This is a genomic window from Mesorhizobium sp. BHscii, from assembly GCF_053848065.1.
In genome coordinates, this window is sequence record NZ_JBSPKW010000004.1 from 56,218 (window position 1) to 113,491 (window position 57,274).

The following is a 57,274-nucleotide window of genomic DNA, read 5'->3' on the forward strand; positions in this document are numbered from 1 at the left end:
CGCATGGCGGGGGCGACGCGACGCTGCAGGAACCCGCCCCAGGTGTCGTAGCCGGGCACGGCCTCCTCCTCCAGCGCCTCCAGCCGTTCGCGGACGATGCCGTCATAGGCGCGGCTGGCGCCGAAGCGATAGAGGCTGGAGGCTGCATCGGCCTCCAGCTCGGCGGCAAGCTCGGTCAGGTCGGCAAGCAGCGTCTGGCTGTCGCGGGTTTCGGCGACTTTCATTTCTAGTGTGGTCTGCGCCAGCCTGTCTTCGATGCGGCGCGCGCGACCGGACTGCATCAGCGCCAGCGGCAGGCCAAGCATGGCCAGCGTGCGGTAGGTTTCGATATCGATCAGCCGCTGCGCCAGCGCGCCGGTGCGTGCCGGCGTCAGGCCGCGGTCGAGCACCAGCATGCGGGTCATGCCGTCACCGTCCTGGCGGAAATCGGTGACGATGGTGGCGTTGCCGCGCTCGACCAGCGAATAGCACAGGCTGGTCGGGTCGAAGCTGGCGATCAGCTTTTCGCTCGCCTGCGTCCATTTGCGGATTTCGAGCCTGATGCCGGAAATCACCGTTCCCGGTGGCGAAAACCCGTGGCCGAAAGGCGAAGCTTCCTGGCGCTGGCCGCTCTCGGAGAGCGGCCCTTCCCACAGATAGGTGGAGAATTCCGTGTGCCGTTCCCAGCGCAGCGAGCCCTTGCCCCACTTCATCGCGTGGTGGCGGGCATGAGGCTCAGGCGCGGCGATGCCGAGCCGCCGCGACAATTCGGAAAGCACGGCCTGGTCGACGCCGGACCCAGCTTCGGTCATGAAGGAAAGCTGCACCAGCACGCGCGGTGTCTCGACCAGCGGATGCGGACGGGCGTGAACCTCGCCGAGCGCGCCAGGCCGTCCCTGATGCGCGGGAAAGCCCATGACGCTGCCCTGGACGCGCGGCTGAAATTTGAGATTGGACGGGTCATCTGCCACGGCTGGTCCCCCCGGGCCTGGTGCAATCGCGTCCCTCTAGAGCCAATTGCCGGGGGACGCAAACGACAAGTTAGCCGAAATCGATATGCCGCGACGACGTAGGACCCGGGCAAACCGACGAATTGGATAAATAATTTGACCAGTTGGCGACACTGGCTTTATCCTGCTCGACACCGGTTCAATCCCAGGCCATCCCCGTTGAGCGATATTTTCTCCAGGATCGAGCATTCCCGCACCGCCGACGAGGTGGTGCAGCAGATCGAGAGCCTGATCCTCGAAGGCGTTCTGCGCACCGGCGACAGGCTGCCGGGCGAGCGCGAGTTGGCACGGCAGTTCGAGGTGTCGCGGCCGATCCTGCGCGATGCGCTGAAGGCGCTGGAGGGGCGCGGGCTTTTGACGACGCGGCCCGGCGGCGGCACCCATGTCGCGGACGTCATCGGCCAGCTGTTCACCAAGCCGGTGACGGACCTGATCTCCATGCACCGCAAGGCGGCGACCGACTATCTGGAATACCGCCGCGAGATCGAAGCGGTGGCGGCCGAGTACGCGGCGCGGCGTGCAACATCCGACGATCTGGCGTTGCTCGACCGCATCATGGCGCGCATGGACGAGGCCCACCGGACCGGCAATTTCGACGACGAGGCGGAAATCGACGTCGAGTTCCACCACGCGATCTGCGAATGCGCGCACAACATCATCCTCCTGCACACGCTGCGCTCGTGCTACCGGCTGCTGTCGGAGGGCGTCTTCCAGAACCGGCTCTTGGTGTTCAACGTGCCGGGCGCGCGCGAAGCGCTGCTTTCGCAGCACCGGGCGATCTACGCGGCGGTCAAGGCCGGCGATCCGGCGGCCGCACGGCAGGCGGCGATGGACCACATCACCCATGTCGAACGCACCATGGCCGAGGCCGAGCGTAGCGGCGACTGGCAGCGTGTGTCGCGGCTGAGGCTGATGCAGCGCTCAGAGGCCGGCGACAGCGAGCCGGCAAGAAAACGCTCGTGAGAGACTGTTTGGAAACTCTACTGCGGCGGCCATCTGATGGCGTTTTCTGCGCTTACCTACAGCGCCGCGCGTCCTTTGGACGCGCAAAGGACGCTGTAGCACTTTTGATTTTGCGCATGATCCTTTCCGAAAATCTTTCCAATTTTCGGGGTCATGCGCGGGCTCACGGACCCAAAATGTCCGCTCCGCTCCGGTTCTCGAAACCACCACCATATGACTCGCCGGAGCGACTTTCCAAACAGCCTCTGAGCGCCGGCCAAGAAAAATCAATGACGAATTAGCGAACAACCAGCGGAAAACCCATGAGCATGATCCTCACCATCGCCGATCTCAAGGACCTGGCGCGCCGCCGCGTGCCGAAGATGTTCTTCGACTATGCCGATTCAGGTGGATGGACCGAAAGCACCTACCGCGCCAACGAGGAGGATTTCCAAAAGATCAAGTTTCGCCAGCGCGTGCTGGTCGACATGAGCAACCGCTCGCTGGAATCGACCATGATCGGCGAGAAGGTGGCGATGCCGGTGGCGCTGGCGCCGACCGGTATGACCGGCATGCAGCACCCCGACGGCGAGATGCTGGCGGCGCAGGCGGCGGAGGAATTCGGCGTGCCGTTCACGCTTTCGACGATGAGCATCTGCTCGATCGAGGATGTCGCATCGGTGACCAAGAAGCCGTTCTGGTTCCAGCTCTATGTGCTGCGCGACAAGGATTTCGTCCTCAATCTCATCGACAGGGCGAAGGCGGCGAAATGCTCGGCGCTGGTGTTGACGCTCGATCTGCAGATCCTCGGCCAGCGCCATAAGGATATCCGCAACGGGCTGTCGGCGCCGCCGCGCTTCACGCCGAAACACATCTGGCAGATGGCGACCAGGCCGGGCTGGTGCATCGGCATGGCCGGTACCCAGCGCCGGACCTTCCGCAACATCGTCGGCCACGCCAAGGGCGTCGGCGACCTCACCTCGCTGTCCTCATGGACGACGGAGCAATTCGATCCGCATCTGTCGTGGAAGGACGTTGCCTGGATCAAGGAACGCTGGGGCGGCAAGCTGATCCTGAAAGGCATCCTCGACAAGGAAGACGCGCTGATGGCGGCCAAGACCGGCGCCGACGCGATCATCGTCTCCAATCATGGCGGGCGCCAGCTCGACGGTGCGCCGTCGTCGATCGAGGTGCTGGAAGAGATCGCCGACGCTGTCGGTGACACGGTCGAGGTGCATATGGATGGCGGCATCCGCTCGGGCCAGGACGTGCTAAAGGCGCTGTGTCTTGGCGCCAAGGGCACCTATATCGGCCGGCCTTTCCTTTACGGCCTTGGCGCGCTCGGCAAGGATGGCGTCACCAAAGCCTTGGAAATCATCCGCAAGGAGATGGACATAACGCTGGCACTGTGCGGAAAGCGTCTGGTAACCGACATGGGCAAGGATCAGCTTCGGCGTTAGACTCCCGTGACGGCATGATCACGGAGATGGACGCATTGATTGCCCCCGGCATCCACTTTCTCGACGCGCGCGGACCGGAAGGCATGCGCATCTATGCGGTCGGCGACGTGCATGGCCGGCTCGACCTGCTCGTCGCCATGTACCGCCGGATTGCGGCCGAGATCCGCCAGGCGCGGCCGGCTGACTGGCGTGTCATCCATCTCGGCGACTATGTGGACCGCGGCCCGGACTCCAAGGGCGTCATCGATTTCCTGATCGAAGTGCGAAAACGCGACCCGCGCCACCTGATGCTCGCCGGCAACCACGACATCGGCTTCCTCGACTTCCTCGATGCACCCGATGCGGACGGGCTTTTCATGCGCTATGGCGGCATCCAGACCGCGCAGTCCTATGGCGTGGTGCTCAATGAAGGCGGCGGTGCGTGGTTTGGCAGGTCCGAGGCGGCACTGCGGCAAGGCCATGCGGCGCTGGTCGAGGCCGTGCCGAAAAGCCATGTCGACTTCCTGCAGTCGCTAGCGTTTTCACTGACCTTTGGCGACTTCTTCTTTTGCCATGCCGGCATCCGGCCAGGCATTGCGCTGGAAAGTCAGAGCACGCAGGACCTGATCTGGATCCGCGATGTCTTCCACAATCATTCCGGCCTGCATCCGAAGATCGTGGTGCATGGCCACACGCCGGTTCCGGAGGCGGAGGTGATGGTCAACCGCGTCAATATCGACACGCTTGCCTACCAGACGGGAAACCTCAGCGCGCTCGTCGTCGACGGCGCGGACAAGCGTATCCTGGTGGTGTCAGGTGAGAGGGCCTAAAGCGCGTCGCGCTTCAAGTCTGTGTTTTAGCGAAGCGCGGCGGTGACGCCGTAGCCATCGACGGCGTTGTGGTTGTTGGCTGCGTCGCCGGCATAAGTGCCGAAGCCGCACAACACTATGGCCGACAACATGACAAAGGACAGAAGCGCTGCTTTCACGGACGTCATCTCTTGTTGAGCTCTCTTCATCTGTGCACGAGGCGGGTTACCAATGGGTTGAAACGGAAATACGTCTCAAAATTTCGACGATTTCGCGCTTCTAGGCAGTTTCTGTATCGGCGATGTGTCGCGCGAGTGAGACAAAGGGTTCATCGCGTTGCACGGAAGATGCAGAGCGCGTGCCTTCTAGGGTGGCGGGCGGCCACAAGCCAAGGACGAAACAAGCTGTCCACAGCGGATTTTTGCCAACGTGCCAAATATGCAACGTCGGGACCGACAGCCGTCAGATCGTCGCCACCCAGGCGCGGGCAATGGCCAGCCCGGCGGCATCGGCATCCGGTCCGTGATGGGCCATTTCGTCGTCGAGCCGAGTGCTCCAGTCCGGGTGCCGTTCGGCAATGAGCGATGCGAAGGATGAGCTCCAGTCGCGGACCATCGGCCGGTCCGCCTCGAAATGGAACTGAAAGCCATAGACGGCGCGGCCCATGCGAAACGCCTGGTTCTCGGCGACTTCGTTGCCGGCGAGCCGCACGGCACCTTCAGGCAAGGCAAAAGTGTCGTCGTGCCATTCGAAGATGGGGAAATTTTCAGGCAGCGCGGCGAGCACCGGATCGGCCTTCGCCGCCGGAGTGAGAGAGACCTTGTGCCAGCCGAATTCCGAGGCGCCGCCGATCCGGTTCTCGCCGCCGAAGGCGCGCGCGACCAGCTGGCTGCCAAGGCAGATACCGAGCACGGCGCGATCCTTGTTCGCAAAATCGCGCGTCAGGTCGAGCAGTTCAGGGAAATACGGGCAAATCTCGTCGTCCAGCGCATTCTGGGCGCCGCCGAGCACGACCATGGCGTCGTGCGCATCGCTGTCCTGCGGCAGCATCTCGCCACAATAGGGCCGGCGCAGGTCGATATCGGCGCCCGCCTCGACTAGCGCTGCGCCGATCTGGCCAAGGCCCTCACTGTCGAAATTCTGGACCACCAGCACCCGCATTGAAAAACCTGCTGACATGAAAATGATGCGTCGAGCGATATCATGCCGCCGTCATTTCGGCCAAGATGCGTATTCGGGGAGAAAGCTATGCCACTGCAGAACCGCGTAGACCCGTTCGGCGTTCTCTGTGCCGTGCCGGAGCGTGGCCTGTTGATGGGCAATCGCGGTATCATCCATGACCCCGAAACCAAGACGCTGCTGAAAAAGCGCTGGGCACTGCAGGCCTGGATCGTCTGCATCTGTGAATTCCGCGATGTACGGCGCGAGCCGATGGGCCGAAACAGGAACGGTGGCAAGACCGGCTGGACCGAGCTGTTTTTCCTGGACGAGGTCACCGCGCTCTCGGCCGGGCATCGGCCTTGCTTCTTCTGCCGGCGCGAGCGGGCGAGCGACTTCGTCCAGCGCTTCGGCGTGGCCTACGGCATTGCCGAGCCGCGCGCACCGCAGGTCGACAAGCGGCTGCATAAGGAGCGGCTGGCGGCAGGTGGGCGGGCACCGGTCGTATCCGCGGAAGAGATTGCCGGGTTGCCGGACGGCGCCATGGTTGCGGAAGGGGGCAACGCCTATGCGATGCGCGGCGGCAAGGCGCTACGCTGGTCGTTCGCAGGCTATGGCGATCCGGTGGGGTTCGGCGGTTTTGCCGACCGTCCAATCCGCCTGCTCACGCCGGCAACCACCGTTTCCGTGCTGCGGCAAGGCTACGAACCGGTCTGGCATCTCTCGGCTGAGACTTGACGCCAAGGTTTGGCTCGCCCATTCCTCGGCGATGCGCGCCAATTACAAGATGCAGCGGCTGTTCGTGCCGAACGACCTCGGACCGGAAGCCGAGTTCGAGGCGAGCCCGCAGCAGGGTCATTACCTGATGCATGTGCTGCGGCTCGGCGAAGGCGCCGAAATCCTGTTGTTCAACGGCCGAGACGGCGAATGGTCGGCGGCAATCGCCGCGAAATCCAAAAAAGCGGTGCGGCTGAAGGTGCTGGCCTTGCAGCGGCCGCAGCCGCCGCTGCCCAATCTCATCTACTGCTTTGCGCCATTGAAGCAGGGTCGGCTCGATTATCTGGTGCAGAAGGCGGTCGAGATGGGCGCCGGCGTCCTGCAGCCGGTCATCACCCAGCACACGCAAGTGGCGAAGCCCGGCATCGAACGCCTGCGCGCCAATGTCGTCGAGGCCGCCGAACAATGCGGCATCCTGGCGGTTCCGGAGGTGCGCGAAGCGGAAAAGTTCGAGCGCCTGCTCGCCGGCTGGGACAAGGAGCGGCGGTTGATCTTCTGCGACGAGGATGCCTCGACCAACAATCCCCTGCCCGCGCTGCAAGCGGTGCGGGAGAAGAAGTTCGGGCTGCTGGTCGGGCCCGAGGGCGGGTTTTCCGACGAGGAACGAAGGATGCTGAGGGTGCTGCCTTTCGTAACCGCCATCCCGCTCGGTCCGCGCATCCTGCGCGCCGACACGGCTGCGGTGGCGGCACTGGCGGTGATGCAGTCGACGGTCGGGGACTGGTGAAGATTCTCCCCTTCTCCCCCAACGGGAGAAGGAAGAAGCAGCGTCAATCAATTCCAGTTACCCTGTGGCTCAGGATTTTTCGCTTGATCGCCTACTGACATTTCGTCCATCTAGCGCCGGCGGTCGTCCGACCGCCTGCAGAGGACTTGTAATGGCGCGCGACACAACCGATTTCCGGCCGATCGAAGGCGTCGACGAGCTTGTCGAGCATCTGGCTGAAGGCAACAAGCCGCGCGACAAATGGCGCATCGGCACCGAACACGAGAAATTCCCGTTCTATGTCGACGGCAATGCGCCGGTGCCCTATGGCGGCGAGCACGGCATCCGCGCCATTCTCGAGGGCATGCAGGAAAAACTCGGCTGGGATCCGATCATGGATGCCGGCCGCATCATCGGGCTGGTCGAGCCGACCGGCCAGGGCGCGATCTCGCTGGAGCCCGGCGGCCAGTTCGAACTGTCCGGCGCGCCGCTGGAGACGATCCATCAGACCTGCCGCGAAGGCAATGCGCATCTGGCGCAGGTGCGCGAGATCGCCGAGCCGATGGGCATACGCTTCCTCGGCCTCGGCGGCAGCCCGAAATGGTCACTGGCCGAGACACCGAAAATGCCGAAATCGCGTTACGAGATCATGACGCGCTACATGCCCAAGGTCGGCACCAAAGGACTCGACATGATGTACCGCACCTGCACCATCCAGGTGAATCTCGACTTCGAGAGCGAGGCCGACATGCGCCGCAAGATGCAGGTGTCGCTGAAGCTGCAGCCACTGTCGACGGCGCTGTTCGCCAACTCGCCCTTCACCGAAGGCCGGCCCAACGGATTTCAGAGCTGGCGCGGCGACATCTGGCGCGACACCGACAACCAGCGCTCGGGCCTGCTCGAATTCTGCTTCTCGCCCGACTTCGGCTTCGCCGACTATGTCGAATGGGCGCTCGACGTGCCGATGTACTTCGTCATCCGCGACGGCCAGTACCACGACATGACACACGTCACCTTCCGCCAGTTCATGGCAGGTGCGGCCCGCAACGAGATACCCGACGGGCTGCCGACGATGGGCGATTGGGCGAACCATCTGTCGACGCTGTTCCCCGACGTGCGACTGAAGCGTTTCCTTGAAATGCGCGGCGCCGATGGCGGACCTTGGCGGCGCATCTGCGCGCTGCCGGCCTTCTGGGTCGGGCTGCTCTATGACGCGACGGCGCTCGACGCGGCCGAGGCGCTGACCTCGAGCTGGAGCTATGAAGAGGTGCTGGCGATGCGCAACGCCGTGCCGGAACAGGGCATTTCGGCACCGTTCCGCAACACGACACTGCGCGAGATCGCCCGCGACGTTCTGGTCATCTCGCGCATGGGGCTGAAGAACCGCGGCCGCAAGAACCGCGACGGCTACGATGAAACGTCGTTCCTCAGCACGCTGGACGAAGTGGTCGCGCGTGGCACGACAAGCGCCGAAGAGCTGCTCTCCGCCTATCATACGCGCTGGGGCGGCTCGATCGAGCCGGTGTTCATGGAATATGCGTACTAGCCGTTTGCTGTCCGGTTGGCCGACAGCTCAACGAATTAGAGCGCCGCGCGCCCTGGTGGACGCGCAAAGGACGCTCTGACTCTCATTAAGCTAACGCATCGTGCTTTCCGAAAATCGATTCCGATTTTCGGGCCGGTGCGGTAGGCTCTCCTACGAGGATCTTCCCGGAGGAGAAAAACAATGCCTTCCTTGTTCGACATTCTGGCGCAGGCTCAGAACGGCAACGGCATGCAGGTCCTGGCCCAACAGTTCGGGCTGTCGCAGCAGCAGACGCAATCGGCGATCGAGGCGCTGCTGCCGGCTTTTTCACAGGGGCTGAAGCGCAACACATCCGATCCTTACGGGCTCGGCGCGTTCATGACGGCAATGGCCAGCGGCCAGCACGCCAAATATTTCGAGGACGCAAGCCGGGCTTTCTCGCCGCAGGGCGTCGATGAAGGCAACGGCATTCTTGGCCATCTGTTCGGCTCGAAAGAGCTGTCCCGCGCCGTTGCCAGCCAGGCTGCGCAGGCGAGCGGTGTCAGCCAGCAGGTTTTGCAGCAGATGCTGCCGGCCGTGGCTTCAATGGTGATGGGCGGACTGTTCAAGCAGACTACAAATCAAATGCAGGCAGCAGGCGGATTCGGCGGCGGCAGCAATCCGCTCGGCGAGATTATCGAGCAGATGATGCGGCAGGCCGGTGGCGGCGCGCAAGCGCCGGCACCACAGCAGCGCCAGGCGCCCGGCCCGATGGACAATCCACTCGGCAGGGTGCTGCAGGACATGTTCGGTGGCGGCGCGCAGCAGCAGCCGCAAACCCAGCCGCAGCAGGCGCCCAGTTCCTACGGCGACAATCCGCTCGGCAAGTTGCTGCAGGATATGTTCGGCGGCGGTTTGCAACAGCCGCAAAGCCAGCCGCAGCCCCAACAAACGCAGAACCCGTATGGTGACAATCCGCTCGGCAAGGTGCTGCAGGATATGTTCGGCGGTGGTGCGCAACAGCCGCAGCAGCCTCAGCCGCAGCCGCGTCAGGCGCCCCAGCAGCGCCCGGCGCCACAGCCACCGGCCAATCCGAGCGGCAGGCCAAGGAATCCGTTCGACGATTTGTTCGGCAAGATGTTCGAGACGGGCGCGCAGCAACGCGACGATTACCTGAAGGGCGTCGAATCGATCTTCGACCAGTTCAAGCGAGGAATGGATCGCCGGTAACCCGACGAGTCTGCCGGCATCTGATCTTCAGCGTTGATCAAAGAAAATGCCCGGTCCTTGTGAGAACCGGGCAGTGTGCAGGCGGGCCGGCGGGGGGACCGGCAGGGAGTGGGAGCCTGCGAAATCGAAGCGCCGTGCGCCCTTTAGACGCGCAAAGCACGCGAAAGGGCACGCAACAACGCGATCATGCCACCTTGCGGGCAATACCCTCTATCGTGTCTGTGCGATCGGCCGCGATGATGCGAAGCCTCTCGGTTGGATCGCGGCCGAACGGCACCTCGATGGCGACGTGGAGATCGGCGCGCGTCAAGCCGATGTCGGCGAGTTCGGAGTCCGACATCTCGCCAAGGCGATAGAAGGCGCGGCGGTTTTTCCAGGCGCGATAGACGTTGGAGATGGTGTTTACTACGCGCGTCGCAATAGCCGGACGCGACGTGATGCGCGAAGTCTCGGTGGCGAAATCAAACGTAGCCATGTCAGTCTCCTTAATTCGGACGGACGAAGACAGGTGATCGGCGCTGGCAACAGCGGCCGTTCCGGTCCCGATTCACTTACAAGATGCATCTCGTCGTCCTAAAACCGGTGACCACTTTTAGGTGACATGCATTGCCTTGATGTGGACAATCGTAAATTTGCCATCGTTCGATTGATTAATCCAACGAATGTTTCTAATCTTTAGCATCAACAGCAGTGATGGATTGGACCGATGAAAGCGCCACTCGATCTCGATCAGTTGCAGACCTTCGTCACGATTGTCGACACCGGCAGCTTTACCCGCGCGGCAGAAGAGGTGCATCGGACTCAGTCGGCGGTGTCCATGCAGATGCGCCGGCTGGAGGAGCGGATCGGCAAGCCGCTGTTCGAAAAGGACGGGCGTACCAACAGGCTGACCGAGGACGGCGACAGGCTGCTCTCCTACGCAAGACGGCTGCTGTTCCTCAATCGCGAAACGCTGGCCGCCTTCGATGACCGGCGGCTCGAAGGCACGATCCGCATCGGCACGCCGGACGACTATGCCGATCGCTTCCTGCCCGAGATCATGGCCCGCTTCGCCCGTTCCAATCCACGTGTCGAGTTGACCGTCATCTGCGAGCCGACGCCGGGGCTGGTCGAGCATATCAAGCGCGGCAATCTCGATCTGGCGCTGGTGACGCATAATGACGCGCACGGTCAGTCGGAAGTGGTGCGGCGCGAACCGCTGCTGTGGGTCACTTCGGCCAACCACGCGACACATGAGCAGGACACATTGCCGATGGCTTTCGGCCGCCCGAACTGCATCTGGCGGCGGGCTGCCGTCGACGTGCTCGACCGGCAGAACCGCGACTACCGCATCCTGTTCACCAGCTTCTCGGCAACCGTCATCACCGCCGCGGTGCTTTCCGGCCTGGCCATCTCGGTGCTGCCGGAATGTGCGCTGCGGCCCGGCATGCGGGTTCTGGGCGACGCCGACGGGTTCGACGCCCTGCCCGATTGCCGCATCGGCATCATGCGCGGCCAGACGTCGCGGCCGGAGATCGTCGACGCGCTGGCCCGCCACATTTCGGAAAGCCTCGATAATATTTCCGTGCCGCTCGGCGAAGAGACGGGGAGCTTCGACTTCGCAGCACTCGCCTTTTCGAAGCTGAAGCGAACCAAGCCGAACCAGATCTTGCCGGGCTGGTAAGGATCAGGCGGAAACCGCTTCCTGCGTGCTGTCGTTGCCGGGCAAAAAGCCGGGCAGGCGCAGCAATTGGTCCGGCTCCAGTGGCAACGACAGCAGGTAGCCTTGAAACTCTCGGCAGCCCATGGCGACGAGCAGCGCCTTTTGCTCCTCGGTCTCGACGCCTTCCGCAGTGACGCCGACGTGGAGAGCGTCGGCAAGATCGACCAGCGCCCTGACGATCGCCACCGAACTCTCGTCGCGGCCAAGAAGGTTCACGAAAGACCGGTCAATCTTGAGCTTGTCGATGGCGTGGCGGCGCAGATAGTTCAGCGACGAATAGCCGGTGCCGAAGTCGTCGAGTACTATGGCGATCCCCGACTGGCGCAAGGCAGCCAGAGCCGCCCTGGTCGTATCGTTGTTGTCCAACAGCACGCTCTCGGTGATCTCGAGCTGCAGGCGCCCTGGCGCCAATCCGGTCGCGGCGAGGATCGCCACAACCTGCTCGACAAAATCGGAGTCGCGCAGTTGCAGCGGCGACACGTTGACGGCCATCCAAGGTAAATCGGTGCCGACAGCGAAGCGGCAGGCTTCGTGCAGCACCCATTTGCCAAGCTGACCGATCATGCCACGTTCTTCGGCGATGGCGATGAACTGTGCCGGCGGCAGTGCACAGTGGACCTCATGTCCCCAGCGGATCAGCGCCTCGGCACCGAGGATCGTGCTGCCGTCTGCCGCAAAGACCGGCTGATACGCCAGCTTGATCCCGGTTCCGCCATTCAGGGCATGGCGAAGCTCGCTCTCGACCTTGCGCTTGCGCAGCAGGAGGTCGTCCATGTCGCCGGCGAAGACCTCGTAACGGCCGCGACCATTCTTCTTGGCTTCGTAAAGCGCGATGTCGGCCTTGCGCAGCAAGTCGTCCGCATCGGCATCTGGACCGGTCGACAATGCGATGCCGATGCTGGCGCTGACAAAAACCTGGTCGTCGGCCAGCTTGAACGGCTCCTGCAGCTTTTGAAGCAGGCCCTCCGAAACATCTTCGGCGCCTCGGATGTCGTGTACATCGATCAGGATCATAGCGAACTCATCGCCGCCGAGCCGTGCCACGGTGTCGACTTCGCGGATTGCCTGCTGGAGCCTCGCGGCGGTCTGGCGAACGAGCTCGTCGCCGGCAGGGTGGCCAAGCGTGTCGTTGACGTGCTTGAAACGGTCTAGGTCGAGGTAAAGCAGTGCCACTTTGGCAGTTTCGTGACTGGCCGTGAGCAAAGCGCGCCGGAGCCGGTCCTCGAACAGGGCTCGGTTGGGGAGGCCGGTGAGCGTGTCGTGGAAGGCGAGATACTGCGCCTCGTCCTGACTCGTCTGCAGCGCCAACGATGTACGGCGGAGGCGGCGCAGCAGGAATGCCAGAACACCGGCCGCAAGCAGCGCGCCGCCGATCAGGGCCGGGCCTGCCTCGCGCACCAGTGCTCTTCCTGGCCGCTCCTGATCCCAGCCGACAAAAGCCAGGATGACGCCACGCGAATCGACCAGCGGAATGGCGGCCTCGCCGACCGGCTGCGATAACGGCAGCAGGCGGGCGCCCGTCAGCAGATATTGCCCGGCGATCTTGGCCAGGACCGCATCGGTGATGAACTGCACCGAGATATGAAGGTATTCGCTGCCAGGTGCCTGGACGACGCGGTCGGTACCCGGTATCAGCGGCATGATGCTGAGGATGGCAGGCCTTCCGTCAAGCTCCACCAGATCCCCGGCGACCAATTTGACCGGACCGCCGGCCTGATTTTCTTTCGCCGGCTCACGGATCAGCCGGCGTACCCTCTCCACGGTGGGCAACAGAACCGGCTCGTCCTCGCTGTAACTGGCCGGCGCCATCACCTTTCCTTCACGCATCGCATGGATCGGGCGGTCGCCGGCATCCAGTATATAGACCCGATCATGCCCGTAGTAGGAATACATCCAGACGCTGATGTTATCGACGATCCAGACCTCGTTACCCGCTTTGGTATTGATGACGGCATCGTCCCAGACGGCGATGCTTTCCTGCTCGCGCTCCACCGCCGCGATCCGGTCCCGCATGCCGTTGGTGAAAAAAATTTTCTGCCGCTCGAGCGAGGTGCTATCCGCCTGGATGGTGGCGTAAAAGCCAAAGCCGACGACCATAGCAAGCGCGAAAATGGCGAGCGCCATCATCGTTAGCGTGACCTGGAACGTCAATGGGCTGCGTCGAAGGCGTCGGCTCATGCGTCCTGGCCACTCTCTTTTCCGTGACAGTCATCAAATCGGGTTAAGATCAGGTTATGCTATGGGCGACAGCCTTGACGCCGGCCAACAACCGCCCCCCAATCGGCCAATGAGCGACGCAGCATCCGAATCACGCACCAATGCCACCGAATACACGGTGAGCGAGATTTCCGGCGCGCTGAAGCGCACGGTCGAGGACGTCTTCGGCAATGTGCGGGTGCGTGGCGAAATATCAGGCTATCGCGGGCCGCACTCCTCCGGCCATGCCTATTTCTGCCTGAAGGACGACCGCGCACGGCTCGACGCCGTGGTCTGGAAGACCACAATGAGCCGGCTGAAGTTCCGCCCCGAAGAGGGCATGGAGGTGATCGCCACCGGCCGGCTGACCACCTATCCTGGAAAGTCCAACTACCAGATCGTCATCGACAATCTGGAGCCGGCCGGCGCCGGAGCGCTGATGGCGCTGCTGGACGAGCGCAAGCGCCGGCTGCAGGCCGAAGGCCTGTTCGATGCCAGCCGCAAGCGCTTGCTGCCATTCATGCCGCGCGTCATCGGCGTCGTCACCTCGCCGACAGGCTCCGTCATTCGCGACATCATCCACCGGATCAAGGACCGGTTTCCGCTGCACGTGCTTGTCTGGCCGGTGCGGGTGCAGGGCGAGACGGCAGGCGCCGAAGTGACAGCCGCCGTCAACGGCTTCAACGCACTGGCGCAGGATGGCATTATTCCGCACCCCGACGTGTTGATCGTGGCGCGCGGCGGCGGCAGCCTGGAGGACCTTTGGGGGTTCAATGAGGAGGGGCTGGCCCGCGCCGTCGCCGCCTCGCGCATTCCGGTGATCTCCGCTGTCGGCCATGAAACGGACTGGACGCTGATCGACCTGGCAGCGGATGTGCGGGCGCCGACACCGACGGGTGCTGCTGAGATTGCCGTGCCGGTCAAAGTCGACCTCGAAGCGACGCTTGCCGGTCTTGGCGCGCGGCTGAAGACCGCGGCATCGCGCAATTTCGAGCGCAAGCGCCAGGCGGTGCGTGCCGCTGCCCGGGCGCTGCCCTCGCCCGACCAGTTGCTGGCGCTGCCGCGCCGGCGTTTCGACGAGGCGACCAGCCGGCTGGGCCGGGCGCTGTCCGTCAGCGTCCAGCGCAAACGAGCCAGGCTTCAGGCGCAGCGGCTGACGCCGGCCACCCTGTCGCGGCGCATGAACGAGGCCCGCACGCTGGCCGGCCGCGACCTCGCCCGCGCGCAAGCGGCGTTCTTCGCCATCGTGCGCGAGCGGCGAACGCGGTTTTCGCGCACCGCGGTGCGGCTTTCGCCGGCGCCGATCGCAAGGCGGCAGAAGTTGCAGGCAGATGCCCTGGCGGCGCTGTCGCGGCGACAGGACCGGGTGATTTCCGTACGGCTCGAGCGCTTGCGCGGGAAATTGACCCAGGCCGACCGGCTGCTGGCGACGCTGTCGCACAAGGCGGTGTTGGCGCGTGGCTTCGCCTTGGTGAAAGACGCCGACGGCGCGGTGATCAAGCAAGCTGCGGAAGTGGTGCCGGGTATGGCACTTTCGCTGGAGTTTGCCGACGGGACCGCCGATGCGGTTGCGACCAGCGCTGCCGCACGGTCGAAAACAACTGCGAAGCCGGCCGCCAAAACCAAGGAGCCTGGCAATCAAGGCTCTCTGTTCTGAGTGGCAATGATTTCTGAGTCCCTATGATTGCTGAGCCCGTATGACCGACAATCATCACCAGACGACGCCTTCCGGCAGGCCGCGCGCGCGAGCCTTCGGCATAAGTTTTGACGGCACGCCTGGGCCGTTCAATGCCATCACCGATGTGGCTGGCGTTGCTCTCGGTTATTCGACGCTGATTTCGGGCGATGGTGCGCTGGTGGTCGGCAAGGGACCGGTGCGCACCGGCGTGACCGCTATCCTGCCGAGACCGCGCACCGATCTCGCCACGCCGGTTTTTGCCGGCATCTTCAGCCAGAACGGCAATGGCGAATTGACCGGCTCGCACATCATCGAGGAAACCGGTGCCTTCAATTTCCCGATCACCATCACCAACACGCATTCCTGCGGCGTTTCACGCGATGCAACGCTGCGCTGGATGCAGCGCGTGCTGCCGGCCGTGCTCGACAGCGGCTGGGGCCTGCCGGTGGCGGCGGAAACCTATGACGGTTTCCTGAACGACATCAACGGCCACCATCTCAGGTTCAAGCATGTCGCCGCGGCACTCGATGGCGCGACCAGAGCATCGATCGAGGAAGGCAGCGTCGGCGGCGGCACCGGCATGATCGCCTTCGGTTTCAAGGCAGGCTCCGGCACGGCATCGCGCATCGTCGAATGGCACGGCCGGCGCTACACGGTCGGCGCGTTCGTGCAGGCGAATTTCGGCAAGCGGAGCAATTTTGTCATTCGCGGCTTGCGTGCCGGGCCCGATCTCGTGGAACCGGCTATCGGCGAAAGCACGCCGCGCGCCGAAAAGGGCTCAATCATCGGGATCGTCGCTACCGATGCGCCGTTCATGCCGCATCAGATGAAGCGGCTGGCCCGCCGGGCGCCGCTCGGCGTCGCCATGACCGGCGGGTTCGGCTATCATAGCTCGGGCGATATTTTCCTCGCCTTTTCGACCGCCAACCGCGAGGCGGCACTGGCGCCGTCAGGCCGCACCGGCAGCGCCGATTTTATCCCGGATACCGACATCGATCCGTTCTTCGACGCCGTGATCGAAAGTGTGGAGGAAGCGATCCTCAATGCGCTGGTCGCCAATGACGACATGACCGGGCGCGACGGCAATTTCGTGCCGGCGCTGCCGAAGGCATGGCTCAAGGGCAAATTCGGTGCAAGTCAGGGAAAGTAGGACTGTGTGGCGTGTCACGCGTCGCACAGGTCTTGGAAATGGTTGAGCCTGGTAATAGATGCCTTTCGCCGGGTCGGCATGTCACTCGGCAGGCTTGTCCGAGTTCTTTTCGTCCTGGTCGGCCTCAGCCGCCTCTTCCAGCTTCGACGCTATAAGCTCCTGAATGTCGCCGACCTCTTCCTGGATATCCTCCAGCGGTATGCCAGCTTCAGCCGCCTTGGCGGCGCATTCCCTGGCGAGGGTCTCGGCCTGCTCCTCGATCCTGTCTAGCGAGGGCTGGCAGTGGACCTTTTCGCCGATCCACCCTTGCAAGAACTCGATCGCGTGTTCGCTCATGCTGCTGTTCCCTGGCGGCTGCGCCGGTTGGTAATCATAAACGCCGGTATCCCCGAAAAGATGCACGATTCCATTCCAACCGAGTCGTCGTCGTCCGGCAAGCCGATCTTGCCCAAGCTCCACAGAGCTGACGTGAATCGAAGGTTCAAGGAGCACATTCTAATTGTTGAGGAGATTCTATCTTGAGGAGACTGGCACCGTTGGCTGGGATCATGTCCCGGATCGCACCATTGTTTATACTTGCTTTTTTCCGGTATTCCAGTCAATTTGTATGACAATAGGTGTCACAATACGTGGCACGTTTGCGGCGCCATTCGCTGCGCACCCCTAGAGCACGCGGCCAAAGCCGCCGCTATATAGTGACATCCTCAGGCAATGTCGACTCTGCTCGCCATCCTGCTTGTTTCCGCTCCGCCGAGCGCATCTGTATGGCGTATTATCATCATCGGGGCGAGCATACTTCACCGGGAATCGACCGAGCGCTTCGAGGTGCTGAGCAGCTAGGCGCGATAGCCTATGCCGGCGATCTTGCCGCGGGTCGCTTCTCGCCAAAGAGTTGCGGGCTGGCGGCCCGGGAGGCTGATTTCCTCGGCAAGTGAGCTGTTTCAAATAATCGAAAAGTTCGGCTTATCCGCCAACCATGAGCTTGACGACTTCGTCATGGTTGGTTTCCGAGATCTTGCGCTCGCCAGCCTGAACGCCCCGGCGCAGCACGACGATGCGGTCGGAAACGGCGAAAATATCCTGCAGATTGTGCGAGATGAAGATCACGCCCCGCCCTTGTGCCTTGAGTTGGTGGATGAGCGAAATGACCTTGCGCTGCTCCGGTACGCCGAGGGCCGCGGTCGGTTCGTCCATGATCAGGATCTGCGCGTCCCAATAGACGGCCCGGCCGATGGCTACAGCCTGCCGTTGACCGCCGGAGAAATTGCTGACCGGGGCGTCGAGCCGGCTGACATGGAAGTCCAGCCGTCCCATGGTCTGCTTGGCGGCGACGGCCATGGCCTTGCGATCGAGCACCGGCAGGAAGCCGAAGGCCTTGCGCATAGGTTCACGGCCGAGGAAGATATTGGCGCCGATGGACAAATTGTCGGCGAGAGCGAGATCCTGGTAAATGGTCTCGATGCCTTTTTCGCGCGCCTCCTGCGGCGTCGCGAAGGTGACCGGCTGACCCCTGAGCAGAATTTCACCGCCGGTCGGCTGAAAGACGCCCGATATCGCCTTGATCAGCGTCGTTTTGCCGGCGCCGTTGTCGCCCGCCAGCGCCACCACTTCACCCGGCCGCACGGCCATGGAGAAATCATTCAGCGCCTGCACCGCACCAAAATGCTTGGAAAGGTGTCGGACTTCGAGAAGGGGGGTGGTTTGTTCGGAACTATTCATCCTGGCGAGCTCCACTGAACCGGCGCTGCGCCTGGTCGATTAGGACGGAGATAATGATGACGAGGCCGACGGCGATGAACTGCCAGAACGGCTCGACATTGACGAAAACCAGCCCGTATTGAATGACCGCGATCACCAAGGCGCCGGCAACCGTCCCGAAGATGGTGCCGGAGCCACCGAACAGGCTGGCGCCGCCGATCACCACGGCTGCGACGCTGTCGAGCAGCAAGGGTTCGCCGGCCTGGGCGGCGCCCGCGGTGAAGCGCGCTGCATAGAGCGCGCCCCCGAGGCCGGCGCACATCGCCGAAAGCACGTAGAGGCGCAGGATGTGGCCCCTGATGTCGATGCCGGCGCGACGCGCCGCCTGCACATTGGCACCGATAGCGTAGTTGTGCTGGCCGAACCGGGTCTGGCTCAGGATGTAGTGCATCACGACGACGAAGGCGGCGGCGATGATGACGAGATAGGGGACACCGTAGAGCCTGCCGTTGCCAAGCAGCGCGAACCAGGAATTCTGGACCGGCACTGTCGTGCCGCCGGCGAGCAGGAACGCAGCGCCGCGCGCCACGCCGAACATGCCAAGCGTGCCGATGAAGGGTGGAATTCTGAGGCGCGAGATCAGCAAGCCGTTGATTAGGCCAGGCACGCCGGCGACAAGCACGGCCGCCAGAATGCCCAACATCATGGCCAGAGGCACCGGCATGGCGACGCCAGCCATATTCGTGGCGTGGGCCGCGACGACGGCCGCGAGACCCATGATGAAGCCCAGCGAGAGGTCGATGCCTCCCGAAATGATGACGAAGGTCTGCCCGGTCGCCAGCAGCAACGGCGCCACGGCAAATATCGCAATGGACTGCACGTTGAACGGGTTGAGCACGAAGGTCGCGCCGAAGGAGAGCCTGGACCAAACCTCGAAACAGATGATCAGGCCGGCGAGGAACAGCCAGGCGCGTCCCTCGGCGATGCGTGCGAGCCAGCTCCTGGCCGGGTCACCGTGATCCGCCTGAGGAGCGACATGCATTTCGGTTGGTGATGTTGAAGTCATGAATGGTTCCGATCCGCAGCGCGGTCTCCGTCAAACAGGGTCAAATGGACCCGGCGCAGGTCTCCTTCCCGCAGGCCGGAAGGAGACCTGGCTGGACTTATTCGGAATAGAGGTACTTCGAGATGTTGGGGTCGGCGATGTTGGACTTGTCCATGATCGTAAAGCCGGTGCCGATCGCAACCGGAATCGACTGGCCGGTCAGATGGGCATAGGCCGACACGACACCGAAATAGCCGATTTCCGCGGGATGCTGGGCAATCGCTACGTCGACAAGGCCCGTGTTGATGTTGTCGACAATGCTGGTCGGCGCGTCGAACGCCACGACCTTGACGGTGCCGGTCTGCCCGGCCTGCTGGACGCCATTAGCCGCGCCAAGCGCCGAGAAGAGGTTTGCGCCGAACACCCCAACGAGATCGGGATTGCGCGCGAACACAGCCTGCAGTTGCGAGGCGGCCTTGTTGGCGTCGTTGTCGTTGAACTGGGTCTCGAGAACGGTGATGCCGGGATGGTTGGCCGCCATCTCCTTCTTGAAGCCCTCTTCACGCTGGTCGGTGGTCGAAATGCCGGGCTTGACGTTCGAAACGTAAACCTTGCCCTTGTCGCCTATGGCCTTGGCCAATGCCCGCGCGGCGATCTCGCCGCCCAGAATGTTGTCCGAGGCAATATAGGACAGTGGGAAATCCGCCTCCCCGGCGCCGGTCTGGTAGACGCCGCTGCCGATGAAGGTGTCGACAGTGATCACCGGAATGCCGGCATCATTGGCCTTGCGCAGCGGTTCGACCAATTGAACCTTGTCGGTCGGCGCGATCAGGATGGCGTCCGGCTTCTTGGCGATGACCGCGTCAAGCACGGGGACTTGCGTTACCGGATTGAAATCCGGGGCACCCTGGAAAACCAGGGTCACACCAAGAGCATCGGCTGCCGCCTGGGCTCCCTTGCGCATGGTGATGTAAAAGCCGTCGGTGGTGAGACCCGGAATGAGCGCAACGGTGAACTTCTTGTCCTGCGCCAAAGCGGGCGTGATCAGCGCCGTTGCGCAGATGGCGAGAGCCGCCAGGGCGGCAACAATCTTCTTCATAACATCCTCCTCATGGTTTGGGCAGATTTGCCGTTGCGATCGACATTGAAATGGCTGTCAATTCGTTCCGGCTATGTGAAGTGCTGGCGGCGAGAGACGGGTTTCGCCTGCTTGCTGTTATGGGCAGCTTTCCTCCCGAGCGCCCCCCAGTCGTTAGATCAGCCAGTCGAAACCGACCGGCCTGATGCGCAGTCCCGTTCCTGGCCTCCGCAAGATGCAGGGAACAGCGCCGCTCGACGCGCATGCGTGCCTAGCCGCAAGGTTGTAACACTTTGCTGAAAGAAATTGCAACTGGGTATTTCCGGGATCGAAACGCTTTCAAACCGGTCACCATCTGTCAGCCCCGCCGGGCCCTCACGCAGACTATTGCCCCAACTCTTTGGCGACACAACTGATGATTTCGCGGCGGCGGGCTCGCGAGCCGCGTTGGTGTCAATCAGTTTGGATCGATCAGGGGTGCCGAGGTCACGCATCGGCGTGCTCGCAACTATCGGGGCAAGAGGGCCTCGAGGATAGCCTGGGCCGTCTTCGTGTCCGTTACCAGAGCGTTGATCAGGTTGGCGCGGACGGCACCGATGATGGCCGTCGCCTTCTCCGGCGAGGCGGCAACGCCAATCACCAGAGGGACGGCTCGAAGCTGGGCAGGCGACATTGCGATCATCCGGCCCTCCCCCTCCCACGGGATGAGCGTGCCTTCGGCGTCGAAGTAATGGCGAATGACGTCTCCAGCCGCATGAAACAGGGCCTGTTCGCTCAGCGTGGCCGCGCTCGCCTCAGGCGGATTGATGGCATGGGGCAGGCCGATACCGACGATCGCAACATCGGTCCGGTCCCAAAGCGCGACGCTGTCGCGGATGGTCGCATCGCCGAGGAAGACCTCACGCAATTCGGAGGACGGCAGATAGGGCGCATGGATGAAATGCGGCGTCCCGCCGAATTCTTCGGCGGCGAGCCGCACAAACTCGTTGATCTGAAAATGCGGCGCCTGCTGCTGCATACCGCCGGTGGCAGCGACGGTCAGTACGCCGGGAATGCGCGGCAGGCCTGCCTGGATCACCTCGCGAATGGCTCGCCCCCAGCCAATGGCGACCACCGAGCCGGCCGTCAGCTCCGCTTGCTTGATCAAGGCGCCGAGCGGCGCAGCGAGGGCCGTCAGCGCACCGGCTGCCGGCGTTTCGATGACCGCCGCGTCGCGAAGTCCGAGTCCCTCGATCAGTTGCGTGGTGATGCCTTCGGGGGTTGCAAGGTCGAGAACCTCGATCCTCACGATGCCCTCTGCTCTCGCCCGCTGCAGGAGGCGCGATATGGTCGCGGTTGAGACACCAAGCCGCCGCGCGATATCGACCTGCGACATCTCAGCCTCGTAGTGCAGTTTGGCGACCGTATGCAGCATCGTCCGCGATGCGGCTGCATCTTGTGCGGGAGGGACAGGCAGTTGCAATTCCTTTCAGCAATGTGTTACAGACCCGGCAACCGATGGGAGTTATCGCGCAAATTCGGCTGACTCGCAACGTGGGCTCGTTTCCACAACGAATAGCGGGCTAAGGCCAATTTTCTCGGTTCGATAGCGCACCAAAGCGGCAAACCTCCTGCCGACGGGCAGGGTAAAAACTAAGCCTTTCTTGTTCCACGGATCTGCGCCCTGCTGAACGGGCGCCAACATCGGACAGAAGACCATGACAAAGATGACGACCGCAGAGTTGCGCGGGTACCAGCAGATATGCGGCGATGACGGGGCCATCATGGCCATCGCCTGTGACCAGCGCGGCGGCATGCGGACGTTGCTTGCGGCGGACCCTGCAGAACAGGCCAAGATCACCAACGATATGCTCGGCGACACCAAGTCGGACATCACGCGATACCTCGCCAGCCAGGCATCCTGCGTGCTGCTCGACCCGCTCTGCGCAGTGCCGCGAGTTGTCGATGAAGGGGTGCTGAGCCGCGATACGGCCCTGCTCATCGGCCTCGATGCCTCGGGCTTCGACGTGTCGCCCGCCGGCTACCGCCTGTCGCGCCTCGTTCCCGGCATCGGCGCGCGCCGCGTCCGGGAGCTCGGCGGCACCGGCGGCAAGATCATGGTCTATCTCAGGGCTGATAGGCCTGAGGCGAATGAGCACAATGTCGCCATTCTGCGCCAATGCATCGCCGACTTCGCGCAAGAGGACCTCCTGCTCGTCGTCGAGTTCCTGACCTATCAGGTCGAAGGGGAAAGCCTTGAAGATTATACAGCCAAGATCCCTTGGCTTGTCGAAGAGGGGACCCGGATTTCGCTGGGATGCGGGGCGAAGGTGCTCAAGCTTCCTTATCCCGGAACGCCGGAAGCCTGCGCCAGGATCAGCAGCATGGCTGGCGAGGTGCCATGGGCGGTCCTCTCTGCCGGCGTCAACCATGCAACCTTCCTGGGCCAGGTCGAGATCGCGATGAGGAACGGCGCGTCAGGCGTCATCGCCGGCCGGTCGCTGTGGAAGGACTGCATCTCGCTTGACCGTGACATTCAGCGGGAAAGGCTTAAGACCATCGCGGTGTCGAGATTGCGCGAGCTTCAGGCGGTGATCGGAAACTACAAGCAGAAAGCCGCTTAGCGCACGACCCCGAACCGAAGGTCAGCGAAAGCAAAAATCGTAATCGATTTTCGGAATGGATCATGCGGAAATCAAAATACTACAGCGTCCTTTGCGCACCAGGATGCGCGGCGCTGTAGCTATCCGACGTTCACACCAGGCACGCACGGGACGTCATGCCTCTAGCCATGATCCCGAAAAGTGGGAACCGGTTTTCGGAGAAGATCGTGGTCAAACAGCAAGATAGGGCCCCTTTTCGATTGAGTCGAAATGGAACAGGCTCTAGTTCGATGGCCATAGGAATCGATATCGGCGGCACCAATCTGCGCGCCGCCCGTATTTCCGGCACGGGCGAAATCCTCGACCGCATTTCCGAGAAGAGCGCGCCGGACCCGGAGCTCGTGCTCTCCCGGATTGGCGAAATGGTGCGCCGGCTCGATGCTCCCGAAGTTGCCGCCATCGGCATCGGCGTCCCCGGACGCGTCGATGCGCAGCTTGGCGCGGTCTTGTCCGGAGGCTATGTCAACCTCGCCTCGGTCTCCCTGGCGCAACGACTGGAAAGCCCGGCGGGCAAGCCCGTGGTGATCGACAATGACTGCAACATGGCACTGATCGCCGAAATGGCTCTCGGCGCCGCCAAAGGCCATGAAAGCATCGTCATGTTCACGATCGGGACCGGCATTGGCGGTGCCGTGGTCCAAGACCGGCGGATCGTCCGCGGCAAGGGGACGGCGGGGCAGCTCGGCCACATCACCGTCGACATGTCAGGCGAAGCGTGCGTCTGCGGCCGGCGCGGCTGCGTTGAAACCACCAGCTCAGGCACGGCGCTTGGCCGTCACATCGCGCGGGCAGGCCTCGGTCCGGATGTTTCGGTCGATCAGCTTTTTGCCCGCGATGCGGGCGGCGACACGCTGGCGCGCGGCATACTGGAAGCCTGGGCCGGGCCGCTGCGTGCGGCAATCGATACGACCGTCGCCATGTTCGATCCCGATCTGGTGCTGCTCGGCGGCGGACTTGGCCTGGCGGCTCACCGGGCGCTTGCCAGGGCTCCCGCCTTGGCTCCGTGGTACCAATGCCCGGTGGAACCGGCGCAACTGGGCGACAACGCAGGCGTCATCGGCGCCGGTCTGCAAGCGCTCGCGAAGAAGGCGGCAGTCGCGCCCGTGTCCTTGCCATCTGCCCGGCTCAACCCCGGCCGGCGTGCTGTGCCCGCCAGGCGCGCCGTGCCCAGCCGGCGCGCCGTGCTCGTCAACGGCATCCCCGCCAGCGGCAAAAGCACCGTCTCGCGCGGCATCGCCGAGCGCATGGGTTGGCCATTGCTCGCGCTCGACACGGTCAAGAACCCGTTCCTCGAAGTGCTCGGCGGCGGCGATCGCGAATTCAACCGCACGCTCGGCCGCGCCAGTTACCAAGCCATCTGGTCGGTCGTCGGCGAGGCTCCGGCTGGCACCATATTTGTCGTCGACGCCTGGTTCGGCTTCCAGTTGCGCCAGGTGCTCGAGGATCACCTGCGAAGGGCCGGCGTCGAGCAGACCGCCGAAATCTGGTGTCATGCTCCCGGCGAGGTTCTTGCCGAGCGCTATCGCGCACGGCTCGATCAACGTCCGGCCGGCCATCCCGGCGCTGCCTACATCCCCGAACTGATCGAACTGGCCAAGCGCGCCGAGCCGCTGCGGCGCGGACCGCTGTTTGACGTCGACACGACCAAACCGATCGCTTTCGATGCCATCACACAATGGTTGCAGGCGACGATAGCGGCTGACACATAGGCAGCGCGGCCGCCTACCTCCGGACCCACAATCCGAGTGCAGCCGTTGATTGGCTTTTTTTGCCATTATGTTAGCCCGGTGCCTGCCCGCCGTGCCTCGACAATCGTTCCCGAAATACCTGTCAGGATGGCTTGCCGCCTTGAGCGGGCGCGCGTGTGTGTAAGCGGATTCGCGCACTGCCAGTGGAACAAGAATTACTCCACACCGTTCAAGCTAAGCAATCCGTCGCGGCAGCAATGAAGCGCCACAGCGGAGTTTGCTTGGAGGCTATCATGGGTAAGCAACTTTCCTCGGCCGCGGCAGGCATCCTTCTGCTCGTTGGCGTCAGCGCCGCCGCCGCTCAGGACGTCATCATTCAACCCGAGCAGGATACTGTGATCCGGGAATACGTGAAAAAGAAACCGATGGCATCCGTCAGCCTTCTCGGCGTGGAACTCAACATCGGCACAGCTCTGCCCGAAACAGTCGAGCTTTACGAGGTGCCGGACGTTCAATACCGCTACGTCGTCGTCGATGGCCGAACCGTCCTGGTCGATCCAGGTACGCGCAAGATTGTGAAGGTCTACGACTGACACGAACTCTTCGAACTGAGGCCCGCCGTGCCGAAGTGCGCGGCGGCTTGTTGTTTGGAACGAAGGCCAGCCCCGGACGCGCTAACCGCGCGTTTTGGCGTTCGGGTTTAGCGCGCTTTCCGCCGGATTAGCGGCCCAGCGGCTTGGTTGCGCGGGGGGGACTGGCAGCTAGAGCCGCTGGGCCTGACCAGCGAGCACTGGGGAGTGGGCGCCTGGCTGGCGAATACATGCGCTCAAGCTAATGGAATCGAAACATGCAAACGAAGTACGTGGCGGTAATTCCGCTGTGTCGAAATGCCCTGCATGGGTCAGCCATTTTCCGACGATGCCGCCGTCGAGGCGTGGCGGCCCCTACCGCATCCGCCAGCAGGTTGTAGTGGTACCGTTGGCTGGGATCGAACCAGCGACCTCCGGATCCACAATCCGGCGCTCTAACCATCTGAGCTACAACGGCACGTTTGCCTGAGCGGCAGCGGGTGGAACGTTCATTCTCCGGGACCCGCTCTGTCGTTCGGCGATGCGTCAATACGGGCTATCGGAGTTTAATTCAAGGCTTTTGGCCGCGCATGGCCCCGAAAATCAGAATCGATTTTCGGAAAGGATCATGCTCCTTTGCGCGTCCAGGAGGACGCGCGGCGCCGTCGGCAAAGAGTGCTCCGGCATCGACATCATATTTCGCCGGGCAAAGAAAAAGGCCGGCGGGAGGAGGTGCCGGCCTTTTCCTGTTACGAGCCAGCGGGAGGAGGTGCTGGCTGGTCACCCCGGAGAGCAGAGGGAGGAGGTTCCACCCGCCGGGTATTCGCTTGACCACTATATCGCACATAATCCTGCTCGAAGAAATGCGACCTTTTGTTGCATCTTCGAAATATGCGCAAATATTAGGCGGCCTTGATTTCGCTCATCGCCTTCTCGAAGGCGGTCTTGATCGGCTTGGAGACGTCCTCGGCAGCCTTGGAGGCGACGGTCTGGAAATCCTTTGCCTGCTCGACGGTCATCTCGACGCGCTTACGCAGGAATGCGGTCTGCAGTTCGACGACCTCCGACAGCGACTTGGCGCCGATCAGCGCTTCGAAATGCGAAAGGCCGGCTTCGGTATTGGCGCGCAGAGCGGCGATGGTCTTGAGCGACAGGTCGTTGGAAACGGTCTTGGCGGTCTCAAAGGTCGACTCCAGAGCCTTCTGGGTCTCTTCGGCGCCGGTCTTCAGCTTGGCATAGGCCTCTTTCGACTGCTCGACGCCCTTTTCCGCGAAAGCGCGGATCTGGTCGGTGGCTTTGGAAGCGTCGAAGCTAGGGAATTCGACATTTTCAGCGGTCTTGGTCCTGGACATTTTCCATCCTTTGCAGCGGCAGCGGCTTCGACAGAAAGCCGTCTCGTTCATGTATGATGGCAATATAAAGGCAAATTTTGTGCATTGCAATATCTTTGTTGCAGCGCACCATAGAATTTCTCTCCCAACGTTAACCACGAGCCCAGAGATTCCGGCGGTTGCACGCTATGGCTTGTGGACCTTCGCGCCGTCGGCTTTTATTAACAAAGCGTTAACCGCAAACTGCCGCTCTGTGAGGGTTCCCAAAGCGCATGCCGTCCGAAAACTACTCCTTCCTCGACGTCGCCGTGCTCGACGCGGTCCGCCAGCGCTTTGCCGCCGGCGACGCGATCGCCCTTCTGTCGGCAGACCTCGAACAGGTGATCTGGGCCAACGGACCAGGGGCAGCGGTGTTCGGCTACCCCGACATCGAGGCCATCATCGGCGCCTCGACAGGGTTGCCGCTGATCGCCAGGCGCCAGATCATGGCGACAAGCGGCTTTCCACAGATCGGCCGCGACCGCGCCATCACGGTGCGGCTGGCAACCGGCCTGACCAGCCGCGCGGTTGGCTTTCTGGCCAGCGCGGTGACAATGCCTGACGGCGAAAAAGCGATCATGCTTGCGGTACCGGCGGCACAGACCGGCTCGCGCAGCGCCGAGATCGCCGCTCAGGCCATCAGCGGCTTTACCGAAGACGGTCATTTCATCGCCTTTGTCGATGCCAAGGGCAACATCGAGGCCGCTTCCGACGGTTTTTCGGCGCTCGGCATCTTGCCCGAAACGCTGGCAGCGCTTGTGACCGATGTGGCGAACGAGAACGATCGCATCGTCAAACGCCTCGTTCCAGGCGGCACCACTTCCTATCCGGCCGGCCTCGCCCGGCTGACGGACGAGCGGCACCTGCTGGTGGTGATCGACGAGAACCAGCTTGACTCCGAAGCAGGCTCTGCTGGCGAGCGCAGCGCGGGAGGAGAAACCGCTACCGGCGCGGCGGCGTCCGATGCAGCAGTCCCGCCAAAAGCAGAACAGGACAAAACGCCCGCAACAGTCGCGAAGTTGGATGTGGCAGCGCAGACCGTCCCGGCAGCCGGCGAAGACGGTTCGGTGTCGGCGGAGCACGACGTTCCCGATTCGACCGGGCCAGATTCAACCAGACCTGATTCGACCAGACCTGATTCAACCGCGCCCGATTCGACCGAGCAGGGTCCGGAAGCGGCCGGCGGAATGCCTCCACAGCATGACCATTGGTATTTCAGCGCCAGCGAGGATGAGGCGCAAAAGCCGAGCCGACCGGATGCGTCAGGACATGTCGAGGCGGATGCTTCGGCCGAAAGTTCCGCACAGGATGCCATCGGGGCCGGCTACCCGACTGAGCGTGCCATCCCCTCGATCGACCGCGCGGCTCCGCCCCTGCGTTTCGTCTGGCGCACCGACGCCGAAGGCAGGTTCAGTGCGCTGTCGCCGGAATTCGCAGAACTCGTCGGCAAGCCTGCCGCCGATGTGATCGGCCGGCGTTTCAGGGACGTCGCGGCCACCTTCGACCTCGATGCGTCCGGCGAGATCGCCGGCCTGCTCGACCGTCGCGACACCTGGTCCGGCCGCTCGGTGCTGTGGCCGGTTGCCGGCACCGATTTCAAGATTCCCGTCGACCTGGCGGCGCTGCCCGTCTACGGCCGAAGCCGTGCCTTCGAAGGTTTTCGCGGCTTCGGCGTTGCCCGCACCGGCGATACAGTGGTCGATCCGGAAGCGATCGGTATGGCGCTTGTCCCTAATGCCGAGGCTCCCGCAGCCTTCAAGCCGGAAGTCGCCGAAACGCCTGACGAAACCGACCCGTTCCAGGGCGAGGTGCCGGCGCTGACCATCGTGCCGAAGCCGGAGCGGCGCTTTGCCGACAAGGTGATCCGGTTGGCGGAGCACAGGCAGCCGGCCAACGACAAAGGCCTGTCGACGCTGGAACGCAGTGCATTCCGTGAAATCGGCGAGCGGCTCAAGAAGGACAATCCCCCAACCGAACAGCCCGATGCTGCAATGTCGGCAGAACCGGCTGCGGCGGAACCGTCCGAAACCGATGTCGAAGACGAGAAGGATGTCTCGAGGCTCGACGCCGACCGGGACTATGTCGCCGACAATAGCGACGGCGCCCCGGTTTCGGAGCCGGACAAGGCGACGCAAGAGGTAGTCGAACCCACCGACACGGGCAGTCGATCGACCGCCGCCGAAGACGACGACAGCATGACGGACGCCGATTTCCGTGATGCAGAAGACAGCGAGGATTGGGCGCCGTCCGGTGACGACGAAACCCGTTCGTCAACCGATCACATCGGCGATGTCGGCGACGTGGAGGCGGCGCCGATTGAGCGGCCGCGCCTGCAGGTGCCGCCGCTCAAGCTCGAAGGGTTCGTGCCATCGGCTTTTTCGACCGCAGATGGCAGCAAGGCTCCGGACACTTCGATCCTCGGCAAACTGCCGGTGCCGCTGCTCATCCATTCCGGCGACGATCTCCACTATGCGAATGAGGAATTCCTCAGCCTGACCGGCTATGACACGCTCGACGATCTGGCGGATGCCGGTGGCCTCGGCGCGCTGTTTGCCGATCCTTACGACGACAGCGCCTCCGACGGAACCGATCACGCGCTCCGGTTGAAGACGCATGACGGTCAGGAGTTCCCGATCGAGGCCATTCTGCGTTCGGTTCCGTGGCGTGGCGGCAAGGCGCTGATGCTAGTCGTGCGCCGTTCCGGCGACGACGAGGCAGCAGCCATTCTGCATAGTACCGCCGACGACCAGACGCAGCCGGACACTTCCGAGCTCAAGGCACGCATCGCCGAGATGCGCACCATCATCGACACCGCGACCGACGGCGTCGTGCTGATCAGCCGAGACGGAACGATCCGCTCGATCAGCCGCCCGGCCGAAGCGCTTTTCGGTTTCGACAGCGACGAGGTGAGCGGCAAGCCCTTCGTCTCGCTGTTCGCGATCGAAAGCCAGCGCGCGGCGCGAGACTATCTCGAAGGATTGTCCGAGCCCGGCGTGGCGAGCGTGCTCAACGACGGCCGCGAGGTGATTGGACGCGAGGCGCAGGGGCGCTTCATTCCGCTGTTCATGACCATCGGCAGCCTGCCCAACGATAGCGGCTTCTGCGCGGTGGTGCGCGACATCACCCAATGGAAGCGGGCCGAAGAGGATCTGACCCAGGCGCGCGCCGTGGCCGAGCGCGCCTCCTCGCAAAAGACCGACTTCCTCGCCCGCATCAGCCACGAGATCCGCACGCCGCTCAATGCCATCATCGGGTTTTCCGAGCTGATGGTCGACGAGAAATTCGGGCCGGTAGCCAATGACCGTTACCGCGACTATCTACGCGACATTAACCGGTCGGGTAATCATGTGCTCGACCTGGTCAACGATCTGCTCGACATTTCGAAAATCGAGGCCGGCCAGCAGGAGATGGCCTATGAGGCGGTGTCGCTTAACGACACGCTGTCCGAGACGGTGGCGATGATGCAGCCGCAAGCCAACCGCGAACGTGTCATCATCCGCTCCAGCTTCGCCTCTCGGCTGCCGGAAGTGGTGGCCGATCTGCGCAGCGTGCGCCAGATCGCACTGAACATCCTGTCGAATGCCATTCGCTACACGCAGGCCGGCGGCCAGGTGATCGTATCGACAGCTTACGAGATCTCCGGCGACGTCGTCATGCGCGTGCGCGACACCGGTATCGGCATGAGCCAGTCCGAGATCGAGCAGGCGCTCAAGCCGTTCAAGCAGATCAACGCGCTGAAGCGCGGGCGCGGCGACGGTACCGGTCTCGGGCTGCCGCTGACCAAGGCCATGGTCGAGGCGAACCGGGCCCGGTTCACCATCAACTCGACGCCCGGAGAGGGCACCCTGGTCGAAGTCGCTTTCCCGTCGACCCGCGTGCTCGCGGATTAGAGCGGCGGACTTTCAGTCGTCCGTGTCGCCGCTCTATCTTTTTGTTTGAGCATCGGATTTTCCCAAAACCGGTCCCCACTTTTGGGTCCGATGCTCCAAAAGAAAAGGCGTCCACAGGACGCCTTGAATGATTGGATTGCTGTTACAACGGGGCTTGAGCGAATTCAGATCCTCTGGTGACTTAGAGGAACGGGATTTCTCCCTCAAGTTACGCACGACTATCGATGCCGGCCCTTAACAAAACCTTACCGGCGCCGCGAAAAATTTACCAATGTGTACCACTCATGAATTCTAGGTAAATTCAAGCGAGATATTTCGTTAACCATGCTCGGCCGGGCCTATTAAGTCGCATGGCACCGCCGGCCTGTTTGCTCAGTCGGCCAGTTCCGGCAGGTCGCGGAACAGCTCGAGCGCTTCGGGATTGGCCAGCGCCTCCTTGTTCTTGACGGCGCGGCCATGCACCACGTCGCGCACCGCAAGCTCGGTGATCTTGCCCGATTTGGTGCGTGGAATGTCGGCGACCGCGACGATTTTAGCCGGCACGTGGCGGGGGCTCGCGCCGCTGCGGATTTTCGCGCGGATGCGTTTTTCCAGCTCCGCGTCGAGTTGCATCCCCTCAGCCAGCCGCACGAACAGCACAACCCGCACGTCGTTGTCGAAATCCTGGCCGATGCACAGTGCCTCCAAGATTTCCGGCATCTGCTCGACCTGGTTGTAGATCTCCGCCGTGCCGATCCGCACCCCGCCCGGGTTGAGCGTCGCGTCGGAGCGGCCATGGATGACCAGGCCGCCATGAGCGGTCCATTCGGCGAAGTCCCCGTGGCACCAGACATTGTCGAAGCGCTCGAAATAGGCTGCGTGGTATTTCTTGCCTTCGGGATCGTTCCAGAAGCCGATCGGCATCGCCGGAAACGCCTTGGTGCAGACGAGCTCACCCTTTTCTTGCCTGAGCGTGCGGCCGTCGTCGTCCCAGACATCGACGGCGAGGCCGAGGCCAGGCCCCTGGATCTCTCCGGTCCATACCGGTTCGGTCGGTACGCCGAGCACGAAGCAGGAGACGATATCGGTGCCGCCGGAAATCGAGGCGAGATGCACGTCCTTCTTGATGCCGTCATAGACGAAGCGGAAGTCCTCGGGCGACAGTGGCGAGCCGGTGGAGGAGATCGTGCGCACGCTCGAAAGATCATGCGTTTTGATCGGTCTGAGGCCGGCCTTGCGCACGGAATCGATGAATTTGGCCGAGGTGCCGAAATAGGTCATCTTCTCGGCGTCGGCGAAGTCGAACAGCACGTTGCCGTCGGGATAGAAGGGCGACCCATCATAAAGCAGAAGGGTTGCGCCCGACGCCAGGCCGGACACCAGCCAGTTCCACATCATCCAGCCGCAAGTGGTGAAATAAAAGAAGCGGTCGCCGTCGAGCAGCCCGGCGTGGAGCCGTTCTTCCTTGACATGCTGGATCAGCGTTCCGCCGGCCGAATGGACGATGCATTTGGGAATGCCGGTCGTTCCGGAAGAAAACAGGATGTAGAGCGGATGCGCGAACGGTAATCGTTCGAAGGTGACGGGCTTGGTGGCAAAGGATGAGAGCGCCTCGTCCAGCGCAGTCGCCTTCTCGATGGTCGCCGCCACATCGGTCGACGTGCCGAGATAGTCGACGATCAGGATCTTGCGGACGGTGACGAGCTTTGCCGCAACGGCCGCGATCTTGTCGGCGACCTCGATCGCCTTGCCATTGTACCAGTAACCGTCGGGCACGATGAAGACGACAGGCTCGATCTGCCCGAACCGGTCCAGCACACCCTGTTCGCCGAAATCGGGAGAGCAGGACGACCAGACGGCGCCGATCGAGGCTGTCGCCAGCATTGCCGCGACGGTCTCCGGCATGTTGGGCATCATGGCGGCGATACGGTCGCCCTTTTTCACCCCAAGCGACAGGAAAAGCTGCTGCAGCCGCGAGGTCAGCGCATGCAGCTCATTCCAGGAAAGCCGGCGCTCGACCTTGTCCTCGCCGCGAAAGACGATGGCGTCACCGAGTCCGGTTTTCTTCAACAGGTTCTCGGCGAAGTTCAGCTTCGCGTCGGGAAAAAACGCGGCGCCGGGCATTTTTTCGCCATCGACAAGCACGCGCTGGCCGCCGCCGGCCCCCTTGTCGCCCACGATCCCGCAAAAGTTCCAGACCAGGCTCCAGAATGCCTCGCGATCGTCGATCGACCAACGGTGTAGTTCGGCATAGGAGGAAAAAACCTTGCCGGTTGCGGCCGCGGCGGCCTGCATGAAGGCAGTCATCGGCGCCGCGTCGACCTGGTCTTTCGTCGGTGCCCAGAGCGGTGCGTCGCCAGCCATGATCGTTCCTCCTTAAACACGTCACGTTTGAAGAGTTCACGCGACGCGCTTTAGACTTTTGTTTTTATGTATGTCGTTATCCCAAAAGGTGCGCATTTTGGGGACAGGCATTGGGATCGCTTATGCATATCGCGTCGCAGCAGAGCAAGATTTTGTTCGGCCGCGCGACGCGGATGTGCGCAAATGCCATCGCCGGGCCATAAAGACTTGAAATGCGTCAGCCCTAAGTCGTAGTGACGACTGGGGTTACACCCGTCGGGCGATTTTGGTCGGAACGGAAGCATACGGGCGACATGTCATCACCTTTGATCCGGCGCGGAATATGGGCGATCGGCGTTGCCGTGCTCGTCATCGCGCTGGCCGTTGCCGCCCTGCCGCTCGTCGCCTCGACCCGCATCGTGCGCGACCGCATCGCCTGGGAAATGAGTGCGTGGAGCGGTTTCAGGGTCACCATCGACGGCGCCCCGCGGATCGAGGTCTGGCCGAATTTCCGGGCCATCCTGACCGACGTGACGCTTTCGCAATGGACAGAAACCGACGCCCCGCCGGTGATCGAGGCCGAACGGGTCGAGGTCAATCTCTCCGCCATGGCGGCGTTGCGCGGCGATGTGGTGTTCTCGACGGCGCGGCTGATCCGGCCGACGATCAGGGTTCAACGCGCAGCACATGGGCTTTTCCTGCCCGCCTTACCTTCAGGCGGGCGCATCACCCGTTCCATCGACATCGCCCGCGCCGTGGTCAGCGCCAATCCAGCCAAGCCGGACCTGAGCAAGCTGCCGGCTGATCCGTTCGGCACCGTAGAGTTCAGGAACGGCCGCGTGGTGACCTCCGTCGATGGTAAGGACGCTGAGATACTGAGCAGCCTGAGCGGACAGGCGAACTGGGCCGCCATGAACAGCAATGCGACGCTGTCGGCGACCGGGATCTGGCGTGGCGAAAGCGTCGCCGTGGATGCCGCATCGTCGAACCCGCTGGTGCTGTTTGGGGGCGGTGCGGCGCCGATGACGCTTTCCTTCAAGGCGGCCCCTGCCAGTTTTTCCTTCGACGGCGTGGCCAGCATGTCCGAGAATGCCTATTTCGACGGCCAGGCGAAATTTGCCGCACCCTCGCTCAGGCGCGTGCTCGAATGGTCGCGGGCCGGCATCGCGCCGGGCGCGGCTATCGGCTCGGTTTCCGTTTCCAGCAAGGTCACGGCGACCTCCGGCCGCATAAAATTCGAAAACACCGAGATCGCTCTGGACGACAATCCGGGAATGGGTGCGCTGGACTTCTCCTTTGGCGAGGCGCGGCCGGTGATCGCCGGTACGCTCGCCTTCGAGACGCTCGACTTGCGGTCGTTTCTCTCCGCCTTCACACCCCTGGCGCCTACGGACGGCGCTGGCCCAGGCGAAATCGACATAAGCGTCGCCGACCGGATCGATCTCGATCTCAGATTGTCGGCAGCGCAGGCCACCGCAGGCGCCATCCAGCTTGCCGACGTCGCCGCCGCCGCCCAGGTCAAGAACGGTCTTGCCGTCTTCGATATTTCCGATGCATCGGCCTTTGGCGGCAACATCCAGAGCAGTCTTCGTTTCGACCGCAAGCCGGGAGGCACGCAGGTCGAGATCAGGCTGCTCGCCTCCGACATCGATGGTGGGGCTTTTGGCACCGCAGCCGGAATGACGCGACTGGTGCCGATCGGCACGGGAACCGTTTCGGTCATCCTCAAGGGGCCGGGCAGAACCTGGGATTCCATTTTCGAGAACGCCGACGGCTCGGTTTCGGCGAAATTCGGCCAGGGCGCGTTGAGCCGGTTCAATTTGCCGGCGTTTCTCAAACACAACGAACAGGGCGGGTTCTTCGCGCTCGACGATGTCTCCGACGGAACGCTGCCGATCGACGGGGCCGAACTCAAGGCGAGCATTTCGAACGGTGTGGCGAAGATCGACAAGGCTGAAACGAATTCGGCGAAGTACAAGATCTGGCTTTCCGGCATCGCCTCCTATGCCGGGCGCGGGCTGGCGCTGTCCGGCGGCATCATTCAGGCGGACCAGCCAGCCACGCAGACAAATAACCAGGGTCCCAACCAGTCTTCGTTCTTCGTCGGCGGAACGTGGAGCACGCCGTTCATTTCACCGATAAGCCGCGGGGTTTCCGGAGAGTAGGCAACGACGGTATTGCCGCCCCCCTTTCGTCACCCACGCTGTGCGGCCTGCTCATCGCGCTGGCGCTGCACCTCGCGACGCTTGTTGGCGAGCGAAGCGATGATGACGCCGACCGCCACGACCGCGATCAGGATGGTGCAGGCGGCGTTGATCTCCGGCGTCACACCGAGACGAACCTGGCTGTAGATCTTCATCGGCAGCGTGGTGGCGCCGGGCCCTGAGGTGAAGCTGGCGATGACCAGATCGTCGAGCGACAATGTGAACGCCAGCATCCAGCCAGACACGATCGCCGGCATGATGACCGGCAGCGTGATCTGGAAGAAGGTCTTCACCGGCGGCGCGCCAAGATCCATCGCGGCCTCTTCCAGCGAGCGGTCGAACGTGATCAGGCGCGACTGCACGACGACCGCGACGAAGCACATGGTCAGGGTGATGTGGGCAAGCGTGACGGTGAGAAAGCCGCGGTCGAGACCGACGGCGACGAAGAGCAGCAGCAGCGACAGGCCGGTGATGACTTCCGGCATGACCAACGGCGCAAAGACCATGCCGGAAAACAGCGTCCGGCCCTTGAAGCGCGTGTAGCGCGTCAGGGTGAGAGCCGCCAGCGTGCCGAGCACGGTCGCCACGGTGGCCGAGATGACGGCGACGCGAGCCGTTACCCAGGTGGCGTCCATGAGGCCCTGGTTGTGGAACAGCGAGACGTACCATTTGGTCGAGAAGCCGCCCCAGACGGTGACCAATTTCGACTCGTTGAAGGAGAAGACGACGAGCAGGACAATCGGCAGGTAAAGAAAGGCAAAGCCCAGCACGATCGAAGTGATGTTGAAGCGGCTCCAGGTCGGGTTCATTTGTCCTGCTCCTGGGCGCGGGCCTGGGCCCGCTGGAAGAGCATGATCGGCACGATCAGCAGCAACAGCAGGATGACGGCGACGGCCGACGACACCGGCCAGTCGCGATTGGCGAAGAACTCGTTCCACAGCGTCTTGCCGATCATCAGGGTCTGCGATCCGCCGAGCAGGTCGGGAATGACGAACTCGCCAACGGCGGGAATAAACACCAGAAGGCAACCGGCGATGACGCCGGGCAGCGACAGCGGAAAGGTGATCTTCCAGAAGGCGCTGGTCGGCGGGCAACCGAGATCCTTGGCCGCCTCGATCAGTGAATAGTCCATTTTCTCGAGGGCGGAATAAAGCGGCAGCACCATGAACGGCAGATAGGAATAGACGATGCCGATGAAGATTGCCGTGTAGGTGTTGAGGATGATCAGCGGCTGGCTGATGACGCCGGTGGCGAGCAGCAGCTGGTTGAGCAGCCCCTCGGGCTTGAGGATGCCGATCCAGGCGTAGACGCGGATCAGGAACGAGGTCCAGAACGGCAGGATCACCAGCATCAGCAAAGTCGGGCGCAGCATCGCCGGCGCTCGGGCCATGCCATAGGCGATCGGGTAGCCGACAAGCAATGTCAGCACCGTTGAAATGGCGGCGACGATGACGCTCGTCACATAGGCGTTGATGTAGAGCGCGTCCTGCGTCAGCCATGTGTAGTTATCGATGCTGAGCTGTTTCAGCTGAGCGAAAAAACCGGAAAGCCCATCGCCGAAGCCAAGTACCGGCGTGTAGGGCGGTATGGCGATCGCCGTCTGCGACAGCGAAATCTTGAAGACGATAACGAACGGAATCAGGAAGAAGAAGACCAGCCACAGATAGGGGATGATGATGACAAGGCGGCCAACGACGGCCTCTCCCAGTCTGGCCAGGGCGGATTTGCCCGCATCGGCGGCCCGAGAGCTCGTTGCAGCGGTGACAGCGGCATTCGACATGACCGTCCCTATCGCGTCAGCACGACGCCGGCGTCCGGCCTGAACGACACCCAGGCACGGTCGTTCCAGCTCAGCGGATCCTCGGCGAGGCGGGCCGCGTTCATCGTGCTCGCCCGTACCACGTGGCCGTCGTCAAGCCTGACGTGATAGACGGTCATGTCGCCGAGGTAGGCGATATCGTAAACCTCGCCCTCGATGGCGTTAACGGCACCGGCCGGTCTCGTCGACGATATCTTGATCTTCTCCGGCCTGATCGCGAAGGCGACAGCCGCGCCAGTTGCGGCATCGCCGGCATTCTCCGTCCGAATGGTGATGCCGTTGCCCGCATCGATGCTTGCGCTGCCTGCCTCGCCATGCGCGATCTTGCCTTCGAACATGTTGACGTTGCCAACAAAGCCGGCGACGAAGCGGGAACCCGGCGCCTCGTAGACTTCGGCCGGCGTCGCCACCTGCATCACCTCGCCCTTGTCGATGATGGCGATACGGTCGGCCATGGTCATCGCCTCTTCCTGGTCATGGGTGACGACGACGAAGGTCAGGCCGAGTGACTGCTGCAGATCCATCAGCTCGAATTGCGTTTCCTCGCGCAGCTTCTTGTCCAGCGCGCCCAACGGCTCGTCGAGCAGCAGGACCTTCGGCCGCTTGGCGACCGAGCGGGCAAGCGCCACGCGCTGGCGCTGGCCGCCGGACAGTTGGTGCGGCTTGCGCTTGGCGAACTGCTCGAGCTTGACCAGCTTCAGCATCTCTCCAACGCGCGCCGCGATCTCGGGCTTCGGCATGCCGTCCTGCTTAAGGCCGAAAGCGATGTTGTTCTCGACCGTCATATGCGGGAACAGCGCATAGGACTGGAACATCATGTTGACCGGCCGCCGGTATGGCGGGATGCCGCGCAAATCCTGGCCATCGAGCAGGATGCGGCCGGCGGTCGGCTCCTCGAAGCCGGCGAGCATCCGCAAAAGCGTCGATTTTCCACATCCCGACGCCCCGAGCAGGGCAAAAAACTCGCGCTCGAATATGGTCAGCGACAGATTGTTGACGGCGGTGAAGTCACCGAATTTCTTGGTGACCTTGTCGAACTGGATGTATGGCTTGGCGTTCGGATCGTTCCACGGCGCGAAATCCCTGCGGATGCTGCCAAGCGATTTCATATCCCACTCCGTCCTGCGTTCTGTCCCCAGAAGTCTTTGACCCCGGCAGCACCTGCCGGGGTCGTTGATTGTCGCCTACTGCCCGGTGACGATCTTGGTCCAGGTGCGGGTGACGACGCGCTGGGTCTTGGAATCGTAGGGCGCGATGGTGAACAGCTTCGCCAGCGTCGCCTCGTCCGGATAGATCGCCGGATCCTCGAGTATCTCCTTGTCGATGAACTGCTGCGATGCCTTGTTGCCGTTGGCGTAGAAGACGTAGTTGCTCGACTTGGCGATCACTTCCGGCTTCATCATGTAATTCAGGAATTCATGCGCCTCGGCGACATGCGGCGCGTCGGCCGGGATCGCCATCTGGTCGAACCACATTTCGGCACCTTCCTTCGGCACGGAATAGTTGATCTCGACGCCACGGTTGGCCTCCGTCGCACGGTCGCGCGCCTGGAACACGTCGCCCGACCAGCCGACGGCCAGGCAGATGTCGCCATTGGCCAGTGCGTTGATATATTCCGACGAGTGGAACTTGCGGATGTAAGGCCTGATCTTCAGCATCAGTTCTTCCGCCTTGGCGAAATCGTCCGGCGACGTGGTCTCGGGATCGAGGCCCAGATATTTGAAGGCGTTCGGGAGGATGTCGCTCGGGGAATCGAGGACATAGACGCCGCAATCCTTCAGCTTGGCCAGCTTTTCCGGGTTGAAGAATACGTCCCAGCTATCGATCTTGTCGGTGCCGAGCGCTTCCTGCACTTTCTTGACGTTATAGCCGAGGCCGACCGTGCCCCACATGTAGTTGATCGAATATTCGTTGCCGGGATCGTACTTGGCTGTGCGCTCCGAAACGATGTCCCACATGTTGGAAATGTTGGGCAGCTTCGACTTGTCGAGCTTCTGGAACACACCTGCCTGGATCTGGCGTGCGAGGAAATTGGCGGTCGGCACGACGACATCGTAGCCGCTGCCGCCGGCAAGCAGTTTCGTCTCCAGGAGTTCGTTGGAATCGAAGGTGTCATAGGTGACCTTGATGCCCGTTTCCTTGGTGAAATCCTCGATGATCGAGCTGTCGATGTAATCCGACCAATTATAGACATTGACGATGCGGTCCTGGGCATGAGCGCCGAGGGTGAAAAGCGTCAGAAATGCCGAGGTCGCCGAAAGCCAGAATGCTTTGCGGGTCATGCGTCTCTCCTTTGATGAGTGTTCCATCGCCAACTCGTCGCGGGGCTGCGCGGCTGGGCGTTTGCTTCAGATTATTGGGCTTTCCGACAAGCGACAAGCGCGAACCGCCAACCCCCTCGTGGTTCGATGCGCAGCGGCCAAGCCCCCCGTTCCTATGTCGTGATCCAGGTGGCATTCCGGCGCCGTCAAAGGCTCTCGCCACGGCGCGGGCAGGGATACGACGATGTTGTCCGGTCTCGGTCGGGCCGGAGGGGAGACTTGGCAAGATGAGCCTGTCTTGTTGTTGCCGTATTGGCAGCCTGCCCGCGCGGCTGCGCCATTGTCAATGGCTCATCTCGCTTTGGCGCGTGCGCTGCATCAATTAGGCGACGGCATGCCGGTGACACCCGGCCGCACGGGCCGCGCCTGACGCTTGAATTCGAGCCCGATATGGACGAGCAGCGCCGTGACCACGACCGTGCCGCCAAGGATGGTGCGTCCCGACGGCACCTCGGAATGGATGAGCCAGACCCAGATCGGGCCGAGGATCGGCTCGAAAGTGCCGAGCAGTGCTGCGACCGCCGCCGGAACAAGCCGGGCGCCGGTGGCGAAGAAGGCAAGGCCGAGACCTAGATTGACCACACCGAATGCAAAGAGGAAGCCCATGTCGCTGCTGGATACGCCGAATTGCGATGCCTGGGACGCCGCGAATGCGGCGGCAAGCATCGTGCCGAGGCAGGTCGCCGGCGTCATGCGCACATGGGCAAAGCGCCGCGTGATGACGGTGGCGATCGAAAACATCACAGCTATGAGCAGCGCCAAGCCGTCGCCGATGGGCGAAACAGCGCCATCGAGCGATTCCGATACCATGATGGCAACGCCGGCAATAACGGCTGCAATCGCCACCCAGGTTGCCAAGGCCACCCGTTCGCGAAACAGCACCCAGGCAAACAGCGCCGCCAAGAGCGGCACGCCGGCCTGCATCAAAAGGATGTTGGCGACAGTGGTATAGGCAAGCGCCACTACGAAAGAGGTCGATGCGGTGGCGAAGCAGAACGCCACGGCAAGGCCGGGCAGGCCCATGCCGCGGAACAACCTCACCGTGCCGTGCCAGCCGTCGCGCCAGACCATGAAGCAGATCAGGAAGGCGGCGGCCCAGACCGAGCGCCAGAACACCACCGTCCAGCTGTCGCCGGCGTCGATGAAGCGGGCGATGGCGCCGCCGAAACTCCACATCAGCGCCGACAGGAATATCAACAGGAAGCCGATACGCTCCTCACGCGGCGAGACGGCAGGCGAAACGGCGATCGGTGATGATGCGGTGTCGGTCATGGGCGCGACTGTCGACGATTTCGGGGCGGCACGATGCGCAACGGACGACAAGAACGTGCCTCATTGGCGTAACGCAAAGACGATTGCCAGGCGTGATCCAGCGGACGGCGACGGTTGTGGCAAGGACGGCAGGTCGCCTGCCACGGCCTCACTGAAAATCGAAGGCGCTTAGCCCGGTCACCATCTCGTCGAGACCGAGCGGGCGCGTCACCGGCGGCTCGGCGCGGGCAAGGCAGCCGATGCGTTCGCACAGCCGGCAGGCGGGGCCTATCGGCGTGGCCGGATTGCTGCCCTGTCCGGCTTTTCCGGTCGCAGCGGCAGCCGGCCCCGGCAGTGCCGCGCCATAGACGATCTCGTCACGAAAGCCGATGTCGCAGCCCAGCAGAAGTGCAGTACGGCGCGGGCGCTCCGCAAACGAGCCTTGCGGTCCTTCAAGCGTGCGGGCGACGCAGAGGAACTCGGCGCCGTCGGGCATTTCCACCGCCTCGACGAAGATCTGGCCGGGCTGGGTGAAGGCGGCATGCACGGGAAGCTTCGGACAGCCGCCGCCGAAACGGCTTTGCGGAAAACCCTGGCTGCCCGCCTTGCGGAAGCGGTTTCCGGCATTGTCGACCTCGAGCATGAAGAACGGCACGCCCGGCGTGCCCGGCCGCTGCAGCATGGTCAGGCGGTTCGCCGCCTGCTCGAAGGAGACGCCGAAACGCGAGCGCAGCACGTCGACGTCGTACCGTGCGCGGTGTGCTGCTGCGTGAAAGGATTGATAGGGCATCATCAATGCGTGGGCGGCGTAGCGGCCAAGCTCGAAGCGGGCGAGCCGGCGGGCCTCATCCGTGGTCAGCTTCAGTGCCTGGATCTCGCCTGCCACCGCGACCGTCATGCGGATCAGGCAGGCCTCCATCGCCACCTCGCGCAACTGGTCGAACGGCGACAGGCGCTCGGACAGAAACAGGCGCTGCGAGTGGCGGTCGTAGCGGCGGCGCCAGTTCGGCATGGTGGCGACCGGCAGCACCTTGACGACGATGCCGTATTCGCGCTTCAGCCAGGCCTTCAGTGCACTGAGCAGATCGTCGCCTGGATCGAGAACCGACGTGAATGCCTCGGCCTCCTCTTCGAGCGCGGCAAAATGGTTCGGCCGGCGCTCGAAAATCTCGTGCACCTCATCGATCGGCAAGCGGGCGCCGGAAAGTGCCGTCGCTTTGCCCTCACGCGCGAGAAGCTCGTTGAGGTCGGAAAGGCGCTCCGCCTGCTCGCGATAGGCGCGAAACAGCTTTATCACCGCAGCGGAAGCGTTGGGCGCCGCCTCGGCAAGCTCGATCAGCTCCTGGTCACCAGGCAATTCGCCGACCAGCAGCGGATCTGAAAACACCTCCTTCAGGGCGGCGACCGACCCCCTCGCCTCGCCCTGCAATTCATGCGGGTCGACCTTGTAGACAGACGCAAGCCTCAGGATCAGCTGGACCGTCAGCGGCCTCTGGTTGCGCTCGATGAGATTGAGATAGGACGGCGAGATGCCGAGCCCTTCGGCCATCGCCGTCTGGGTCAGGCCCTTGGCGCTGCGGATACGGCGGATGCGCGGCCCGGCGAAAATCTTCTGGTCAGCCACGAATTAGGCCTCTCAAAGCCCGGCTCCGATTCGGCCAAACCAGTAGGCGGTAAGGCACACAGCAGCAGCCAATCCATAGATTATCCCGGCCATCGCCAATCTGGATCGCGATTTCCAGTACCCGAAGAGAGAAGCAACCAGCAAACCCATCGAAGTCAGCGTAACGAGAGCTTCCATTGTCTGTTGCATTTCGGGCCTTCGGACAGCGAACACCGCCAAGAACGCTATGGTCGCTGACTGAACGAGAATATACGAAATCACGACATCAAGCCCTGGCGGACCCGAAACCCTTGAGGCGTCGGCGTCGAGGGATACGAACATCGCTTGCGGCCTTCGAAAGGCGCTGATTGCCCACACGAATGAGGCACCAGCAGCGAAAACAAGCCAAACCATCAAAGCATCCCCTCCGTCAATAATTTTACTGAATTGTCGGCCATGCCACCTATCCCGATATTGACAATATTTACACATTTACAGCGCCGCAATGTCAAACACAACACAGGTTTTCCCTTATTTTGAGCCAGTTTTCCTAATTTTTCTGGGCTCTTTTCGCATGCAATGTAAATTCAGTCATAGCTCGACATCCAGACGATTGGCTTCGGGACAGGCTGCAGCAACCTTCGGAGTGACCATATGACCGATTTTTACAACCTCGTCCCCTCGGCGCCGGAAGGCCGCTTCGACGGCATCGAGCGGCCCTACTCGCCAGAGGACGTGAAGCGGCTGCGCGGTTCGGTCCAGATCCGGCAGAGCCTCGCCGAAATGGGCGCCAACCGGCTCTGGCAGCTCATCCACGAGGAGGACTTCGTCAACGCGCTCGGCGCCATGTCTGGCAATCAGGCGATGCAGCAGGTCCGGGCCGGGCTGAAGGCGATCTACCTGTCTGGATGGCAGGTCGCCGCCGACGCCAACACCGCATCCGCCATGTATCCGGACCAGTCGCTTTATCCCGCCAATGCGGCGCCCGAACTGGTCAAGCGCATCAACCGCACCCTGCAGCGCGCCGACCAGATCGAGACCTCCGAAGGCAAGGGGCTTTCGGTCGACACATGGTTCGCGCCTGTTGTCGCCGATGCGGAAGCCGGCTTCGGCGGACCGCTCAATGCCTTCGAGATCATGAAGGCCTTCATCGAGGCGGGTGCCGCCGGCGTCCACTACGAGGACCAGCTGGCGTCGGAGAAGAAATGCGGCCATCTCGGCGGCAAGGTGCTGATCCCGACCGCCGCACACATCCGCAACCTCAACGCCGCGCGACTTGCTGCCGACGTCATGGGCACGCCGACGCTGGTCATCGCGCGCACCGACGCGGAAGCGGCAAAGTTGCTCACCTCCGACATCGACGAGCGCGACCAGCCGTTCGTCGACTATGGCGCCGGCCGCACGGTGGAAGGCTTCTACCACGTCAGGAACGGCATCGAGCCGTGCATCGCGCGGGCCATCGCCTACGCGCCTTACGCCGACCTGATCTGGTGCGAAACCTCCAAGCCCGATCTGGCGCAGGCGAAAAAATTCGCCGAGGGCGTGCACAGGCACCATCCCGGCAAGCTTCTCGCCTATAATTGCTCGCCGTCCTTCAACTGGAAGAAGAACCTCGACGACGCCACGATCGCCAGGTTTCAGCGGGAACTCGGCGCCATGGGCTACAAGTTCCAGTTCATCACGCTAGCCGGTTTTCACCAGCTCAATTTCGGCATGTTCGAACTCGCCCGCGGCTACAAGGCGCGGCAGATGGCGGCCTATTCCGAGTTGCAGGAAGCGGAGTTCGCGGCGGAAGCCCACGGCTACACCGCGACCAAGCACCAGCGCGAAGTCGGCACCGGCTATTTCGACGCGGTGTCGATGGCGATCACCGGTGGCCGGTCTTCGACCACGGCCATGCATGAATCGACCGAGCACGCCCAGTTCAAGCCGGCCGCAGAATAGCAGGAACGCAACAGACAGAGGAAACGCCCCTAAAGGGCTAAGGGAGAAGACCAATGGCATCGATCAGTCGCGTCAAGGAACGGGCCGAAGAACAGGCCACCACCATGAGTGTCGACCAGCAGGCGACCATCCGCATGCTGGCCAACGACCTGCACAGGCTCAACCAATCGGTGATGAAGGCGGTCGAGGCCGGTGTGTCGGTGGAGCTCGTGCGCTCGGCACGGCACCATGGCGGCGACGGCAACTGGGGCGATCTGCTGATCCCGGTGATCGTCACGCAGCGGAGCCTCGACTGACCGAAATCCGACCAAAGCCTGTCGGTCGATCCGGCATCACCTGCGCAGTCTCTGCGCAGGTGATCTGCGTTTGCACGATCAGTTGCCATAATGAGCAAGAACAGAACTTGCTTTAAATTTTAACGTTTCTTGCGATATTCTGGATATCGGTCGTTTCAGCTTGACATAGGGAGAGATCTCACGGCAATTGTCTCTAAGTTTCAACCCTGCATTGAAACCCGACGAGTGCCCGCCACGCTCATGCGCCCCATGAATCGCGATACCAAGACTGTAAACCACCTGACTTTCGTGAGCCGCAACGTGGACCCGGAGATGCTCACAGACTTCACCCGTGTGCTCGTCGTCGGAAAGTCGCCGGTCAACCGGGTGGTGGTTTCGAAAATCGTCGAACGATCCGGGCTCAAACCGATCTCGGAATCGCCCGAAACGGCAGCAACGACTTTGCGATCGCTCATTCCCGGAGCTGTCGTCCTCGATGGCGGAGCGGACAACAAGGACTGCGACGCGCTGATGTCCGGTATCGACGCGCTGCGACGCACCTCGGGCAGGTCGCTTCCCTCGGTGATCCTGCTTTCGACCAAGAACGGCACACCGGAGAGCCTCGCCCTGTCGAGCGTCGTCGATGCGGTTGTCGTCAAACCGATCACGACCGAACGGCTGCAGCCAGTGATCGACCATTTGATCGGGCTCGCGCGCAGCTAGCCGACGTCCGATCCGGCTTCCACGCCTTTCCTCGCTTCTTGCGATCGAATCTGGATATTTATGTTAGTATGCGAGCGCTCGGTACCGCCTGACAATGAGCCCCGCTACGTCTCCTTTTGCAATTGCGACGCATCTGGGATAGCACCTTCGAACAAATCCGCAGGCATGTTCCGACTTCGCGACATGGCTGTCGATATCGGCGGATCACGACATGTCCTCAGAACAGACCATCGCCGCGCTTTGCAGAAAACTCGGACTGCGCATCACCGGTCCGCGCCGCGTCATCATGCGCGTTCTATCCGAATCCAGCGACCATCCGGATGTTGTGGAACTCCATCGCCGTGTTGTCGCCATCGAGCCGACGATCGCGCTCGCCACTGTCTATCGCACCGTCAGCCTTCTCCGTGAAAAGGGCATTCTGGAGCGGCACACCTTTGGCGATCGGCGCGCCAGATACGAAACCGTCCCCCGTGAGCATCACGATCATCTCATCAATATCGAGACGGGAGACGTCGTCGAATTCCAGTCGTCGGAGATCGAGCGGCTCCAAGAGGAAATCGCTCGACAGCACGGATTCACGATCATCAGCCACAGACTGGAGATCTACGTGAAGCCGATCCAGAAAACGCGACGCTCTCGTCAATCCGGAGAATGACCGCCCGTTTCTAGCGTTCCTCCCCAATCTCCATTCGGCCCACTCTAAGTGTGGTGACGGCGAAGGCCGCGATGAAGGCGGCGGACATCATGAGAACGATGGTCGGCGCCGGTGCGCTGTCGATGAAGAAGGACAGATAGACGCCGAGAAACGACGCGGCGACCGCGATCGCGACCGACAGGATCAGCATGGCGCTAAACTTCCTTGTCAGCAGGAAGGCGATGGCGCCAGGCGCGATCAGCATGGCGATGGCCATGATGATGCCGACCGCCTTCAGCGCGCCGACGATGGTGAGCGAGATCAGGCAGAGCAGGCCGTAGTGGAGCAGATTGACCCGAAGACCAACCGCGCGAGCCTGAGCCGGGTCGAAGGCGTGCAGCAGGAAGTCGCGCCACTTGATCCCGATGATGCCGGCCGTGATCGCAGCAATGAGCCCCGTTTCGACGATGTCGCGCAAGCCGATGCCCAGCACATCGCCGAACAATATGTGGTCGAGATGCACGTCGGACTGGATCTTTACATAGAGCACCAGGCCGAGACCGAACATGCCGGAGAAGACGATGCCCATTATCGTGTCCTGTTTGATGCGGCTGTTGTCCTTGAGGAAGCCGGTGGCGAGAGCGCAGACCATTCCGGCGGCGAAGGCGCCCATCGAATAGGGGAATCCGACAATGTAGGCAATGACCACGCCGGGAAAGACGGCGTGGCTGATGGCGTCGCCCATCAGCGACCAGCCCTTGAGAACGAGAAAGCAGGAGAGCAGCGCCGTCGGCATAGCGACCAGAACCGAAACAATCAGGGCATTGACCATGAAGTCGAACTGGAAGGGGCTAAGCAGCGTATCGAGGATGCTCATAGGCTGGCCTCCAAGGCCCGCGCCGAGCGGCGGCGGGCTGCCAGCATTCCATGCTTGGGAGCGAAGAAGAAGGCGGCGAGAAAGATCAGCGTCTGCAACACCACTATGATGCCGCCAGTGGCGCCGTCGAGGAAATAACTGGCATAGGCGCCGCTGAAACTCGTGGCCGCGCCGATGACGACCGCGATGACGAGCAGGCGCGGAAAGCGGTCCGTCAGAAGATAGGCGGTCGCGCCGGGAGTCACCACCATGCAGATGACGAGGAAGGCGCCGACGGTCTGAAGCGCGGCGACCGTGGAGGCCGATAGCAGCATGAAGAACATGATCTTGAGCGCGCTCGGGTTGAGGCCGATCGAGCGGGCATGGCTCTCGTCGAAGAAAACCACCATCAGATCCTTCCATTTCACCAACAGGATGGCGAGCGAGACGAAGCCTATGATGGCGAGCTGAAGCGTGTCTTCCGGGGTGATGGCCAAGATGTTGCCGAGCACGATCGTCTGAATATTCACGGAGGTCGGTGACAGCGACACCATGAACAAGCCGAGGCCGAAGAAGGAGGAGAAGATCAGGCCGATGATGGCGTCTTCTTTCAGCTTGGTGCGCTGGTTGAGGAAGAGCATCGCGGCAGCGGCTAGCCCGCCGGAGAAGAAGGCGCCGATCGAGAAGGGAAGGCCCAGCATATAGGCGCCAGCGACGCCCGGCACGATCGAATGCGAGAGCGCGTCACCGATCAGCGACCAGCCTTTTAGCATCAGATAGCAGGACAGGAAGGCGCAGACACCGCCGACCAAGGCGGACACCCACATGGCATTGAGCATATATTCGTAGCCGAACGGCTCGAGCAGGACACTCATTCGTCCGGTTCCCGCATCTTTTGCTGCATGGCTCCGTTCTCTCCGTAGAAGACCAGTGGCCGTTCGTCGTCGGTGATGACGGCAAGGCGGCGCCTGTCGTCGTCCTCATGCAGCCCGGCGCCGCCCAGCACGAAATGACGCAAGACGCCACCGAAAGCCTTTTCCAGGTTCGCCTGCGTGAAGGTCTGGCCTGTCGGCCCGTAGGCAAGGACCGTATTCCGGAGCAGCACGGCACGGTCGCAGAACTCCGGCACGCTACCCAGATTATGCGTCGAGACCAGCATCACTCGGCCTTCGTTCCGGAGCGCGCGCAGCAGTTCGATGATAGCGTCCTCGGTCCTGACGTCGACGCCGGTGAAGGGCTCGTCGAGCAGGATGACGCGCCCGTCCTGCGCCAGCGCCCGAGCGAGAAAGACGCGCTTTTTCTGCCCGCCCGAAAGCTCGCCGATCTGGCGTTTGCGGAAATCGCTCATGCCGACACGCGCAAGCGCGGCTGTAACCGCCTCGCGATCAGCCGCCTTCGGAAGGCGCATCATGCCCATATGGCCGTAGCGACCCATCATGACGACGTCCTCGACCAGTACTGGAAAGTTCCAGTCGACCTCCTCGGCCTGCGGCACATAGGCGATGACGTTCTTCCTCAGCGCGGCCGCGGCCGGCTGTCCGAGAACAATAATCTCTCCCTTTGCCACCCGCACGAAGCCCATGATGGCTTTGAACAACGTCGACTTGCCCGAGCCGTTGACACCGACAAGTGCCGTGATCGTGCCTGTCGGAATTTCAAAGCTCGCATCCCGCAGCGCCGTGTGGCCGTTGCGGTAGGTGACGGTCGCGCCGTGGACGGCGAGACCGCCTCCCGCATCCTCGGACGCGGGGGCAAGAGGCGGAACGGCTTCGTTCATTGCGACAGCCCTGCGGCGAGGCCTTTCTGAACCGTATCCGATGTCACACGCAGCAGGTCGATATAGGTCGGCACCGGGCCGTCCGCCTCGCTGAGAGAATCGACGTAGAGCACGCCGCCGTAATGCACTCCTGTCTCACGCGCGACCTGCCGGGCCGGCTTGTCCGACACGGTGCTTTCGCTGAACACGGCGACGATCTTGTTTTCCCTGACGGCGTCGATCACCTTGCGAACCTGCTGGGGGGTGCCTTGCTGGTCAGCGTTGATCGGCCACAAATAAAGCTCCTTCAGCCCGAAATCGCGTGCGAGGTAGGAGAAAGCGCCTTCGCTCGACACCAGCCAGCGCCTGTCCTGCGGGATCGAGGCAAGCTTATCGCGGATCGGCGCGACGGCCGCCTCTATCTTTGCCTTGTAGGCTTCTGCATTGGCCTTGTAGGTCTCGGCATGCGCCGGATCGTGCGCGACGAAGGCGTCGCGGATGTTGTCGACGTAGATCAGCGCGTTTGCCGGCGACATCCAGGCATGCGGGTTCGGTTTGCCCGTATAGGGTCCCTCGGCGATGCTCATCGGCTGGACGCCCTCGGAGACAATAGCGCCGGGCACGTCGCTGAGGTTCTGGAAGAATTTTTCGAACCAGAGTTCGAGGTTGAGCCCGTTCCACAGAATGAGCTGTGCACCTTGCGCCCGCTGAATATCGCCCGGCGTCGGCGCGTAATTGTGGATCTCCGCTCCAGGCTTGGTGATCGATTCCACGATTGCTGCATCGCCCGCCACGTTCTTCGCCATGTCGGCGATGACGGTGAAGGTCGTCACCACCTTGAATTTTTCCTGGGCTTTCGCTGGGCTTGAAGCCACCGCCGCAGCGAAAACCGCAGCCATCAAGCCAACGACAACCCGTCGTCCGTATCTCTCGAACATCAATTTCTCCTGTCGCGATTCTTAATGTCTCGCCGCTGGCCGCCATTGTGCGACTGCGGCGCGCGCTTTTCGCATATTCTGCAATTGCGACTGATTTGCAAGTAGAAAACGGCTTAACGTCGTGGATTGTATGCGGCCGCGCGATTTGGCGTCGGCTACAGCGCGGCCCTATGACGGAGCGGACAACAAGGACTGCGATACGCTGATGTCCGGCGTCGATGCGCTGCAGCGCACGTCCGATTCGACACCGAGACACGCGATCAGCCGGCTTTCCCGACGCTTTCGATCAGCCGGGGCAATTCCGAGAGATCGGCTATCTGGCGGAAACGAGGCGCGGTGATCGGCGGCTCGACATTTTCAAGCGCCCAGGTCAGCTCATGCGGCACGTGGATACCCCAACTGCCGGCCTCGATGGCCGGCACCACGTCCGACTTGAGCGAATTGCCGACCATCATGCTTCTTTCGGCGCCATCACCGTGGCGGCTGAAGATATTGATATAAGTGGCGGGGCTCTTGTCGCTGACGATCTCGACGGCATCGAAAAGGTCACCCAGGCCCGATTGCGCCAGCTTGCGTTCCTGATCGAAGAGGTCGCCCTTGGTGATCAACACCAGGCGATACGCATCTGCCAGCTTTTCCACGGTTTCGCGCGCATGAGGCAGCGCCTCGATCGGATGGCCAAGCATCTCGCGGCCCGCGGCAAGAATCTCGGCGATGACCGAGGCCGGCGCGCGGCCCTCGGTAATCTCGATTGCCGTTTCGATCATCGACAGGGTAAACCCCTTGATGCCGAAGCCGTAGACGGCGAGGTTGCGCTTCTCGGCCTCCAGCAATCTTGCCGAGATGTGCTCCTGCTCGGCATGATCGGCGAGCAGCGCGGCAAAGCGCTTTTCGGTCATGCGGAAGAACTGCTCGTTCTGCCAGAGCGTGTCGTCGGCATCAAAGCCGATCGTGGTCAATTCATGATTGTTCTGCATTTGACGTCTTCAACCGAGGTCATTGAACTTGCGTCGAACCTAAGCCGCCCAGAGCAGTTTTCAACTGCGCAGGCGAACGCAACCGCGCTCCCCTTCCCTTCCCTCGCCGGCCCCGGCTATAATCCCAAATCCGCAACCCAATCTGGTGAATGATGCCGCCTGCAAAAAAGGAAGTCCGTCCGTCGAGCCGCGGAGGACGTATCCGCACGCCTGCCTTCGTGAAAAATCAACGTGGTGTGAAAAACTGGAAGGAAGTCGGCGCCTGGCTGGAGTGGCGCGGCATCGAGGATATCGAATGCATCACGCCCGACCAGGCGGGTGTGGCGCGCGGCAAGATGATGCCGTCGAAGAAGTTTACCTCCAACACTTCGCTGGCGCTGCCTTCGGCGGTGTTCATGACGACGATCTCCGGCGGCTATCCGGAGGACGGCAACGGCTTCCACTATCCGGAAGACGACGGCGACCTCAAGCTGATGCCGGACCTTTCCACGCTGACGGTGGTGCCGTGGGAAGAGGACCCGACGGCGGCGGTCATCTGCGACCTCGTCCACCAGGACGGCCGCTCGGTAGAGTTCACGCCGCGCAACGTGCTGAAGCGTGTGCTTGCCGCTTACGACAAGCGCGGGCTGAAGCCGGTGGTGGCGCCCGAGATCGAGTTCTACCTCGTGCGCAAGAATCCCGATCCGGACTACCCGCTGACGCCGCCGGTCGGGCGTTCGGGACGGGCGATAGGCGGTGGCGCCGGCTATTCGATTGCCGGTGTCAACGAGTTCGACGAGCTGATCGACGACATCTACCATTTCTCCGAAAGCCAGGGCCTGGAGATCGATACGCTGATCCACGAGGAAGGCGCCGGCCAGCTCGAGATCAATCTGCGCCATGGCGATCCGATCGAACTCGCCGACCAGGTGTTCATGTTCAAGCGCACCATCCGCGAGGCGGCGCTGAAGCATGAGATCTACGCCACGTTCATGGCCAAGCCGATCCAGGGGCAGCCCGGGTCGGCCATGCATATCCACCAGTCGATCATCGACAAGAAGACCGGCAGGAACGTCTTTTCGGCAGAGGACGGCTCGGAAACCGAAGCCTTCTTCCATTTCCTCGGCGGCATGCAGAAACATGTGCCGAACGCGCTGGTGATGTTCGCGCCCTACGTCAATTCCTACCGCCGGCTGACGCAGTCGGCTTCGGCACCGGTCAACAACAAATGGGGCTACGACAACCGCACCACCGCCTTCCGCGTCCCGCGATCCGACCCGGCAGCCAGGCGCGTCGAGAACCGCATCCCTTCCTCCGACGCCAATCCCTATCTGGCGCTGGCCGCATCGCTCGCCTGCGGGCTGATCGGCATGACCAACAAGATCAAGGCCGAACCGCCGGTTCTCACCACCGCCAACGAGGCGGAGATCGACCTGCCGCGGAGCCTGCTCGAGGCTGTCGACCTGTTCGAAGCCGACGAGGAACTCTGCGCGCTGCTCGGCAAGTCGTTTGCCGCGACCTATGCGGCGATCAAGCGGGCGGAATTCGAGACCTTCATGGAAGTGATCAGCCCGTGGGAGCGGGAGTATCTGCTGTTGAATGTCTAGTGTAGGGGAATAGGGCAGTAAGGCAGTAGGGGAATAGGGGATGACGGCGAGGATTGATTCATACAGAGATCTGGTCGTCTGGCAGCAGGGGATGAACCTGGCAGTTTCAATCTACGAGGCAACAAGATCTTGGCCGAAGGATGAGCTCTATGGGTTGACGACTCAGGTGCGTCGGGCGGCAACCTCCCTGCCGGCCAACATCGCCGAGGGCTACGGCCGGAGAGCCGAGCTTCCTATCAGCAATTTCTTAGAATCGCACAAGGGTCACTCAAAGAGCTGGAAACGCACCTTCTCATTGCACAAAGGGTTGGAATGGCCCCTCGCGAGACAGTCGACTCGTTGATGACTCGCAGCGAGAGCATCGGGAAACTGCTACGGCTTCTGATCCGCAAGCTATCGCCTGAATAGACACACCCTGCTGCCCTGCTGCCCTACTGCCCTGCTGCCCTGCTGCCCTGCTGCCCTGCTGCCCTACTGCCCTGCTGCCCTGCTGCCCTGCTGCCCTACTGCCCACTCGGTCATCATGCCCTACCAATCCCCAATCTCCCCCGGCCGCTCCTGGTATGAGGACACGGCCGGCCCATGGCCCGAATACCCGGCGCTGGACGGCGACCGGACATGCGACGTCGTCATCGTCGGCGGCGGCTTCACCGGCCTGTCGGCGGCGGCGCCCCTTGCCAAGGCCGGCAGCAATGTCGTGCTGATCGAAGCGCATCGTTTCGGCGACGGCGCATCGGGCCGCAATGGCGGCCAGCTCGGCACCGGTCAGCGCGCCTGGGCCGAGGAGCTCGAGGCGGAATACGGCTTTTCCCGCGCCAAGGCGCTGTTCGACCTCGCCGAAGAGGCCAAGTCGCATCTCCTCGAATTCGCCGCCGTCAACAAGATCGAGATCGACTACATGCCCGGCCAGATGTCGGTGGCGCATAAGAAGCGCTATGTCGACGATTACAAGGCGCATGCCGAGATCATGGCGAACCGCTTCGGCTATCCGCAAATCGCCTTCATGGACGCGAAGGAGACGGCGGAGCGGTTGGGCTCGACGCGCTATTTCGGCGGCACCCGCGACACCGGCACCGGGCACATCCATCCGCTGAAGCTGGTGATCGGCGCGGCAAAGGTGGCGGCGCAGGCGGGCGCGCAGCTGTTCGAGCAGACGCCGGCGACCGGCATCGCGTCGCTTGGCGGCAAGGTCAGGGTCACGACGCCGAAAGGCACGATATCAGCCGAGAAATGTCTGATCGGCGTCAACGCCCATGGCGGCGCGCTCGAGCCGATCAGTGCCGCGCACATCATGCCGATCGGCTCCTTCATCGGCGCGACGGTGCCGCTGGGGGCTGACACAAACGTGCTGCCGGGCGGTGAGGCGGTCGATGATTCCCGCTTCGTCGTGCGCTACTTCCGCAAATCGACGGATGGGCGGCTGCTGTTCGGTGGCCGCGAGATCTATGCCGTCAACGATCCGAAAGACATCCATGTCCACATCCGCCGGCAGATCGCCGAGCTTTACCCAGCGCTGAAGGCCGTCGAGATCACTCACGGCTGGGGCGGCTATGTCGGCATCACGATGCCGAGAAAACCCTTCGTGCGCGAGGTGATGCCCAATGTGATTTCTGTCGGCGGCTATTCCGGTCACGGCGTCATGCTGTCGAACTTTTTCGGCAAGCTCTATGCCGAAACCGTTGCCGGCAACCGGGACCGGCTGAGGCTGATCGAGGACCTGAAAATCCCGGCCTTTCCCGGTGGTCGACGCTTCCGCGCGCCTCTGCTCTTTCTTGCGCTCAACTGGTATGCCTTGAGGGACAGGATATAACCATAGATTGCAAAATCCCTTCCAAGTTGCAAAATCTAGCGCAAAGGTGCAGAATCCGCCCGGCAAGGGCGCAGTGATGCCACAATCGCCGGCAAAGGATGCCCGCTCAGGGCAGTTGAACGGGGATTTTGCGGGCCTGCCCGCGTTGGTTTGGGACCGATGCCGACCGAATGCCGGTTTTCCCGGCACAGGTCGTAAGAACGTCGGCCCGCAAATGGAGGTTGCAAGAGTGAGAGAGCCCTTCAGTTTCGGCGCGCCGGAACGACGGCGCTTTGCGATGCAGTTTGGCTACGACGTGCGGCCCAGGTTCTGGCAGCAAATCCGGTCGAACTTGCATCTGCTCATCGCCGCGTTTGGCACAGCAGCGCTGCTTGGCGTGGCCGCGGTGGCGCTATGGCTGGCATTGCCGGCCAACGAGAGACAAGCGGTCGCGAGTCCCGAGCAGATCGTTTCAAGCATTCCAGTAAAAACAACAAGGATCGTGCCGGCCGCGGCCTCGAAAGTCGCCGCGGTGCAGCAGGCTGCGGGCAAGACCGATGCGGTTTCGCCGGTGGTGGTTGCGGCGAAGGCCGAGATACCGGCGCTGGCTCCCAATGATCCTCGCTGGACAGGATCGGGATCCACATCCCGCCAGATGGCAGGCCAGGCTGAACAAACGGCAGACAAGCCGTCCACTGCGGCGGCATTCACCGATCCGGCAGCGAAAACCAAAGTGGCAGCATTGCTTGCCAAAGTTGCTGCTCCCGACAAGACGGCGACGGACGGCGCGCCAACCGCCGCCATTCCCATCCCGAAACCGGGAGAGCCGGCAGCGCCACAGAACGATGGCACCGAGGCCAAAGTCGAGGCCAAGAAAGCGAGCGCGGCAGACACCGGACGCATCCTCAGGGCCGTCACCATGCGCACCGGCCCGAAGAACAATGCGGCCGCTATAGTCACCGTTCCCGCCAAGACCTCTGTTCAGGTGATGGGCTGCAAGAAATGGTGCCAGATCGTCTACAACGGCAAACGCGGCTGGATCTACAAGAGCTTTGTCAAGACCGGCGCCTAGGGCTGGTCAGGCGATCCCTCGACGTCGCAGCACGGCTCGGATGGCTTCTGTAATACAGTCGGCCGCCGCGTCCAGCGAGGGCGATGTACCGTCAAGTCAAACTTGAAACCGACAGGGCCGGGCGGCTCAGATGCAACGTCCGCCGTCGACTTCCAGCGCCACGCCAGTGATGAAAGCCGCCTCGTCCGAAGCGAGCCAGAGCGCCGCGTTGGCTATGTCGAGCGGCGTCGAAAGCCGGCCAAGCGGGATCGACGCGCGGAATTTCTCGCGGATTTCGGGTGTGTCGGCGCCCATGAATTTTTCCAGCATGCCGGTCTCGCCGGCGACCGGGCAGAGGCAGTTGACGCGGATGTTCTTCGGCGCGAGTTCCACCGCCATGGACTTGGTCGCGGTGATCGCCCAGCCCTTCGAGGCATTGTACCAGGTGAGGCCGGGCCGCGGCCTGATGCCGGCCGTCGAGGCCGTGGTCAGGATAACGCCGCCGCCTTGCCTATCCATGAGCGGCACAACCGCCAGAGCGGCGTGGTAGATCGCCTTCATATTGACGGCCGTGATCAGGTCGAAGGTCGTCTCGTCGACCTCGAACATATCGCCGTTGCGATGGGTGTAGCCGGCATTGTTGACCATGATGTCGATGCGGCCGAAGGCGCTCTTTGCGGCATCGACCATCTCGTCGAACTCGGAACGCAACGAGACGTCCGTCTGGGTCCAGATCGCCGCCCGGCCGATCTCGTTGGCGACGCGTTCGGCGCCCTTGGCGTTGAGGTCGGCGACGACGACCTTGGCGCCCTCCTCGGCAAAGCGCTTGGCGATACCCTCGCCGAAACCTGACGCGGCACCGGTAATGATGGCAACTTTGTTTTCCAGGCGCATGACTTTTTCACTCATGATTGAAGACGATTGCTCGGGCAGCCGCCGGCGATGGCCGCCGAAAGATCAGTATACACGCTCGATTTCTCCTTTGGCTTTCGCTTCGATCCCGCTCTATGCTGCATCTGCGAAGGCCACCCGGAACACCTCGCCGACAAGCCGCCGGGTTGCGCCAGTGTCAAGGGCAGACCTCAAGGACAATCGGCAAAAACCCATTGGCCTCGGGATGTGACGTCGTGGCACTGGAAAATCTAAATCGATTAGAATATATCGACCGCGTCACAGCGGCCGGCGTTAAAGCGGACAGACCATGACCAGCCAGATCATTCCCGTCGAGCCTTTCGACTTCATCATTTTCGGCGGCACCGGCGATCTGTCGGAACGCAAGCTTTTGCCGTCGCTCTATCATCGCCAGCGCGGCCATCAATTTTCCGAACCGACGCGCATCATCGGCACGTCGCGCTCGAAAATGACCGATGAGGAATTCCAGGCTTTCGCCAGGCAGGCGATTTCCGACCATGTGAAACCGGCCGATATCGATGCCACGGAGCTGAAGACGTTTCTTGCCCGGCTTTCCTATGTCTCGGCCGACGCGACCAATGGCACGGGCTTCGACAAATTGAAGACGGCGATCGGCGACAGCGAATGCATCCGCGCTTTCTATCTGGCGGTGGCGCCGGCGCTGTTCGGCGACATCTCGCACAAGCTGAAAGAGAACGGTTTGATCACGCCGAACTCGCGCATCGTGCTGGAGAAGCCGATCGGGCGCGATCTCGCCTCGGCGCGCGAGCTCAACGATCTGGTCGGCGATGATTTCCATGAAAGCCAGATTTTCCGCATCGACCACTATCTCGGCAAGGAGACGGTGCAGAACCTGATGGCGTTGCGCTTTGCCAACGCGCTCTACGAGCCGCTGTGGAATTCCGCCAATGTCGATCATGTGCAGATCACCGTGGCCGAGACCGTCGGCCTCGAAGATCGCGTCACCTACTACGACAAGGCCGGCGCGCTGCGCGACATGGTGCAGAACCACATGCTGCAGCTCCTCTGCCTCGTCGCCATGGAGGCGCCGTCGTCGATGGATGCCGATGCCGTGCGCGACGAGAAGCTGAAGGTGCTGCGGGCGCTGAAACGCATCAGCGGCAACGAAGCCCCCAAGCACACGGTGCGCGGCCAATATCGTGCCGGGGCCTCGGCCGGCGGGCCGGTGAAAGGCTATGTCGAGGAGCTCGGCAGGAACAGCAACACCGAGACATTCGTTGCGCTCAAGGCCGAAATCGGCAACTGGCGCTGGGCGGGCGTGCCGTTCTACCTCAGGACGGGCAAGCGGCTGGCGACCCGCGTCTCGGAGATCGTCATCGAATTCAGGCCAATTCCGCATTCGATCTTCGGCGAAAGCGCCGGGCCGATCTCCGCCAACCAGCTGGTCATCCGGCTGCAGCCCGACGAAGGCGTCAAGCAGTTCATCATGATCAAGGATCCGGGGCCTGGCGGCATGCGGCTGCGCCAGATTCCGCTCGACATGAGTTTTGCGCAATCCTTCGACGGCCGCGCCCCCGACGCCTATGAACGGCTGATCATGGACGTCATCCGTGGCAACCAGACGCTGTTCATGCGCCGCGACGAGGTCGAGGCGGCGTGGAAGTGGATCGACCCGATCCAGGACGCATGGGAAAGCGCAAGGCAAGAGGCGCAGGGCTATACGGCCGGCACATGGGGTCCCTCGGCCTCGATTGCGCTGATCGAACGCGACGGGCGGACATGGCACGAGAGCAATTGAACGGCGCCGCCTACAGCTGGCACGCGTTTGCCGAACGCCAGGACCTGGCGGCAGCACTTGCCGGCCACGTCGCAGGCCGCCTAACCAATGCAATCGCAGAGCGCGGCACGGCACTGCTCGCCGTTTCCGGCGGCACGACGCCGGCGAAATTTTTCGCATCGCTTTCGAATATCCCGATCGCCTGGAACAAGATCACTGTGACGCTGGTCGACGAGCGTTGCGTGCCGGCCTCGTCTCCGCGCTCCAACGCCGGGCTGGTCGCCGCCAATCTTTTGCAAAACGCGGCCGCAGCCG

48 protein-coding genes, 1 tRNA gene and 1 pseudogene (2 of these 50 running past the window's edge) are annotated in these 57,274 nt (G+C 62.5%); 25 read left to right on the top strand and 25 right to left on the bottom strand.

Features of this window, described 5'->3' with window-relative positions; all coding sequences use genetic code 11:
• A protein-coding gene (locus ACWTU7_RS07570; protein ID WP_455838494.1) for a DUF3422 family protein crosses the window boundary here: on the bottom strand, positions 1 to 950 show its 5' portion. 373 nt of this gene lie to the left of the window's left edge; only the first 950 of its 1,323 coding nucleotides appear in the window; it begins with the start codon at positions 948 to 950; its stop codon lies beyond the left edge, outside the window.
• A gap of 198 nt (positions 951 to 1,148) precedes the next feature.
• Here ACWTU7_RS07570 and ACWTU7_RS07575 point away from each other — a divergent pair, with 198 nt between their 5' ends.
• From ACWTU7_RS07575 to ACWTU7_RS07585, 3 genes are all read left to right on the top strand, one after another.
• Positions 1,149 to 1,952 (top strand): FadR/GntR family transcriptional regulator, encoded by an 804-nt coding sequence (locus ACWTU7_RS07575; protein WP_455838493.1) that lies wholly within the window; start codon positions 1,149 to 1,151, stop codon positions 1,950 to 1,952.
• Between the two features lie 302 nt (positions 1,953 to 2,254).
• Positions 2,255 to 3,391, top strand: coding sequence for an alpha-hydroxy acid oxidase (locus tag ACWTU7_RS07580; RefSeq protein WP_455838492.1), 1,137 nt, complete (start codon positions 2,255 to 2,257; stop codon positions 3,389 to 3,391).
• A 35-nt stretch (positions 3,392 to 3,426) separates the two neighbouring features.
• On the top strand, positions 3,427 to 4,200 hold the full coding sequence (locus ACWTU7_RS07585; RefSeq protein ID WP_095519373.1) for a metallophosphoesterase: 774 nt from the start codon (positions 3,427 to 3,429) through the stop codon (positions 4,198 to 4,200).
• Positions 4,201 to 4,226: 26 nt separating this feature from the next.
• Here ACWTU7_RS07585 and ACWTU7_RS07590 read toward each other — a convergent pair whose 3' ends face one another.
• Together ACWTU7_RS07590 and ACWTU7_RS07595 are read right to left on the bottom strand one after the other, a co-directional pair.
• Positions 4,227 to 4,367, bottom strand: coding sequence for a hypothetical protein (locus ACWTU7_RS07590; protein ID WP_091595274.1), 141 nt, complete (start codon positions 4,365 to 4,367; stop codon positions 4,227 to 4,229).
• Between the two features lie 274 nt (positions 4,368 to 4,641).
• Positions 4,642 to 5,340, bottom strand: a complete 699-nt coding sequence (locus tag ACWTU7_RS07595; protein WP_029348387.1) for a type 1 glutamine amidotransferase — start codon at positions 5,338 to 5,340, stop codon at positions 4,642 to 4,644.
• A gap of 87 nt (positions 5,341 to 5,427) precedes the next feature.
• On the opposite strand from ACWTU7_RS07595, the gene ACWTU7_RS07600 reads away from it, so the two are divergent.
• From ACWTU7_RS07600 to ACWTU7_RS07615, 4 genes are all read left to right on the top strand, one after another.
• On the top strand, positions 5,428 to 6,075 hold the full coding sequence (locus ACWTU7_RS07600; protein WP_455838491.1) for a hypothetical protein: 648 nt from the start codon (positions 5,428 to 5,430) through the stop codon (positions 6,073 to 6,075).
• A 31-nt stretch (positions 6,076 to 6,106) separates the two neighbouring features.
• Entirely contained in the window at positions 6,107 to 6,841 is a 735-nt protein-coding gene (locus tag ACWTU7_RS07605; protein WP_455838490.1) for a 16S rRNA (uracil(1498)-N(3))-methyltransferase, read from the top strand.
• A gap of 151 nt (positions 6,842 to 6,992) precedes the next feature.
• Positions 6,993 to 8,366 carry a glutamate--cysteine ligase gene (locus ACWTU7_RS07610; protein ID WP_455838489.1) on the top strand — a complete coding sequence of 458 codons (1,374 nt, stop codon included), beginning with the start codon at positions 6,993 to 6,995 and terminating at the stop codon, positions 8,364 to 8,366.
• Between the two features lie 180 nt (positions 8,367 to 8,546).
• The gene (locus tag ACWTU7_RS07615; RefSeq protein ID WP_455838488.1) at positions 8,547 to 9,554 is read left to right on the top strand and encodes a DUF937 domain-containing protein; all 1,008 of its coding nucleotides are present in this window, start codon (positions 8,547 to 8,549) and stop codon (positions 9,552 to 9,554) included.
• 184 nt (positions 9,555 to 9,738) lie between these two features.
• Here ACWTU7_RS07615 and ACWTU7_RS07620 read toward each other — a convergent pair whose 3' ends face one another.
• Entirely contained in the window at positions 9,739 to 10,029 is a 291-nt protein-coding gene (locus ACWTU7_RS07620; RefSeq protein WP_029348395.1) for a DUF1127 domain-containing protein, read from the bottom strand.
• 231 nt (positions 10,030 to 10,260) lie between these two features.
• Here ACWTU7_RS07620 and ACWTU7_RS07625 point away from each other — a divergent pair, with 231 nt between their 5' ends.
• Complete coding sequence (locus ACWTU7_RS07625) at positions 10,261 to 11,217, top strand: LysR substrate-binding domain-containing protein (protein WP_455838487.1); 957 nt, start codon at positions 10,261 to 10,263, stop codon at positions 11,215 to 11,217.
• Between the two features lie 3 nt (positions 11,218 to 11,220).
• Here ACWTU7_RS07625 and ACWTU7_RS07630 read toward each other — a convergent pair whose 3' ends face one another.
• On the bottom strand, positions 11,221 to 13,434 hold the full coding sequence (locus ACWTU7_RS07630; RefSeq protein ID WP_455838486.1) for a putative bifunctional diguanylate cyclase/phosphodiesterase: 2,214 nt from the start codon (positions 13,432 to 13,434) through the stop codon (positions 11,221 to 11,223).
• A gap of 109 nt (positions 13,435 to 13,543) precedes the next feature.
• On the opposite strand from ACWTU7_RS07630, the gene xseA reads away from it, so the two are divergent.
• Together xseA and ACWTU7_RS07640 are read left to right on the top strand one after the other, a co-directional pair.
• The gene (xseA, locus tag ACWTU7_RS07635; RefSeq protein ID WP_455838485.1) at positions 13,544 to 15,109 is read left to right on the top strand and encodes an exodeoxyribonuclease VII large subunit; all 1,566 of its coding nucleotides are present in this window, start codon (positions 13,544 to 13,546) and stop codon (positions 15,107 to 15,109) included.
• A 40-nt stretch (positions 15,110 to 15,149) separates the two neighbouring features.
• Positions 15,150 to 16,280 carry a DmpA family aminopeptidase gene (locus ACWTU7_RS07640; protein WP_455838484.1) on the top strand — a complete coding sequence of 377 codons (1,131 nt, stop codon included), beginning with the start codon at positions 15,150 to 15,152 and terminating at the stop codon, positions 16,278 to 16,280.
• 81 nt (positions 16,281 to 16,361) lie between these two features.
• On the opposite strand, the gene ACWTU7_RS07645 is transcribed toward ACWTU7_RS07640, so the two are convergent.
• The 5 genes from ACWTU7_RS07645 to ACWTU7_RS07665 all read right to left on the bottom strand — a co-directional run bounded on the left by ACWTU7_RS07645 (position 16,362) and on the right by ACWTU7_RS07665 (position 21,515).
• The gene (locus ACWTU7_RS07645; protein ID WP_095519374.1) at positions 16,362 to 16,616 is read right to left on the bottom strand and encodes a DUF768 domain-containing protein; all 255 of its coding nucleotides are present in this window, start codon (positions 16,614 to 16,616) and stop codon (positions 16,362 to 16,364) included.
• 627 nt (positions 16,617 to 17,243) lie between these two features.
• Positions 17,244 to 17,999 carry an ATP-binding cassette domain-containing protein gene (locus ACWTU7_RS07650; RefSeq protein WP_095519375.1) on the bottom strand — a complete coding sequence of 252 codons (756 nt, stop codon included), beginning with the start codon at positions 17,997 to 17,999 and terminating at the stop codon, positions 17,244 to 17,246.
• Positions 17,992 to 19,044 carry an ABC transporter permease subunit gene (locus tag ACWTU7_RS07655; RefSeq protein WP_029348405.1) on the bottom strand — a complete coding sequence of 351 codons (1,053 nt, stop codon included), beginning with the start codon at positions 19,042 to 19,044 and terminating at the stop codon, positions 17,992 to 17,994. The genes ACWTU7_RS07650 and ACWTU7_RS07655 overlap by 8 nt, the downstream gene beginning before the upstream one ends.
• A gap of 97 nt (positions 19,045 to 19,141) precedes the next feature.
• A complete protein-coding gene (locus ACWTU7_RS07660; RefSeq protein ID WP_287331111.1) occupies positions 19,142 to 20,122 on the bottom strand; it encodes an ABC transporter substrate-binding protein in 981 nt (326 codons plus the stop codon).
• A 487-nt stretch (positions 20,123 to 20,609) separates the two neighbouring features.
• A complete protein-coding gene (locus tag ACWTU7_RS07665) occupies positions 20,610 to 21,515 on the bottom strand; it encodes a sugar-binding transcriptional regulator (RefSeq protein ID WP_455838483.1) in 906 nt (301 codons plus the stop codon).
• Positions 21,516 to 21,798: 283 nt separating this feature from the next.
• On the opposite strand from ACWTU7_RS07665, the gene ACWTU7_RS07670 reads away from it, so the two are divergent.
• The 3 genes from ACWTU7_RS07670 to ACWTU7_RS07680 all read left to right on the top strand — a co-directional run bounded on the left by ACWTU7_RS07670 (position 21,799) and on the right by ACWTU7_RS07680 (position 25,024).
• Entirely contained in the window at positions 21,799 to 22,704 is a 906-nt protein-coding gene (locus ACWTU7_RS07670; RefSeq protein ID WP_455838482.1) for a tagatose-bisphosphate aldolase, read from the top strand.
• Positions 22,705 to 22,973: 269 nt separating this feature from the next.
• A complete protein-coding gene (locus tag ACWTU7_RS07675; protein ID WP_455838481.1) occupies positions 22,974 to 24,452 on the top strand; it encodes an ROK family protein in 1,479 nt (492 codons plus the stop codon).
• A gap of 272 nt (positions 24,453 to 24,724) precedes the next feature.
• Positions 24,725 to 25,024: a DUF1236 domain-containing protein gene (locus ACWTU7_RS07680; protein ID WP_455838480.1), complete on the top strand. Its 300-nt coding sequence runs from the start codon at positions 24,725 to 24,727 to the stop codon at positions 25,022 to 25,024.
• 377 nt (positions 25,025 to 25,401) lie between these two features.
• On the opposite strand, the gene ACWTU7_RS07685 is transcribed toward ACWTU7_RS07680, so the two are convergent.
• Both ACWTU7_RS07685 and ACWTU7_RS07690 read right to left on the bottom strand, forming a co-directional pair.
• A tRNA-His gene (locus ACWTU7_RS07685) sits at positions 25,402 to 25,478 on the bottom strand.
• A gap of 424 nt (positions 25,479 to 25,902) precedes the next feature.
• A complete protein-coding gene (locus ACWTU7_RS07690) occupies positions 25,903 to 26,352 on the bottom strand; it encodes a phasin (RefSeq protein WP_029348412.1) in 450 nt (149 codons plus the stop codon).
• A 251-nt stretch (positions 26,353 to 26,603) separates the two neighbouring features.
• Here ACWTU7_RS07690 and ACWTU7_RS07695 point away from each other — a divergent pair, with 251 nt between their 5' ends.
• Entirely contained in the window at positions 26,604 to 30,260 is a 3,657-nt protein-coding gene (locus ACWTU7_RS07695; protein WP_455838479.1) for a PAS domain S-box protein, read from the top strand.
• A gap of 372 nt (positions 30,261 to 30,632) precedes the next feature.
• On the opposite strand, the gene ACWTU7_RS07700 is transcribed toward ACWTU7_RS07695, so the two are convergent.
• The gene (locus ACWTU7_RS07700; protein ID WP_455838478.1) at positions 30,633 to 32,603 is read right to left on the bottom strand and encodes an acetoacetate--CoA ligase; all 1,971 of its coding nucleotides are present in this window, start codon (positions 32,601 to 32,603) and stop codon (positions 30,633 to 30,635) included.
• Positions 32,604 to 32,896: 293 nt separating this feature from the next.
• On the opposite strand from ACWTU7_RS07700, the gene ACWTU7_RS07705 reads away from it, so the two are divergent.
• On the top strand, positions 32,897 to 34,747 hold the full coding sequence (locus tag ACWTU7_RS07705) for an AsmA family protein (RefSeq protein WP_455838477.1): 1,851 nt from the start codon (positions 32,897 to 32,899) through the stop codon (positions 34,745 to 34,747).
• A gap of 29 nt (positions 34,748 to 34,776) precedes the next feature.
• Here ACWTU7_RS07705 and ACWTU7_RS07710 read toward each other — a convergent pair whose 3' ends face one another.
• The 6 genes from ACWTU7_RS07710 to ACWTU7_RS07735 form a co-directional block, all read right to left on the bottom strand.
• Positions 34,777 to 35,595 carry an ABC transporter permease gene (locus tag ACWTU7_RS07710; protein WP_287071271.1) on the bottom strand — a complete coding sequence of 273 codons (819 nt, stop codon included), beginning with the start codon at positions 35,593 to 35,595 and terminating at the stop codon, positions 34,777 to 34,779.
• A complete protein-coding gene (locus tag ACWTU7_RS07715) occupies positions 35,592 to 36,566 on the bottom strand; it encodes an ABC transporter permease subunit (RefSeq protein ID WP_455838476.1) in 975 nt (324 codons plus the stop codon). Before ACWTU7_RS07715 ends, ACWTU7_RS07710 begins: the two co-directional genes overlap by 4 nt.
• Positions 36,567 to 36,574: 8 nt before the next feature.
• Positions 36,575 to 37,714, bottom strand: coding sequence for an ABC transporter ATP-binding protein (locus ACWTU7_RS07720; RefSeq protein ID WP_095519032.1), 1,140 nt, complete (start codon positions 37,712 to 37,714; stop codon positions 36,575 to 36,577).
• A 75-nt stretch (positions 37,715 to 37,789) separates the two neighbouring features.
• Positions 37,790 to 38,887: a polyamine ABC transporter substrate-binding protein gene (locus tag ACWTU7_RS07725; RefSeq protein WP_455838475.1), complete on the bottom strand. Its 1,098-nt coding sequence runs from the start codon at positions 38,885 to 38,887 to the stop codon at positions 37,790 to 37,792.
• A gap of 357 nt (positions 38,888 to 39,244) precedes the next feature.
• Positions 39,245 to 40,198 (bottom strand): DMT family transporter, encoded by a 954-nt coding sequence (locus tag ACWTU7_RS07730; protein ID WP_065010775.1) that lies wholly within the window; start codon positions 40,196 to 40,198, stop codon positions 39,245 to 39,247.
• 148 nt (positions 40,199 to 40,346) lie between these two features.
• Positions 40,347 to 41,801, bottom strand: coding sequence for a helix-turn-helix domain-containing protein (locus ACWTU7_RS07735; RefSeq protein WP_455838474.1), 1,455 nt, complete (start codon positions 41,799 to 41,801; stop codon positions 40,347 to 40,349).
• 633 nt (positions 41,802 to 42,434) lie between these two features.
• Between ACWTU7_RS07735 and aceA the strand changes: the two genes are divergently transcribed.
• The 4 genes from aceA (at position 42,435) to ACWTU7_RS07755 (ending at position 45,377) form a co-directional block, all read left to right on the top strand.
• Positions 42,435 to 43,724, top strand: coding sequence for an isocitrate lyase (gene aceA, locus ACWTU7_RS07740; RefSeq protein WP_455838473.1), 1,290 nt, complete (start codon positions 42,435 to 42,437; stop codon positions 43,722 to 43,724).
• Positions 43,725 to 43,777: 53 nt separating this feature from the next.
• Positions 43,778 to 44,020, top strand: coding sequence for an SMc00767 family acetate metabolism repressor (locus ACWTU7_RS07745; protein WP_029348426.1), 243 nt, complete (start codon positions 43,778 to 43,780; stop codon positions 44,018 to 44,020).
• A gap of 312 nt (positions 44,021 to 44,332) precedes the next feature.
• Positions 44,333 to 44,722 (top strand): response regulator, encoded by a 390-nt coding sequence (locus ACWTU7_RS07750; RefSeq protein ID WP_455838549.1) that lies wholly within the window; start codon positions 44,333 to 44,335, stop codon positions 44,720 to 44,722.
• Positions 44,723 to 44,933: 211 nt separating this feature from the next.
• Complete coding sequence (locus ACWTU7_RS07755) at positions 44,934 to 45,377, top strand: Fur family transcriptional regulator (protein WP_029348428.1); 444 nt, start codon at positions 44,934 to 44,936, stop codon at positions 45,375 to 45,377.
• Positions 45,378 to 45,387: 10 nt separating this feature from the next.
• Here ACWTU7_RS07755 and ACWTU7_RS07760 read toward each other — a convergent pair whose 3' ends face one another.
• From ACWTU7_RS07760 to ACWTU7_RS07780, 5 genes are all read right to left on the bottom strand, one after another.
• Positions 45,388 to 46,233, bottom strand: a complete 846-nt coding sequence (locus tag ACWTU7_RS07760) for a metal ABC transporter permease (RefSeq protein ID WP_455838472.1) — start codon at positions 46,231 to 46,233, stop codon at positions 45,388 to 45,390.
• On the bottom strand, positions 46,230 to 47,087 hold the full coding sequence (gene sitC / locus ACWTU7_RS07765; RefSeq protein WP_095519038.1) for an iron/manganese ABC transporter permease subunit SitC: 858 nt from the start codon (positions 47,085 to 47,087) through the stop codon (positions 46,230 to 46,232). The genes ACWTU7_RS07760 and sitC overlap by 4 nt, the downstream gene beginning before the upstream one ends.
• Positions 47,084 to 47,989, bottom strand: coding sequence for a manganese/iron ABC transporter ATP-binding protein (locus ACWTU7_RS07770; protein ID WP_455838471.1), 906 nt, complete (start codon positions 47,987 to 47,989; stop codon positions 47,084 to 47,086). Before ACWTU7_RS07770 ends, sitC begins: the two co-directional genes overlap by 4 nt.
• A complete protein-coding gene (locus tag ACWTU7_RS07775) occupies positions 47,986 to 48,867 on the bottom strand; it encodes a metal ABC transporter substrate-binding protein (protein ID WP_455838548.1) in 882 nt (293 codons plus the stop codon). The genes ACWTU7_RS07770 and ACWTU7_RS07775 overlap by 4 nt, the downstream gene beginning before the upstream one ends.
• 299 nt (positions 48,868 to 49,166) lie before the next feature.
• Positions 49,167 to 49,883, bottom strand: coding sequence for an HAD family hydrolase (locus tag ACWTU7_RS07780; RefSeq protein WP_455838470.1), 717 nt, complete (start codon positions 49,881 to 49,883; stop codon positions 49,167 to 49,169).
• A gap of 149 nt (positions 49,884 to 50,032) precedes the next feature.
• Between ACWTU7_RS07780 and ACWTU7_RS07785 the strand changes: the two genes are divergently transcribed.
• The 4 genes and pseudogenes from ACWTU7_RS07785 to ACWTU7_RS07800 all read left to right on the top strand — a co-directional run bounded on the left by ACWTU7_RS07785 (position 50,033) and on the right by ACWTU7_RS07800 (position 54,330).
• The gene (locus ACWTU7_RS07785) at positions 50,033 to 51,469 is read left to right on the top strand and encodes a glutamine synthetase family protein (RefSeq protein WP_287085970.1); all 1,437 of its coding nucleotides are present in this window, start codon (positions 50,033 to 50,035) and stop codon (positions 51,467 to 51,469) included.
• A 40-nt stretch (positions 51,470 to 51,509) separates the two neighbouring features.
• Positions 51,510 to 51,877: pseudogene (locus tag ACWTU7_RS07790) on the top strand (four helix bundle protein).
• 115 nt (positions 51,878 to 51,992) lie between these two features.
• Complete coding sequence (locus ACWTU7_RS07795) at positions 51,993 to 53,279, top strand: NAD(P)/FAD-dependent oxidoreductase (protein WP_455838469.1); 1,287 nt, start codon at positions 51,993 to 51,995, stop codon at positions 53,277 to 53,279.
• 229 nt (positions 53,280 to 53,508) lie between these two features.
• A complete protein-coding gene (locus ACWTU7_RS07800) occupies positions 53,509 to 54,330 on the top strand; it encodes an SH3 domain-containing protein (protein WP_455838468.1) in 822 nt (273 codons plus the stop codon).
• Between the two features lie 126 nt (positions 54,331 to 54,456).
• On the opposite strand, the gene ACWTU7_RS07805 is transcribed toward ACWTU7_RS07800, so the two are convergent.
• Positions 54,457 to 55,203, bottom strand: a complete 747-nt coding sequence (locus tag ACWTU7_RS07805) for an SDR family oxidoreductase (protein ID WP_455838547.1) — start codon at positions 55,201 to 55,203, stop codon at positions 54,457 to 54,459.
• Between the two features lie 307 nt (positions 55,204 to 55,510).
• Between ACWTU7_RS07805 and zwf the strand changes: the two genes are divergently transcribed.
• Positions 55,511 to 56,980, top strand: coding sequence for a glucose-6-phosphate dehydrogenase (zwf, locus tag ACWTU7_RS07810; protein WP_455838467.1), 1,470 nt, complete (start codon positions 55,511 to 55,513; stop codon positions 56,978 to 56,980).
• Positions 56,962 to 57,274, top strand: the 5' end (the start) of a protein-coding gene (gene pgl, locus ACWTU7_RS07815) for a 6-phosphogluconolactonase (RefSeq protein WP_455838466.1). Its footprint extends 404 nt past the window's final position; only the first 313 of its 717 coding nucleotides appear in the window; its start codon is at positions 56,962 to 56,964; its stop codon lies beyond the right edge, outside the window. Before zwf ends, pgl begins: the two co-directional genes overlap by 19 nt.

Bases quoted from the DNA above. Each gene is read 5' to 3' on its own strand.
- ACWTU7_RS07660 (WP_287331111.1), bottom strand. From the start codon at position 20,122: ATGAAGAAGATTGTTGCCGCCCTGGCGGCTCTCGCCATCTGCGCAACG.
- ACWTU7_RS07705 (WP_455838477.1), top strand. From the start codon at position 32,897: ATGTCATCACCTTTGATCCGGCGCGGAATATGGGCGATCGGCGTTGCC.
- ACWTU7_RS07700 (WP_455838478.1), bottom strand. From the start codon at position 32,603: ATGGCTGGCGACGCACCGCTCTGGGCACCGACGAAAGACCAGGTCGAC.
- ACWTU7_RS07715 (WP_455838476.1), bottom strand. From the start codon at position 36,566: ATGTCGAATGCCGCTGTCACCGCTGCAACGAGCTCTCGGGCCGCCGAT.
- ACWTU7_RS07580 (WP_455838492.1), top strand. From the start codon at position 2,255: ATGAGCATGATCCTCACCATCGCCGATCTCAAGGACCTGGCGCGCCGC.
- ACWTU7_RS07655 (WP_029348405.1), bottom strand. From the start codon at position 19,044: ATGACTTCAACATCACCAACCGAAATGCATGTCGCTCCTCAGGCGGAT.
- ACWTU7_RS07670 (WP_455838482.1), top strand. From the start codon at position 21,799: ATGACAAAGATGACGACCGCAGAGTTGCGCGGGTACCAGCAGATATGC.
- ACWTU7_RS07785 (WP_287085970.1), top strand. From the start codon at position 50,033: ATGATGCCGCCTGCAAAAAAGGAAGTCCGTCCGTCGAGCCGCGGAGGA.
- xseA (WP_455838485.1), top strand. From the start codon at position 13,544: ATGAGCGACGCAGCATCCGAATCACGCACCAATGCCACCGAATACACG.
- ACWTU7_RS07620 (WP_029348395.1), bottom strand. From the start codon at position 10,029: ATGGCTACGTTTGATTTCGCCACCGAGACTTCGCGCATCACGTCGCGT.
- ACWTU7_RS07645 (WP_095519374.1), bottom strand. From the start codon at position 16,616: ATGAGCGAACACGCGATCGAGTTCTTGCAAGGGTGGATCGGCGAAAAG.
- ACWTU7_RS07610 (WP_455838489.1), top strand. From the start codon at position 6,993: ATGGCGCGCGACACAACCGATTTCCGGCCGATCGAAGGCGTCGACGAG.
- ACWTU7_RS07680 (WP_455838480.1), top strand. From the start codon at position 24,725: ATGGGTAAGCAACTTTCCTCGGCCGCGGCAGGCATCCTTCTGCTCGTT.
- sitC (WP_095519038.1), bottom strand. From the start codon at position 47,087: ATGAGTGTCCTGCTCGAGCCGTTCGGCTACGAATATATGCTCAATGCC.
- ACWTU7_RS07795 (WP_455838469.1), top strand. From the start codon at position 51,993: ATGCCCTACCAATCCCCAATCTCCCCCGGCCGCTCCTGGTATGAGGAC.
- ACWTU7_RS07615 (WP_455838488.1), top strand. From the start codon at position 8,547: ATGCCTTCCTTGTTCGACATTCTGGCGCAGGCTCAGAACGGCAACGGC.
- ACWTU7_RS07770 (WP_455838471.1), bottom strand. From the start codon at position 47,989: ATGAACGAAGCCGTTCCGCCTCTTGCCCCCGCGTCCGAGGATGCGGGA.
- ACWTU7_RS07675 (WP_455838481.1), top strand. From the start codon at position 22,974: ATGGCCATAGGAATCGATATCGGCGGCACCAATCTGCGCGCCGCCCGT.
- ACWTU7_RS07605 (WP_455838490.1), top strand. From the start codon at position 6,107: ATGCGCGCCAATTACAAGATGCAGCGGCTGTTCGTGCCGAACGACCTC.
- ACWTU7_RS07805 (WP_455838547.1), bottom strand. From the start codon at position 55,203: ATGCGCCTGGAAAACAAAGTTGCCATCATTACCGGTGCCGCGTCAGGT.
- ACWTU7_RS07710 (WP_287071271.1), bottom strand. From the start codon at position 35,595: ATGAACCCGACCTGGAGCCGCTTCAACATCACTTCGATCGTGCTGGGC.
- zwf (WP_455838467.1), top strand. From the start codon at position 55,511: ATGACCAGCCAGATCATTCCCGTCGAGCCTTTCGACTTCATCATTTTC.
- ACWTU7_RS07600 (WP_455838491.1), top strand. From the start codon at position 5,428: ATGCCACTGCAGAACCGCGTAGACCCGTTCGGCGTTCTCTGTGCCGTG.
- ACWTU7_RS07720 (WP_095519032.1), bottom strand. From the start codon at position 37,714: ATGAAATCGCTTGGCAGCATCCGCAGGGATTTCGCGCCGTGGAACGAT.
- ACWTU7_RS07750 (WP_455838549.1), top strand. From the start codon at position 44,333: ATGCTCACAGACTTCACCCGTGTGCTCGTCGTCGGAAAGTCGCCGGTC.
- ACWTU7_RS07590 (WP_091595274.1), bottom strand. From the start codon at position 4,367: ATGACGTCCGTGAAAGCAGCGCTTCTGTCCTTTGTCATGTTGTCGGCC.
- ACWTU7_RS07760 (WP_455838472.1), bottom strand. From the start codon at position 46,233: ATGAGCATCCTCGATACGCTGCTTAGCCCCTTCCAGTTCGACTTCATG.
- ACWTU7_RS07725 (WP_455838475.1), bottom strand. From the start codon at position 38,887: ATGACCCGCAAAGCATTCTGGCTTTCGGCGACCTCGGCATTTCTGACG.
- ACWTU7_RS07745 (WP_029348426.1), top strand. From the start codon at position 43,778: ATGGCATCGATCAGTCGCGTCAAGGAACGGGCCGAAGAACAGGCCACC.
- ACWTU7_RS07630 (WP_455838486.1), bottom strand. From the start codon at position 13,434: ATGAGCCGACGCCTTCGACGCAGCCCATTGACGTTCCAGGTCACGCTA.
- ACWTU7_RS07595 (WP_029348387.1), bottom strand. From the start codon at position 5,340: ATGCGGGTGCTGGTGGTCCAGAATTTCGACAGTGAGGGCCTTGGCCAG.
- ACWTU7_RS07695 (WP_455838479.1), top strand. From the start codon at position 26,604: ATGCCGTCCGAAAACTACTCCTTCCTCGACGTCGCCGTGCTCGACGCG.
- ACWTU7_RS07640 (WP_455838484.1), top strand. From the start codon at position 15,150: ATGACCGACAATCATCACCAGACGACGCCTTCCGGCAGGCCGCGCGCG.
- ACWTU7_RS07665 (WP_455838483.1), bottom strand. From the start codon at position 21,515: ATGCTGCATACGGTCGCCAAACTGCACTACGAGGCTGAGATGTCGCAG.
- ACWTU7_RS07780 (WP_455838470.1), bottom strand. From the start codon at position 49,883: ATGCAGAACAATCATGAATTGACCACGATCGGCTTTGATGCCGACGAC.
- ACWTU7_RS07690 (WP_029348412.1), bottom strand. From the start codon at position 26,352: ATGTCCAGGACCAAGACCGCTGAAAATGTCGAATTCCCTAGCTTCGAC.
- ACWTU7_RS07755 (WP_029348428.1), top strand. From the start codon at position 44,934: ATGTCCTCAGAACAGACCATCGCCGCGCTTTGCAGAAAACTCGGACTG.
- aceA (WP_455838473.1), top strand. From the start codon at position 42,435: ATGACCGATTTTTACAACCTCGTCCCCTCGGCGCCGGAAGGCCGCTTC.
- ACWTU7_RS07625 (WP_455838487.1), top strand. From the start codon at position 10,261: ATGAAAGCGCCACTCGATCTCGATCAGTTGCAGACCTTCGTCACGATT.
- ACWTU7_RS07730 (WP_065010775.1), bottom strand. From the start codon at position 40,198: ATGACCGACACCGCATCATCACCGATCGCCGTTTCGCCTGCCGTCTCG.
- ACWTU7_RS07650 (WP_095519375.1), bottom strand. From the start codon at position 17,999: ATGAATAGTTCCGAACAAACCACCCCCCTTCTCGAAGTCCGACACCTT.
- ACWTU7_RS07775 (WP_455838548.1), bottom strand. From the start codon at position 48,867: ATGGCTGCGGTTTTCGCTGCGGCGGTGGCTTCAAGCCCAGCGAAAGCC.